The 41753-nt window shown below is 74.9% G+C and carries 39 protein-coding genes; 13 read left to right on the forward strand and 26 right to left on the reverse strand.

What is annotated here, in order from left to right; translation table 11 throughout:
* Nucleotides 1–375: 375 nt before the first annotated feature.
* Nucleotides 376–1578, forward strand: coding sequence for a methyltransferase domain-containing protein (locus AB0O29_RS18475; RefSeq protein WP_365152881.1), 1203 nt, complete (start codon nucleotides 376–378; stop codon nucleotides 1576–1578).
* Between the two features lie 176 nt (nucleotides 1579–1754).
* Nucleotides 1755–1937: a hypothetical protein gene (locus tag AB0O29_RS18480; protein ID WP_365152883.1), complete on the forward strand. Its 183-nt coding sequence runs from the start codon at nucleotides 1755–1757 to the stop codon at nucleotides 1935–1937.
* Nucleotides 1938–2102: 165 nt separating this feature from the next.
* Here the strand turns inward: AB0O29_RS18480 and AB0O29_RS18485 are convergent, their stop codons facing one another.
* Complete coding sequence (locus AB0O29_RS18485) at nucleotides 2103–2597, reverse strand: flavin reductase family protein (RefSeq protein ID WP_365152885.1); 495 nt, start codon at nucleotides 2595–2597, stop codon at nucleotides 2103–2105.
* Nucleotides 2598–2688: 91 nt separating this feature from the next.
* Entirely contained in the window at nucleotides 2689–4233 is a 1545-nt protein-coding gene (locus AB0O29_RS18490; RefSeq protein ID WP_365152887.1) for an NAD(P)/FAD-dependent oxidoreductase, read from the reverse strand.
* A gap of 235 nt (nucleotides 4234–4468) precedes the next feature.
* On the opposite strand from AB0O29_RS18490, the gene AB0O29_RS18495 reads away from it, so the two are divergent.
* A complete protein-coding gene (locus AB0O29_RS18495; RefSeq protein WP_365152889.1) occupies nucleotides 4469–5251 on the forward strand; it encodes a 1-acyl-sn-glycerol-3-phosphate acyltransferase in 783 nt (260 codons plus the stop codon).
* Between the two features lie 72 nt (nucleotides 5252–5323).
* Here AB0O29_RS18495 and AB0O29_RS18500 read toward each other — a convergent pair whose 3' ends face one another.
* The 13 genes from AB0O29_RS18500 to AB0O29_RS18560 all read right to left on the reverse strand — a co-directional run bounded on the left by AB0O29_RS18500 (nucleotide 5324) and on the right by AB0O29_RS18560 (nucleotide 22383).
* Nucleotides 5324–6787, reverse strand: a complete 1464-nt coding sequence (locus AB0O29_RS18500; RefSeq protein WP_365152891.1) for a hypothetical protein — start codon at nucleotides 6785–6787, stop codon at nucleotides 5324–5326.
* Between the two features lie 193 nt (nucleotides 6788–6980).
* Entirely contained in the window at nucleotides 6981–8429 is a 1449-nt protein-coding gene (locus AB0O29_RS18505; protein ID WP_365152893.1) for a hypothetical protein, read from the reverse strand.
* A gap of 247 nt (nucleotides 8430–8676) precedes the next feature.
* On the reverse strand, nucleotides 8677–9618 hold the full coding sequence (locus tag AB0O29_RS18510) for an endo alpha-1,4 polygalactosaminidase (RefSeq protein WP_365152895.1): 942 nt from the start codon (nucleotides 9616–9618) through the stop codon (nucleotides 8677–8679).
* The gene (locus AB0O29_RS18515) at nucleotides 9615–10277 is read right to left on the reverse strand and encodes a spherulation-specific family 4 protein (protein ID WP_365152897.1); all 663 of its coding nucleotides are present in this window, start codon (nucleotides 10275–10277) and stop codon (nucleotides 9615–9617) included. The genes AB0O29_RS18510 and AB0O29_RS18515 overlap by 4 nt, the downstream gene beginning before the upstream one ends.
* The gene (locus AB0O29_RS18520; protein WP_365152899.1) at nucleotides 10274–11182 is read right to left on the reverse strand and encodes an NAD-dependent epimerase/dehydratase family protein; all 909 of its coding nucleotides are present in this window, start codon (nucleotides 11180–11182) and stop codon (nucleotides 10274–10276) included. Before AB0O29_RS18520 ends, AB0O29_RS18515 begins: the two co-directional genes overlap by 4 nt.
* A 7-nt stretch (nucleotides 11183–11189) precedes the next feature.
* Nucleotides 11190–11903 (reverse strand): sugar phosphate nucleotidyltransferase, encoded by a 714-nt coding sequence (locus tag AB0O29_RS18525; RefSeq protein ID WP_344157391.1) that lies wholly within the window; start codon nucleotides 11901–11903, stop codon nucleotides 11190–11192.
* A gap of 74 nt (nucleotides 11904–11977) precedes the next feature.
* Complete coding sequence (locus tag AB0O29_RS18530) at nucleotides 11978–12979, reverse strand: GDP-mannose 4,6-dehydratase (RefSeq protein WP_365152901.1); 1002 nt, start codon at nucleotides 12977–12979, stop codon at nucleotides 11978–11980.
* Between the two features lie 113 nt (nucleotides 12980–13092).
* Nucleotides 13093–14499, reverse strand: a complete 1407-nt coding sequence (locus AB0O29_RS18535; RefSeq protein ID WP_365152903.1) for a hypothetical protein — start codon at nucleotides 14497–14499, stop codon at nucleotides 13093–13095.
* Nucleotides 14496–16190 (reverse strand): GT4 family glycosyltransferase PelF, encoded by a 1695-nt coding sequence (gene pelF / locus AB0O29_RS18540; protein ID WP_365152905.1) that lies wholly within the window; start codon nucleotides 16188–16190, stop codon nucleotides 14496–14498. The genes AB0O29_RS18535 and pelF overlap by 4 nt, the downstream gene beginning before the upstream one ends.
* A gap of 82 nt (nucleotides 16191–16272) precedes the next feature.
* A complete protein-coding gene (locus AB0O29_RS18545; protein WP_365152907.1) occupies nucleotides 16273–18417 on the reverse strand; it encodes a hypothetical protein in 2145 nt (714 codons plus the stop codon).
* A 410-nt stretch (nucleotides 18418–18827) separates the two neighbouring features.
* Nucleotides 18828–19352 carry a hypothetical protein gene (locus AB0O29_RS18550; RefSeq protein WP_365152909.1) on the reverse strand — a complete coding sequence of 175 codons (525 nt, stop codon included), beginning with the start codon at nucleotides 19350–19352 and terminating at the stop codon, nucleotides 18828–18830.
* A 296-nt stretch (nucleotides 19353–19648) separates the two neighbouring features.
* Nucleotides 19649–21139, reverse strand: a complete 1491-nt coding sequence (locus AB0O29_RS18555; protein ID WP_365152911.1) for a hypothetical protein — start codon at nucleotides 21137–21139, stop codon at nucleotides 19649–19651.
* Nucleotides 21139–22383, reverse strand: a complete 1245-nt coding sequence (locus AB0O29_RS18560) for an ATP-grasp domain-containing protein (protein WP_365152913.1) — start codon at nucleotides 22381–22383, stop codon at nucleotides 21139–21141. Before AB0O29_RS18560 ends, AB0O29_RS18555 begins: the two co-directional genes overlap by 1 nt.
* A 369-nt stretch (nucleotides 22384–22752) precedes the next feature.
* On the opposite strand from AB0O29_RS18560, the gene AB0O29_RS18565 reads away from it, so the two are divergent.
* Together AB0O29_RS18565 and AB0O29_RS18570 are read left to right on the forward strand one after the other, a co-directional pair.
* Nucleotides 22753–24042 (forward strand): MFS transporter, encoded by a 1290-nt coding sequence (locus AB0O29_RS18565; RefSeq protein ID WP_365152915.1) that lies wholly within the window; start codon nucleotides 22753–22755, stop codon nucleotides 24040–24042.
* 46 nt (nucleotides 24043–24088) lie between these two features.
* Entirely contained in the window at nucleotides 24089–25168 is a 1080-nt protein-coding gene (locus AB0O29_RS18570) for a GNAT family N-acetyltransferase (RefSeq protein WP_365152917.1), read from the forward strand.
* Here AB0O29_RS18570 and AB0O29_RS18575 read toward each other — a convergent pair.
* The gene (locus tag AB0O29_RS18575) at nucleotides 25129–26292 is read right to left on the reverse strand and encodes an alkene reductase (RefSeq protein ID WP_365152919.1); all 1164 of its coding nucleotides are present in this window, start codon (nucleotides 26290–26292) and stop codon (nucleotides 25129–25131) included. The two genes, AB0O29_RS18570 and AB0O29_RS18575, sit on opposite strands and share 40 nt — an antisense overlap.
* Nucleotides 26293–26373: 81 nt before the next feature.
* Here AB0O29_RS18575 and AB0O29_RS18580 point away from each other — a divergent pair, with 81 nt between their 5' ends.
* Nucleotides 26374–27336: a LysR family transcriptional regulator gene (locus AB0O29_RS18580; protein WP_365152921.1), complete on the forward strand. Its 963-nt coding sequence runs from the start codon at nucleotides 26374–26376 to the stop codon at nucleotides 27334–27336.
* Here the strand turns inward: AB0O29_RS18580 and rpsR are convergent.
* The 5 genes from rpsR to AB0O29_RS18605 all read right to left on the reverse strand — a co-directional run bounded on the left by rpsR (nucleotide 27321) and on the right by AB0O29_RS18605 (nucleotide 30354).
* Nucleotides 27321–27557, reverse strand: a complete 237-nt coding sequence (gene rpsR, locus AB0O29_RS18585; protein ID WP_365152923.1) for a 30S ribosomal protein S18 — start codon at nucleotides 27555–27557, stop codon at nucleotides 27321–27323. The genes AB0O29_RS18580 and rpsR overlap by 16 nt on opposite strands.
* A gap of 67 nt (nucleotides 27558–27624) precedes the next feature.
* Nucleotides 27625–28776, reverse strand: a complete 1152-nt coding sequence (locus AB0O29_RS18590; RefSeq protein ID WP_365152925.1) for a GTP-binding protein — start codon at nucleotides 28774–28776, stop codon at nucleotides 27625–27627.
* Nucleotides 28776–29021 carry a type B 50S ribosomal protein L31 gene (locus AB0O29_RS18595; protein WP_365152927.1) on the reverse strand — a complete coding sequence of 82 codons (246 nt, stop codon included), beginning with the start codon at nucleotides 29019–29021 and terminating at the stop codon, nucleotides 28776–28778. Before AB0O29_RS18595 ends, AB0O29_RS18590 begins: the two co-directional genes overlap by 1 nt.
* A 39-nt stretch (nucleotides 29022–29060) precedes the next feature.
* Nucleotides 29061–29225 carry a 50S ribosomal protein L33 gene (gene rpmG / locus AB0O29_RS18600; RefSeq protein ID WP_365152929.1) on the reverse strand — a complete coding sequence of 55 codons (165 nt, stop codon included), beginning with the start codon at nucleotides 29223–29225 and terminating at the stop codon, nucleotides 29061–29063.
* Nucleotides 29226–29388: 163 nt separating this feature from the next.
* The gene (locus AB0O29_RS18605) at nucleotides 29389–30354 is read right to left on the reverse strand and encodes a pirin family protein (protein WP_365152931.1); all 966 of its coding nucleotides are present in this window, start codon (nucleotides 30352–30354) and stop codon (nucleotides 29389–29391) included.
* A gap of 103 nt (nucleotides 30355–30457) precedes the next feature.
* On the opposite strand from AB0O29_RS18605, the gene AB0O29_RS18610 reads away from it, so the two are divergent.
* From AB0O29_RS18610 to AB0O29_RS18635, 6 genes are all read left to right on the forward strand, one after another.
* The gene (locus AB0O29_RS18610) at nucleotides 30458–31660 is read left to right on the forward strand and encodes a methyltransferase (protein ID WP_365152933.1); all 1203 of its coding nucleotides are present in this window, start codon (nucleotides 30458–30460) and stop codon (nucleotides 31658–31660) included.
* Between the two features lie 75 nt (nucleotides 31661–31735).
* On the forward strand, nucleotides 31736–32494 hold the full coding sequence (locus AB0O29_RS18615; RefSeq protein WP_365152935.1) for a MerR family transcriptional regulator: 759 nt from the start codon (nucleotides 31736–31738) through the stop codon (nucleotides 32492–32494).
* A gap of 107 nt (nucleotides 32495–32601) precedes the next feature.
* Nucleotides 32602–33264: a DUF6230 family protein gene (locus AB0O29_RS18620; protein WP_365152937.1), complete on the forward strand. Its 663-nt coding sequence runs from the start codon at nucleotides 32602–32604 to the stop codon at nucleotides 33262–33264.
* Nucleotides 33255–33692: a DUF6114 domain-containing protein gene (locus AB0O29_RS18625; protein WP_365152939.1), complete on the forward strand. Its 438-nt coding sequence runs from the start codon at nucleotides 33255–33257 to the stop codon at nucleotides 33690–33692. Before AB0O29_RS18620 ends, AB0O29_RS18625 begins: the two co-directional genes overlap by 10 nt.
* Nucleotides 33689–34339: a hypothetical protein gene (locus AB0O29_RS18630; RefSeq protein WP_365152941.1), complete on the forward strand. Its 651-nt coding sequence runs from the start codon at nucleotides 33689–33691 to the stop codon at nucleotides 34337–34339. The genes AB0O29_RS18625 and AB0O29_RS18630 overlap by 4 nt, the downstream gene beginning before the upstream one ends.
* 98 nt (nucleotides 34340–34437) lie before the next feature.
* Nucleotides 34438–34788 (forward strand): DUF2087 domain-containing protein, encoded by a 351-nt coding sequence (locus AB0O29_RS18635; RefSeq protein WP_365152942.1) that lies wholly within the window; start codon nucleotides 34438–34440, stop codon nucleotides 34786–34788.
* Here AB0O29_RS18635 and AB0O29_RS18640 read toward each other — a convergent pair.
* A complete protein-coding gene (locus AB0O29_RS18640; protein WP_365152944.1) occupies nucleotides 34761–35522 on the reverse strand; it encodes a metallophosphoesterase in 762 nt (253 codons plus the stop codon). The two genes, AB0O29_RS18635 and AB0O29_RS18640, sit on opposite strands and share 28 nt — an antisense overlap.
* A 303-nt stretch (nucleotides 35523–35825) precedes the next feature.
* Between AB0O29_RS18640 and AB0O29_RS18645 the strand changes: the two genes are divergently transcribed.
* Entirely contained in the window at nucleotides 35826–36638 is an 813-nt protein-coding gene (locus AB0O29_RS18645) for an SDR family oxidoreductase (RefSeq protein WP_365152946.1), read from the forward strand.
* 13 nt (nucleotides 36639–36651) lie between these two features.
* On the opposite strand, the gene AB0O29_RS18650 is transcribed toward AB0O29_RS18645, so the two are convergent.
* The 4 genes from AB0O29_RS18650 to AB0O29_RS18665 all read right to left on the reverse strand — a co-directional run bounded on the left by AB0O29_RS18650 (nucleotide 36652) and on the right by AB0O29_RS18665 (nucleotide 41461).
* Complete coding sequence (locus tag AB0O29_RS18650) at nucleotides 36652–38091, reverse strand: NAD(P)/FAD-dependent oxidoreductase (RefSeq protein ID WP_365152948.1); 1440 nt, start codon at nucleotides 38089–38091, stop codon at nucleotides 36652–36654.
* A 43-nt stretch (nucleotides 38092–38134) separates the two neighbouring features.
* A complete protein-coding gene (locus tag AB0O29_RS18655) occupies nucleotides 38135–38542 on the reverse strand; it encodes a thioredoxin family protein (protein WP_365152950.1) in 408 nt (135 codons plus the stop codon).
* A gap of 134 nt (nucleotides 38543–38676) precedes the next feature.
* A complete protein-coding gene (locus AB0O29_RS18660) occupies nucleotides 38677–40116 on the reverse strand; it encodes an aldehyde dehydrogenase family protein (RefSeq protein WP_365152952.1) in 1440 nt (479 codons plus the stop codon).
* 145 nt (nucleotides 40117–40261) lie between these two features.
* Nucleotides 40262–41461: a thiolase family protein gene (locus AB0O29_RS18665; RefSeq protein ID WP_365152954.1), complete on the reverse strand. Its 1200-nt coding sequence runs from the start codon at nucleotides 41459–41461 to the stop codon at nucleotides 40262–40264.
* Nucleotides 41462–41753: the final 292 nt, after the last annotated feature.

Raw genomic sequence — 41753 nt, forward strand, 5'->3', positions numbered from 1 at the left:
GTGCCGCCGGCCCGCGCCGGCGGCACCCGGGGGCGGCGGGGCCGCGGGATATGCGGCGAGCCGTACACGTGCCGCCCCATCCGCATGAGCGGTTCGAATCGGCCGGACAAGCTCGCATCTGCCGCCGTTTATGGCGCGTTCCCCTCTTGGATGATTAACTGTGCCCATCCAGGCCCCACCGGCCTGATTCCGTGTCCGGATCCAGTCGCCCCGCCGGGGCGGCCGTTGGTTGACTGACACGCACCGGCCCCGGACGGACGAGCGGCTCTCTCCGCCCCGGGATCACCGGCCGGAGGCCCCAGCGCGCCGATCGCGGTGTTCGGCGCACAGGGGCCCCAAGCCGTTGCCGTGACGAGCTCGGACTGAGGAGTGGGCATGGCCGTCGTCGTCGTACAGCGCGGTTCCGGGGAGGCGCCGACGGCCGTGTGCGCGGTGCTCGCCTCGGCGGGACTGACCGCGCGCACCCTGCTCCTGACCGACGACGGCACGACCGCCCCGGCGGGCCCCGCCGACACCATCGTCGACGGCATCGACGGCATCGACGGCCTGATCGTCCTCGGCGGCCCCCGGCCCGACCCCGGCCGCTCCCCGGGCCGCTCCCTCGTCCGGGAGGCACTGGCCGCCGAGGTCCCCGTCCTGGCCCTGGGCGCCGGAGCACGGCTCCTGACGGAGGAGGGGAAGCCCGCCGGGGCACCTCCCGGCGCCCCCGGCGGGAACGGGGCGGTACGGCTCACCCCGGCGGCCGGCACCGACCCGGTCTTCGCCGGAGCGGGCCTGCCCGCCCCCGGGCTGCGGCCCGCCGCCGAGCCGCTGGAGCTGCCGGCCGGCGCCGTCGTCCTGGCCACCTGCGAGGGCTACCCGGAGCAGGCGTTCCGGGTCGGCGCCAGCGGGTGGGGGGTGCGCTTCCTCCCCCAGGGGCCCGAGGCGGCCGACGCCTGGTCGGACCGGCTGCTGCGCCGGTTCGCGGACCTCGTCGCCGCCCGCGCCGAACACACGGCCACCCGCGCCTTCTTCACCCGCCGCGCCGACGCCTGGGAAGAGCGGTTCGCCTACCAGACCCCGGCCTACGAGGCGGCCGTCGCCCGCATGCGGCTCGCCCCCGGCGGGCTCGCGCTGGACCTCGGCTGCGGCACCGGCCGGGCCATGCCGGCCCTGCGCGCCCAGGTCGGGCCCGCGGGCCGGGTGCTGGGCATCGACCTCACCCCGGCCATGCTCACGGCCGCCGCCCGGCACGGCCGCACCCGCCACGGACAGCTGCTGGCCGCCGACTGCACCCGGCTCCCGCTGCCCCGCGCGTCCGTGCGCGGCGTCTTCTCCGCGGGGCTCCTCAACCACCTCCCCGACCCGCGGGCCGCGCTGCGCGAATGGGCCCGCGTCACCGCGTCCGACGGGGTGCTCCTGCTGTTCCACCCCTCCGGCCACGCCGAACGCGCCGCCCGCCACGGCCGCCCCCTCGACCCGGCCGACCCCCTGGCCGCGCACAACCTCGGCCCCGCGCTGGCGGCGACGGGCTGGCACCTCGACACGTACGAGGACGCCCCCCACCACTTCCTGGCCCGCGCCGTCCCTCGGGACTGAGCGGCCCCCGGACCCGCGTCCGGCCCGACCCCGGTCGGCGACGGGCCCTCCGGCCGTGTCCGGCGCCCACCCGTTCCGCACGCGGTCATGGGCGGCGGGATTCACCCTTCCGCGCCCGCATGGGCCGGCGGATCCGGGGCAGACGCCGTCGTCCGAGACTCCGAGAGGAGGGCGCCATGTCCGCGAAGACGAGCAGCCACCCGGACGGGACCGCCCGCCGGGCCGGCCGGGAGCCGGCGGTGCCGTGGCAGGACTTCGACGAGGTCATGGAGCGGATGCTCGACCTGTTCGGACCCGACCGCCCGGCAGGGCGCGGGCACGGCGGGGAGACCGCGCCGGAGGGGAGCGGGCGTCGGTGAGCTTCGACGGCCGGCGGGGCGGACGACGCCCGCCTGCGGGCGTCCGGGCCACCGGCCGGGGCGGGGCGACGGCCTCCGCCGCCCGCCCGGCCGCTGACCCGCCGGGCCGGGCGGGCGGTGACGCACCCGGCCCGGCGGCCGGCCGAGGGGCCTCCCCGGCAGGGGTCAGGCCGGGTGCCCGGGTTCGAGGTCCCGGACCTCCCCGTACCGCAGCGGCGCACCCGCCGGTTCCGGGCCCGGCGGGCCCGCCTCGATCGGGGCGAGCAGGAAGCCCTCGTGGTCGCCCCCGGCGACCACGGCCTCGATCCGCCCGGTGAACCAGGCAGCGACCCCCGCCAGCACGGGGCTGCCCTCCCGCCCCGGCCGCCATGCGATACCGGCGAACTTGTCCGTACGGTCCCCGGTCCGGCCGCCGAAGAGCCGCGCCAGCGCCTCCTGCTCCCGGCGCAGTACGTGCACCGTGAGGTGGCGGGCGCGGCGCGCCACGCCGTACGTGTGGTTCTCCACCGACAGCCACACGACGAAGCGCGGCGGATCGATCGAGCACTGCGAGGCGAACCCGACGAGGCAGCCGGCCCGCTCCCCGTCCGCGGCCGCCGTGACCACGTACAGCGGGCCGTCCTGCGCGACGGCGAAGTCACCGAGGTCCGGCTCCGGCACGGCGGCCTCCTCCCTGACGCCTTCCGCCCCCGTCCGCGTCAGCGTCTGCCCGCCCCGCGCCCGGTCATGCGCCCCGCGTCCCCGCCCCCCGTCAGAACCCGTCGACGGCGCCCACGTCGCGGAAGCGGCCGGAGTGGCGGCGACGGTATTCGGTCAGGGAGTGGGCGACCGCTGCGCCCTCGCCGACGGCGGCGCCGACCCGCTTGACCGAGCCCGAGCGGACGTCGCCGACGGCGAAGACGCCCGGCAGGCTGGTCTCCATGGGGAGGGCGTCGCGGCCGACCCCGCCGGTGCCGGTGAGGACGTAGCCGCGGTCGTCGAGCCGCAGGGAGCCGTCGAGCCAGTCCGTCGAGGGGCGGCCGCCGATCAGGACGTACAGGCACTGGGCGGGGACGGTGCGTTCGTCGCCGGTGCGGGTCCGCAGCCGCAGGCCCGTGAGCGTGGTCGCGCCCAGGCACTCGGCCACCTCGGTGCCGAGCAGGACGTTCAGGCCCGGTGTCCGTTCGATGCGCTGGACCAGGTAGTTCGACATGGAGGCGCCCAGGTCGGTGCCCCGGACGAGGAGGGTGACGGAGCGGGCGTAGCGGGCGAAGTAGAGGGCGGCCTGTCCGGCCGAGTTGCCCGCGCCCACCATGTAGACGTCCTCGCCGGCGGTGGAGGGCGCGTCGGACAGGGAAGCCCCGTAGTACACGCCCGAGTTGAGGAGCCGGTCGGTGCCGGGGCTCGCGAGGCGGTTCCACTCCACGCCCGTGGCCACCACGACGGAGGCCGCCGAGACGGTGGCGGTCTCGGCGGTGCCCGCCTTGACGAACTCGACCGTGTGGTCTCCCGATTGAGTGGGGATCAGCCGTGTCGCCACCCGGGTCGGCTGCCATTCGACGCGCACCCGGCGGGCCTGCTGGAGGGCGCGCTGGGCGAGGTCGCCGCCGGTGAGGCCGACGGGGAAGCCCAGGTAGTTCTCGATCCGGGAGGTCGATCCCGCTTGGCCGCCGGGGGCGTCGTCCTCGATGACGACCACGCTCATGCCCTCGGCGGCGGCGTACACGGCCGTGGAGAGCCCGCCGGGGCCGCCGCCGATGACCGCGACGTCGTAGCGCTCGTGCTCGGCCGGCCTGATGAGGCCGAGCCGGTCGGCCAGTTCGCTGATCGGCGGGTCGACGAGTTCGGTTCCGTCGCCGAGCCGGACGGTGACGGGCGCGTCGAGCCCGTCCTCCCACGGCACCCACCGGAAGAGGACGTCGCTGCGGCCGAGGAAGTCCCGGATCGCGTAGGCGGCCGGGGAGAAGCGGTACCCGCGCACCTCGGCGGTGGGCAGGCCGCCGCGGCGGTCGGCGTTCCAGGTGCACAGGGAATCGTCGAGGGAGGTCCGCAGCCGCTCGGCGTCGGCGAGCGGCACCCAGCGGGTGGCCGGGTGCCGTTCGGGGTGCGGCCCCGGGTCCTCGCCGGTGACGACCGCGCAGACGGGGACGTCCCGCCCGGCCAGCGCGTGCAGCACCCGCTCCGCCTCGGGCAGCCCGCCGGCCTGGAGGACGCGGAAGGAGGTCCGGTACCAGCCGCGTACGAGCTCGGCGGTCTCGTGGCGGCGGAGCGGATCGGGGTCCGCGACGAGGATCACCGGAAGCGCGGTGTCGGCCATGAAGGGTCTCCTGGGGGGGGTGTCGTCGATCGGTGAACGGTCCACCCGTCTCAACGAGCCGAAGATCATTGCGTGGCGCGCGGACCGGGCCCCCGAGGGGAACGGGCGAACGAAGAGTCGAAGGGGCGAATTCGGGAACTCCTCGTGATCAATCGCCCCTTGGCACCGTTCACCGTGAAAGCCCCTGATCGGAGGGGTACTTGGTGTGCCACCGGAGAAGGGGGAGGTCCGTTTCGTGTCCGAGAGCCTGGCCGATGTCATCGAGGTCGCCGGGAGCGAGCTGCGCTTCCTGCGCAGGCTGCTCGGGGCAGCCGGCGAGAACGCCTGGGAGCGGCTGCTCGAATGGTTCATCGACGAATGGTTCCGCCTGGACGTGCTGGGGCTGGAGAACATCCCCGCCGACGGGCCGGCGGTGCTGGTCTCCAACCACTCGGGGGCCTGGGGGCTGGACGCCTTCGTGCTGCAGAAGGTGCTGCGCCGGTCGCTGCGGCGCGAACTGCACGTACTGGCCGCGCCGTTCGTCTTCCGGCTCCCGGTGCTGGGGCCCTACGCCGCGCGGATGGGCGCCGTGCCCATCGATCCGAGGGCGGCGCTCAAGCGGCTCGGCGACGGGGAGCTGGTGGCGGTGTTCCCCGAGGGGGTCTCCGGACTGGAGAAGCCGTTCCGCGACCGCTACCGGCTCCAGGAGTTCAATCCCGGCTTCGCGGTGGCGGCCCTGCACACCGGGGCTCCGGTGGTGCCGGTCGGCGTCGTCGGGGCCGAGGAGTCCTCGCCGAAGTTCGGGGAGCTGCCCGCGCTGGCGAAGTTCCTGGACCTGCCCTATTTCCCGCTGACCTCGCCGTTCCCGCTGCCCGCGAAATGGCTGATCACCATCGGTGAGCCGATCGCGCCGCCCGAGCGGCCCCGGAACTTCGGCGACCGCTCGGCGGCCGCCCGGCGGCTGTGCGGGGAGGTCCGTGACACCGTGCAGGACATGGTCGACCGGGAACGCGAACGGCGGGACGGGCTCCTGCGGTAGCGGCCCGCACGTCCGGACGGCCGCGGGGAGCCCCGAGGCCGTCCGGACGGCTCAGTCGGCCGGCCAGGCGGTTCAGTCGGCCAGCCGGCGGGCGGCCGCGCGGACGTCGGAGGCGGCGCGGGTGCACCGGTCGGCGTGCTCCAGCAGCCGGGTCCGGAACCGCTCGCCGGTCTCGTCGCCGTTCCAGCCGGGCTCGGCGGCGCAGGCGGCGAGGGTGCGGGCGTGCCCGTCGAGGCGGTCCGCGTCGGCGCGGGCCAGTACCGCGTACGCGGCGGGGCCGGCGGCCCGCCCGGCCGGCGGGACGGCGCCCTCGGCCGCCAGGGCGACGCGCAGGGTGTGCGGGGCGAGGGTCAGCGGCATGCGGTCCGGGGTGAGGGCCGGGGACAGCAGGGCCGGACGGGAGGCCGTGGTGAGGAACCGGACGGTCTCCTCGGCGACCCGCACCGCGAAGGCGGCGGCGGGGCAGCCGGTCGCGGATCCGCAGAGCGGCGAGGGCCGTTCGCGGCGGGGGGCGCCGTCCGGGTGGCCGTCGGCGCCCTGGCCGTCGGCGTCCCGGCCCCCCGCGTCCTGCGGCAGCCAGCCGGGGGCGGCGAGGATCTCGGTGCCCGCGTCGACGGTGAGCCCCTCCCACGCGAAGCGGGTCCGGACCGGGTGGACGGCCGCCTCCACCGGCGGGAAGCGGTCCAGGGCGAGGGCCACGGCCCCGGCGGGGCCGGCCGCCGCGCCCGGCATGCCGGCGCCCATGAGGGCGAGGGCCTGGAGGGCGGTGGTGACGGCCGCCTCCGAGACCACGGCCAGGGTGTGGGCCAGTGCCTCCTCGCGGTGCCCCTCCCCCGGCGGGACGGCGCCCTCCCTACGGGCGGCGGGTACGGCCGCCGTGCTCCGGGCCAGGCCCGCCGCGACGGAGCCGGGGTCCGGGTCGGCCAGGTAGGGGGCGAGCCTGCGGTGCAGGGCGGCCGCGCGGGCGTCGTGGGCGCGGCTGCCCGCGGCCGCCGCCGTCCGCGCGAGTACCTCGCTGAGCAGGGAGTCGTCCGCCGCGGCCGCGCCCGCCACCACCCGGCGGGCGGCGCGCAGCAGCCCGGGCCGCCAGGCCTCCCAGGTCAGGACGTGGTCGTCGCGGCGGGCGCCGGCCAGCGGCTCCAGTTCCCCGGCCAGCGTCGCGGCGAGGACGTCGGCGGCCGGGGCGGCGTCCGGCGGCAGCGGGACGTGGGGGTGCAGGCCGTGGCGGCGGCCGGCCGCGTCGAGCCGTACGGCGGGGGCCAGCGCGTCCGAGGCGGCGCCCTCGGCGAGGAGCCCGGCGGTGTCGGCCGGGCCGAGCGGGACGAGGAACGAGCCGAACGGGGTGCGCAGCCGGACGGGCCGCCCGGCGCCGCCGCGGCACAGGTGCGCGAGGACCGCGCGGGCGGCGCCCTCGCGGGTGAGGACGTCCAGGCCCAGGGCGCGGGCGGGGGCGTCCGCCCAGGGCAGGCGGTGGGCGAGCATGGCCGCGCCGAACACCGCGTTCTCCAGCGGCCGGGCGGTGGCGGGGGTGGTCATCGGGGGCGGTTCTCCCTCGGGTCACGCGGGGGCGGGGACGGGGGCACGGTCGGAACGGGCGGCGCGGGCCGGAGCGGAGGCCGGGCCGTCGACGTGGGCACGGGCACAGGCGGCCCGGCCTCCCGGGGCGGGGACGGAGGCGCGGGCCGGGACGGAGTCCGGGCCGGGGGCGTCGGCGTCGGCGTGCGGCGGGTCACCTGTCGCGGAGCATGTACGGCTGGTTGACGGTGATCTCGCCGTCGTAGCGGCCGATCAGCCCGTTGACCCGTTCGCGGTAGTGGGACAGTTCCCCGCGCAGGCTGTCGGAGTAGGCCTGCGGGGCGTGCGAGAGCGGGTAGTCGTACGACTCGTCGAGCCAGGCCAGCTCCACCCACTCCGCCGGGAGGTCGTGCGGGGAGGCGGGGCCGCGGCCGTCCAGCATGGGGATCACGTCGTGCTTGTTGACCAGGCTGACGACCCGTGTGGTGTGGTCGGCGGGCCGCTTGGCGTCGATCGGGGAGCCGAGGGTGATCACGTGCGTGACCCGGTACTCGGAGGCGACGTCCACGTCGGAGGCCAGGTTCATCGCGGTGAGCCCGCCGAGGCTGTGGCCGACCAGCATCAGCTCCGCTCCCGCGGGCACCCCGGCCCGGCTCAGCAGCTTCCTGGCCGCCCGGGTGTAGGTGGTGTCGGTGCGCAGGCAGCCGTCGAAGGCGCCGATCAGGTCCTGCGGGGTGCTGTTGCTGAGCAGGGCGAAGCTGGTGCCGGGGAGCAGCAGTACGTACCGTTCGGCGCCGTCCGCGCAGGCGACGCGGCGCAGCAGGACCAGGCCGTGGTTGCCGAGGGCGCCGATGTCGTTGATGTAGCTGACGATGTCGTTGCGGGAGGTGCCGAGGACCTTGGCGAGGATCGGGTCCGGTTCGGCGCGTTCGGCGCGGCCGGGGCCGGGGTTGAGGTACTTGAGGAGGGAGCTGGGCAGGCCGAGGAACGGGTCGGTGGTGGGGATCCCGCCGGCGAGGGTGACCCAGGAGAACTCGTCGTTGACGGGGTTCTCGTCCAGCAGCCCGGTCAGCGCCAGGAGTTCCATGATCACGGGGCTGACGGTGGTGAGGGCGCGGGTGACGCCGAGCCGTTCCACGAGGGCGTGCAGGGCGCGGGCGGCCTCCAGCCGGTCGCCCGCGACGAGGGCGCCGGTGAGGCGGCGGGCGTGTTCGGAGTCCAGGTTGGGGTGGGTGACGGTGGCCGCCTCGATGCGCAGGGCGAAGGCGTCCACCGCCATGGCGACCGCGGCGGGCCGGCGGCGGGTGATGTTGCCCGCGATGCGGGCGAGTTCGCCGACGAGGCCGCCGTTGGCCCCGAAGCCGAGGCCGGCCGGGCCGTTGAGGGCGCGTACGCAGGACGCCGCCGCGGCGAGGGCCCAGGTGGGGCGGCGCAGGGCCTGGAGCGCGAAGCGGCCGCCGGTCAGCGCTCCGGTGAGGTCGGCTCCGGCCTTCTTGGCGGCGAGGGCGGCGTCGGCGAGCAGTACCGAGGCGCCGATGAGGAGTTCGGTGTCGGTGCGGCCGGGAGCTCCGGGGGTGCCGGGGTCCCGGGGGGTGCCGGGGGTGGGCTGCCGCTGCCCGTCGGTGAGGGGCCGGGTGGGGTTCCCGGTCGCCTGAGGCGTCACGTTCCAACCTCTCGTCGCTTGACCCGCTGTTCGCGACGCATGGTGGCACCGGACGGGGGCGCCGTCGGCGCACGGGGGCGCCCGCTCCGGCGCACGCTCCGGTACCCGCCGGCCCGTACGCCCCGCCGCCACTGGAATCCGGGCTCCCCGCGGCCCCGTTCGCGCTCCTGCCCGTTCGGGGGACGCCGCCGGGGGCCGGGGATTGACGCGGCCGCCCCGGTGCGCGGGCACGGGGGCGGCCGCGGGCTCAGCAGGGCTTGCGCCAGGTGTCCAGTTCCGGGTTCTTCATCATCGAGGACAGCTTCAGCTTGCGGGCCTCGGGGCAGAAGCCCGAGGGCGTCCCCTTGTACTCGACGTGGAAGACCGCCTTGTTGGCCTTGATGAAGGGGCTCAGTGCCTCGCACTCGCCGAACTGGGCGCACTCCTCGTTCACCGCGAAGTCGAAGACTCCTTCGAGCTGGGGGATCTGCGGCAGGTCGTTCTTGAGGCCGACGGACAGCCCGCGCGCGTGCGCGATCTCGGCGATCATGCGGTTGTACGCGAGCTGGTGTTCCCCGGTCAGCGGGAAGCCGGTGTCGTTGCCGTAGGCCTCCACCAGGTCGGGTTCCACCGCGTCGAAGCCCTTGTCCCGGCACATGTCGAAGCGGCGTTCCATGAGCGGGCGCAGCTGGTCGATCCGGCGGATGTCCAGCCAGCGCTCGCCCTTCCAGCCGTTGGGCTTGCCGAACAGGCTGGTGGGGAAGGCGGCCTTGTCCGGCCGGAAGTCCTCCCAGGCGCCGACGTTGATGTAGCAGATGACCTTGCGGCCGTCGTGGTGCAGCCGGGCCACGTCGTCGGCGGAGTTCTCGAACCCGTCGATGTCGTACACGGGGACGTCCACCGAGGGGTCGGAGCGGCCGTCGAGCTGCCACTGCCAGGCCAGCCCGGGCTGCGGTTTCCAGCGGCCCTTGGCCGGGTCGCCGGGGGCCGGGGCCGAGGAGGAGGGGGCCGGGGTCGAGCCGGGGGCGGTGGGGGTGGCCGGGGAGGTGGCCCCGGGTGAGGCGGGCCCGGGCCCCTGGCTCGCGGTGGGGCCGGAGGGGGCGGGTGCGGCGTCGTCGTCATCGTCGTCGTCGTTGCCGGCGCAGCCCGTCAGGACCAGTGCGGTGACGACGGTCAGCAGGCCGAGGCGGGCCGGCAGGGTGCGGCTCATCGTTCCATCCCGGTGAGTGCGGGGGTGGGCTGTTTCCAGGGGTTGGGGAGTTCGCCCGTGACGGGCCCGGACACCGCCGCTCCGCGTTCGCGCGCGGTGCGCACGGCGAGCGGGACCAGGGCCTCGGGCACCCCGTAGACGAGGTGGCAGAAGCGATCGGGGTCGTGGCGGGCCGTCCAGGACGGCCGTGTGAAGGAGTTGACGTACGTGGACCAGTGCCCCTCGAAGGTGACGGTCAGGTCGGCGAGGCGCACGTAGCCGGCGACGGGGTGGACGCCCGGGTTCAGGACCACGGGCGCGGCGCCCAGCCGGCGCAGCGAGCGGACCAGCCGGCGGGTGCCGGGCAGTTCCTCCCGGGTGGGGGCCATGCGGTCGAGGAAGCAGCCGTCGACGGCGTACCACTCCTGGTAGCGGCACATCTCGTGGACCACCTCGACCTGGCCGCGCGCCCCGTAGAAGGTGTCCACGTAGCCGAGGAGGCGGGCGCCGGCCGTCCGCAGGGCGGCGGCGGCAGCGGCGAACGCCGGGTCGGGGCGTTCGCCCGGCCCGTCGGCCGGGTTGAGCACCACCCCGTAGGTGTCGGCGGCGCCGGTGATGAGCCGGTGCCAGGCGCCCGGGTCCTCGGCGGGGTGGACGTACAGCGGAACGAGCAGGGTCATGGCGTCCGGGTTCCCCCCGGGACGGTCGCCGCCCACAGCGCGGCGAGGGAGTCGCCGAGCCCGTGGGCCGGGTGCCAGCCGAGGGCCTCGCCGGCGGCGGTGATGTCGGAGCACTGCCAGGACACCTGGGCGGAGCGGGCCGAGCCGGCGGCCTCCTCCTCGATCCGGCCGAGGAAGCCGGCCCGTCCGGCCAGGCCCCGGACCAGTTCGCGGACGGGTACGGCCCGCCCGGCGCCGATGTTGAGGACGGGCGGCAGCGGGCCGGGGGCGGTGACCGCGAGTTCCACCGCCCGCGCCACGTCCCGTACGTCCACGAAGTCGCGGTGCGCGGAGAGGTCGCCGAGGCGCAGGACCGCCCGCGGGTCGGGTCCGGCCTCGCGCAGCAGGGCGGCGATCCGGCCGGGCAGCCCGCTGGACGGGGCTCCGGGCCCCACCGGGTTGCCGACCCGCAGGACGACGCCGTCCAGCCCGGAGGCGGCGACGGCGACGGTGCCGGCCAGCTTGGTCGCCCCGTACGGGGTGACGGGGCAGGCGGTGTCCGATTCGGCGACCCGGGTGTCGGGGGTGCCGGGACCGTACTCGGCGGCGGAGCCCAGGTGCACCAGGCGGGCGGCGGGGGCCGCCTCCCGCAGGGCGGCGCACAGGGCGGCGGGGCCGCGGGCGTTGACCTCGGCGAGGGTCACGGCGTCCCCGCCGGTCGCGCCCGCGCAGTTGACGACCGCGTCGGGCGCGGCGGCGGCCAGGACGTCCGCCAGCCGTTCGGGCCGGTCGGCCGCCAGGTCGATGCCGAAGTCGGCGCCGGGCGAGCGTCCGCCGTCGAACACCCGCGCGCCCGGGAGGGCGCGCAGGCGGTCGTCGACGTGGGCGCCCAGGTAGCCGGTCCGGCCCAGGACGAGAATGCGCATGAGGTGCTCAGGCTCCCTTGAGCAGCAAGGACTTGCGGCTGGTGAACTCGGCGTTGGCCCGGTCGTAGTCGTCGGGGCGGCCGATGTCGAGCCAGTAGCCGTCGAACGCGTAGGACTGCGGCAGGTTCTGACTGCCCAGCAGGTCGAGGACCAGCTCGTCGAAGCCGAGCGGGAGGCCCGGCGTGTAGTCGTCGAGGGTGGACCGGCTCAGACCGTACACCCCCATGGAGACGTGGTAGTCCATGCTGGGCTTCTCGGTGAAGCCGACCACGCGGCTGGCGTCGGTGGTGAGCACGCCGAAGTCGATGTGCACCTTGCGCGGGTAGGTCGCGATGGTCAGCGGGGCGCCCGAGGCCTCGTGGCGGCGCAGTACGTCGGCGTAGTCGAGGTCGGTGAGCACGTCGCCGTTCATCACGAGGAAGTGCTCGGGGAGCCGGTCGCGCAGGTTGAGCAGGGGGCCCATGGTGCCGAGCGGGCTCTCCTCGGTGGCGTAGTCGATGCTCATGCCCCACTGGGAGCCGTCGCCGACGTAGGCGCGGATGATCTCGCCCAGGTGTCCGATGGCTATGGTGCAGTGGGTGAACCCGGCCCCCGACAGCTGGCGCAGCACGATCTCCAGGATCGCGTGCTGGTCTCCGATGGGCACGAGGGGCTTGGGCAGGGCCGTGGTGTAGGGCCGCAGCCGGACGCCCTTGCCGCCCGCCAGGATCACTGCGTACATGGGTCTCCTCCTAGGGTTTGGGTGGGGGGAGGGTGTGGTGGGGTCGTGGGGAACGCCGGGGGTGCTCCCGGCGGTCAGATGTTGTAGATGCCGGTCTTGTAGCGGGCGAGGTTGCCGGGGTCGCGGAAGAACTCGACGGTGTGCGCGAGTCCTTCCTCCAGCGTGTGGCGCGGCCGCCAGCCGGTGGCGGCGGTGAGCCGGGTCGCGTCGGCGACCAGCCGCATCACCTCGGAGGCGGGCGGCCGCAGCCGTTCGCTCTCCTCGCGCACCTCGATGGGGACGTCCATGACCTTGCCGATCAGGGTGACCAGGTCGGCGACGGAGATCTCGCCGCCGGTACCGGAGTTGAAGGTGCGGCCCACGACGCGGTCGGCGGGTGCGGTGCCGGCGGCGAGGAAGGCCTGCGCGGTGTCCTTGACGAAGCTGAAGTCGCGGGTGGGACGGAGGTCGCCGAGGGTGATGACGCGTTCCCCGGCCGCGACCTGGCCGATGACGGTGGGGATGACCGCGCGCATCGACTGGCGGGGTCCGTAGGTGTTGAACGGGCGCAGCGTGACCACGGGGGTCTCGAAGCTGGCGTGGTAGCTGTCGGCCAGCCGGTCGCCGCCGGCCTTCGAAGCGGCGTACGGGGACTGGGTGTTGATGGGGTGGTCCTCGGTGATCGGCACGGTCTGCGCGGTGCCGTACGTCTCGCTGGTGGAGGTGTGCACGAGGCGGGGGGTCCCGAGGGCGCGGACGGCCTCCAGCACGTTGAGGGTGCCGGTCACGTTGGTGTCGACGTAGCTGTGCGGGGCCCGGTAGGAGTACGGGATCGCGATGAGCGCGGCCAGGTGGTAGGCGGCTTCGGCGCCTTCGAGGAGGCCCCGGACGGATCCGGGGTCGCGGACGTCGCCGAGGACGATCTCCACCTGGTCGAGGACGTCGGGCGCGAGGGTCTCCAGCCACCCGTACGAGGAGAAGGAGTTGTACTGGGCCATGGCGCGGACCCGGTAGCCGCGGGCGACGAGGGCCTCGGTGAGGTGGGAGCCGATGAAGCCCTCGGCTCCGGTGACGGCGGCGAGCGGTGCGGTGGTCAACGTGTGCGCCTTTCGGGTGGGTCGGGTACGTGTACGGGTGTGGGCGGCGTGCGGGGCGGTGCGGTGTGCGCGGCGGTGCGGTGTGCGCGGCGGTGCGGGTGCGGGCCGGGCGGTCAGGCGTGCCGGGCCGGGCGTCCGAGGATCCACAGGGTGCAGCCGGCCAGGGCCGCGGCGGCGGCGCCGCAGGACAGGGTCAGGGCGGACGGGCCCGTCGCCGGCCCGAGGACGGCGACGGCTCCGGCGGCGGCCGCGGCCGCCGCGCAGAGGGCCGCCGGCGGCCAGGCGACCCCGAAGGCCTGGAGCAGCAGGGCCGTCCACAGGGTGGCGGCGAGCAGCAGCAGGGTGGCCGGGTCGGCTCCGGTCAGCAGGGCCACGGGCAGCAGGAGCAGCAGGTAGCCCAGCAGGCAGAGGCCCAGGACACCGGTGGACCGCAGCAGGAACCCGGCGGGGGTGGAGGCCGCGCCGAGGGCGGTGACGGACAGGCCGCGGAAGCGGTAGAGCAGCCATTCGGCCGGGCCCATGCTCACGGTCAGGGCGATCACCGCGTAGGGCTCGGCCCGCCCTTCCAGCAACACCAGTACGGCGGCGGCGAGTCCGAAGATGCCGTACGGCAGGGACCTGCGCAAGGGGGGCCGGGCTCCGCCGTCGGCGGCGGCCGGGGCGGCGTGGGCGCCGTGCAGCACCCGGGCGACGGCCGCGAGCGTGGCGAGGAGGGCCAGGGCCGGGAGCGCGGCGCGGACCACGGGTCCGGGCTCCCACCACGGCAGGACGGCGGCCCCGGCGACCAGCGGGCTGAGCGCGGCCAGCAGCAGCCGCTCGCGGCCCAGCACCAGCAGGATCCCGGCGGCGGCCAGGTAGAGCGACTGGGCGGCGACGGCCCAGGTCACGGCGGACCCCCCGGCGGCCGCGGCCCCCGCGGCGGTGGCGGCGGCCGCCCCGAGCGGCGCTCCGACGAGCAGGGTCCGTCCGGCCTCGCGCCGGCCGGCCACCATCCGCAGGTAGGCGCGGTGTCCGAGGGCCTGGCCCCAGGCCCAGGAGACGATGCCGGCGACGATCGGCCCGGCGGCGTGCCGGCCGGGGTTCCACAGCGGGGCCGTGAGCAGGTAGGCCAGGCCCGGGAGGGCGAAGAGCAGCCCGCGCAGCAGGCACCGTACGGTGTCGGGCCGCCAGGGGTCCGGCGCCCGGGCGGGCTCGGGGAAGACCCGGGGCACCCGCTCGTAGAGCGCGGCGGCGAGCGAGAAGATGTTGGGGTGTCCGTACCGTTCGCGGATCACCTCGGCGGACAGGCCCTCCGCCTCCAGGAGGGCCGCCACCTCGTACGGGTGGACGGCGGGCCCGACGCGGTCGGCGAGTTCGGCGGCGAGCCGGCTGACCTCCGCCTCGTCGGGGCCGGGCAGTCTGAGGGTGAGCGTGGTCTCCGCCCAGGCCCGGCGGGGCGGTCTCGCGGCGGTGTCCGCCAGCCGCAGGGCGAGGGTGTCCTGGTGCGCCCCGCCGGGTTCGAGTGACATCGGCCCGCTCATCCGGCGAGGCTCCCCGCGTCGGTGACCGCGTCGGCCCCGGTGTCGCGGGCCGGCCGCCCGTCGGCCGTGAGGATCCGGCCGGCTGCGGGCGGGCGGGCCCGCTCCTGTCTGCGCGCCCGCCCGGCGGCGACGGCCACCGGGGTGAGGAGGGCGGGCGCCGCGGCCGGGCTTCCCGCGGTGGCGGGAACCAGGACGGGTGCGGCCTTCGCGGCGGTCCGGGCGCGGCCGGCCGCGGCGGGTGCCGCGTGGTCGAGGCGGGGCAGTTCGAGGTAGATGGAGCGGAAGGTGTCGATGGTCTGGCGCAGGGTGAACTGCTCGATGACCCGCAGCCGGGCCGCCTCCCCCATCGCGGCGCGCCGGGCGGGGTCCCCGAGGAGTTCGACCGCGGCTTCGGCCATGGCCTCGGGGTCGCGCGGCGGCACGACGAGGCCGGCTTCGCCGACGGCCTCCCGTACTCCGCCGACGTCGGTGGACACGGTGGCCCGGCCGCAGGACATGGCCTCGATGAGGGTGAACGGGAAGCCCTCGCTGATGCTGGAGAGCATCACGACGTTCCCGGCCGCGTAGGCGTCCTTGATGTCGTCCACCCGCCCTTCGAAGGTGACGGCGTCCTCGTGGCCGAGGTCGCGGGCGAGCGCCTCGCAGCGCTCCCGGTAGGCCTCACCGCCGCGCGGGGTGCCGCCGAACAGGCGCAGGCGCGCCTCGGGTATCCGTGCGCGGACCAGGGCGAAGGCGCGGATCAGGGTCTCCAGGTCCTTGATCGGGTCGACCCGGCCGGCCCAGCTGAGGGTCGGTACGTCGGGTTCGGGCCCGGCGGGCGGGAAGGCGGCGGGGTCGACGCCGTTGTAGACCGTGCGGATGGCCTGCGGGTCGGCGCCGCCCTCCTCCTCCCACAGCCGGTTGTAGCGGTTGCCGGGGGTGACCAGGGAGGCCCGCCGGTAGCTCTCCTCGGCCAGCAGCCGGAAGAAGCCGAGGACGACGGCCTTGACCGGCCAGCGGTAGGGGGCCGTGCGGTAGCCGAGGTAGCGCTCGCGCAGGTAGACGCCGTGCTCGGTGAGCAGCAGCGGGACCCCGTGCCGTTCCAGACCGGCGAGCCCGGGCAGGACGGCGACGCCGCCGCTGACCGCGTGGGCCACGCCGTGTTCCGGGGGCGGGGCGGCGAGCGGGCGCAGGGCGTGTTCCAGCAGGGAGGTGGCCGTGAGGGCGTCGTGGAGGGTGGGCCGGGACTCGCGGACGGTGAGTCCGGGCCGGTTCCAGACCGCGGCCAGCACGGCGATGGCGTGGTCGCCGCGCAGGAAGGGGCTCAGGGCTCCGTCGGACGCGGCGCGCGCCATCGTGGAGAGGGCGGGCGCGAACCCGTCCTCGGCGCACGGGTCGAGGAGCGCGGTGAGGAACCGCTCGTAGGCCCCGGAGAGCCTGCGGTGGCCGCGGCCGCGGGGTGCGCGGCCCTCGGGGGGTGCTCCCCACATGGGCACCGACCGGACGCCGAGGACGTGACCGGGCAGGTCCCAGGCCAGGGACTCCCGGCCGGTGCCGGTGACGGCTATGACGTCGAAGTCGATGTCGGGCATGCCCTGGACGAGTTGGTCGCACCAGACGCTGACCCCGCCGTGACTGTGCGGATAGGTGCCTTCGGTGAGCAGGGTGACGTGCGGCGCGTCGGGGCGCCGCGCGCCGGCTTGAGCGTGCATGGGTGTGCTCCACGGCCGGTGTGTGGGGGTGGTCGGGCCGGTCCGGGCCGCGCGGGGCGGCCCGGACCGGCGGGACGCCGGTTCAGCGCCGGTCGGTGTCCGCTCCGCCTTCGCGTACGGCGGGCGGGACGTTGGTTCCGGGTGCCGGTGCGGTGGCGGGCGCCGGTCGGGGCGCTGCCACGGCGGACGGCGCGGCGGGCGCCGAGGACGGCAGGGCGAGTTCCAGCGCGCTGCCGGCCGAGGGGGTCCAGCCGGAGACGCGTCCGGCGTAGGGGCTGCCGAAGGCGGCGGCGCCCAGCCGGGTGCCGGCGGGCAGGGTCGCGGTGACGTCGAGCCCGGCCGGTGCCGTGACGGTGACGGTGTCGCCGACCCGGTAGGCGGTGACCTGTCCGGCCTGGAGGGCGCTCTTCCAGGCGGCGCGGCGCTTCAGTTCGGCGCCGATGTCCTTCATCCGCTCGTTCACCAGGGGGGTGTTGGCGGCGAACAGGGCGTCGTAGCCGTCGATGACCCCGTTGAGTACGGGGTAGGCCAGGCGTTCTTCGGCCAGGTTCGACTGGTGGATGAAGTGCGGCTTGGGGTCGTTGGACAGTACGTGTCCGAGGGCGGTGCGGGTCTCGGCCGGGACGATCTTCTGCGCGTACCCGGTAGCGGTGTCCAGGGGTGCGGGCAGGCAGGTCGTGGTGTCCGAGTGGTCCTCGCAGATGCCGCTGCCGCCGTGGGCGCGGGAGGTGTAGATCCAGTTGTACTCGTCCACCGCCTCGGTGGCCTTGCCGACGTTGTAGTACACGTTCATCGGGTAGCGGGCGACGGTGGAGGCGGAGCCGACCTGGCGCAGTTCGGGGTCGCGGGAGTTGTCCGAGGCGACCCACTTGACGCCGTTGCCGGTGAGGGAGGCGGCCAGGTTCGGGTTGTCCTGCGGCTGCTGGGGCAGGACGGCCATGCCGGAGTGCTCGCCGGTGACCAGTTCGTCGTTCTGCAGCGGCAGGCCGAAGCTCTGGCCCCAGAGCCGGTTGAGGACGATCTCGTTGTCGATGGTGCTGCGGCTGACCCACTTGGTGCTGCCGTCGGGGTTGGCGGCGCACCGCCAGGGCACGACGCTGACGTCCTGTTCGCAGCCGAGGAAGGCGTGCGTGTAGGTGTGGTTGACCCAGCGGAACTTGTCGCGGTCGGCCTGGAGCTTGTCGGCGAGCAGGTCGACGCCGTTGTTGTCCTCGCGCTGGTCGAGGCTGCCGGCGCCGTTGTAGACCATGTCGAGGGTGAAGTTGCGGCCGGCCTGCCAGTTCTTGGCGTACTCGGCGTCGTCGGCGGTCATGCGGATCGGGTTGGGCGTTCCGCCGCCGCCGGCGCAGTCGACGTCGCCGGGGGTGCAGTTGAGCTGCGTGTCCCAGCGGTCGTCGGCGGCGAAGACGTCGTCGACGTGGACGGAGAAGTAGTTGCGGGAGGCCCCCAGGTGGACGCCGCCGGTCATCCACTCGACGATGCCGCGGGCGAGCAGCCGGTACTGCTGCTGGTAGCGGTTGTAGACGAAGGTGACGACGAGTTCGCGCCGCCCGTCGTGCTTGTACTCGCCGACGAGGGAGCCGCGCCGGGCGGTGCCGGGGATGGGCGCGTCCACGTAGGTGGTGAAGTCCGCTCCGGGGGCGGGCTGCGCGAGGTAGGCGTAACTCTCGCCGACGGTGGGCGAGTTGTCCTCGAACGGGACGGAGCCTTCGAGGTAGCCGAAGGGGCCGGAGCGGCCGGCCGCGGTGATCCCGGCCTGGACTCCGTCGACGCTGCCGGCGTACCCGCCGGCGACGAAGTACTGGAGGCCGACCTGGGGCCGGGCGTAGGTGTAGGCGTCGACCTGGGGTATCTGGTAGGTCTGCTCGTACGCGGTGAGGGCGGCCATCTCGGCGGAGCCCGCGGCGAACGGATTGTCGTTGGGCAGGACGACCGCCTGGAACTTCGCGCGGGGCCGGCCGCCGACGGTGTCGGCGAGGAAGGCCGCGTCGATCGTGGGCCGGCCCGGCTTCGTGAGGTCGACCTGTGTGTACGGCGTCCCCGCGGAGTCCAGCTCCGCCGTGATGGCCTGGACGGCCGGACCTCCGTCGGCCACGACCAGCACCCGCAGGTCCACGCGGGGCGTGGTGGTGTCGGCGTGGGCCGTGCCGGCCGGCAGTCCGGCGGCGGCGATGAGCGCGCCCACCGATAACACGGCGGTACGTATGCTCCGCTTGCTTCGCTTCATGCGGTGAATGTCCCCTCCCCGGGCAGGGGTGAGCGCGGCGCGCACGAAGCGGCGGACGCCCCCCTTGCGCGACGCCGGCCTCCCCCTCAGAAACCAGTCGTCGACGCATCCGTCGCGTCACATGGTGGTGCCTGTGTGTAGCTTTCGTGGGGGCGTTGCGAAAACCGACGAAAAAATGTGGGCGACCAACTGGCCCGACACCGAGCCGAGTTGTCCTTTCCTGCCCGTTCCCGACCCTTCCGGCACCCGATGGGCGGACCCTTCCGCCGGGCATGAGCGCCGGTCCGGAGCCGAGCGGGGTGCCACCGGACCGAGTCGGTCCGGTGGCACCCCGGCTTAGTGGTCCAGACCACTGGAGCGAGCGGCCGGGGGCGATTTCAAGCCACCCTCCCGGCCGGGATGACGGTACGTCAGGCGCAGAGGACGCGCGTCTCGGGCGTGTAGACCGGGCCGCCGTTGGTGCTCGTGCTGTCGCTGAACTCGGCGTAGTAGTACGAGTAGAAGCCGATGTTGCCGTTGCAGCCGGAATCGGCGGCGACCTTGAGGGTCAGCGTCACCGTGCGGCTCTGGCCGGGGGGTATGGTCGCGCCGTAGTTGCCGCCGAGGTCGGACGGGCCGACGCCGGAACAGGCGGCGGCGCCGGTCGGGGTGGCCACGCTGCAGCCGGTGAAGCTGTACTTGAGGTCGGCGCGCTGGTTGGTGAGCCAGGTCGGCGTGATGGTCTGGTAGACGAACCAGATGTCGTAGGTCTTGTTGTTGGTGAGCGTCATCGAGAGGTTCACCGTCCCGCCGGGGGTGGTGGTCGCGGCGTTCGTGCTGAACGTCAGCGCGGCCGGGGCGGGGTCGGCCTGGGCCGCGGGGGCGAGGCCGAACAGGGCCACGACGAGGGCGAGTAACGCGGTGAGGCCGAAGCGGCTCTTCAGAGGTGATCGCATGGCTCGGGAGGCTAGGGCGGCGCCTCGGGCGCCGTCTGCCCCCCGGGGGAGCGCGGGGGCGCGCATCGGCCGGAAGTGTGCGCCCCGTGAAGGCGCCCCGGAGAACCAGTGAACGATGATCACTCACCGTGTAGCAGCAGTCCACACAGGGTTCCCGACCGGTCGCCCCGCTCCCGGGCGGCCGGACGGGGCGCCCGGGGCGCGAATGGCTCGTACATGACGCTGGCACATCCCGGAACTTTGGCCACCGCTTCGCCCTGCGCGCCGGGACGGCGGCCGGGAGCGGCCCGCGGGGCCTACGCGGAGCCCTCCCGGGAGTCCTCGCAGAGGAACAGGGTGCCCAGGCGGCCGCCCCTGCCGGAGCTGATGACCCCGGCTCCGACCTCGGTCGTCCCGCGCAGGTACGCCCCGCCGTAGCCGCGGCCCGCCAGGAACACGCCCCAGGTGAGCACGGCGGGTTCGGGCGCCCCGCCGCCCGGGGCGGGGAAGTCCTCCGCGACGGGCCGGACCCGGCGCTGGAGGATGAACGGGCCGTCGACCGCCGCGCGGACGCGCTCCGCCCACGCCCCGGCGGGCGTCTCCCAGCCCGCCAGCACGTCCAGGCCGCTGTGCGAGCTGCTCGCCTTGAGCACCAGGTCCTCCCGGTGCTCCAACGCGTACCTCAGGAGGTCCACCCGTTCCCCGGCGACCTCGACCTTCTCGTCCCGGACCAGCCGGGTCCAGGGCAGCAGGCCGTCGATCAGCTCCAGCTCGGCCCGGTCGAACAGGGAGCGGTGGCGCTCGTCGCTGAGCAGGGCGAGCGCGGCCTTCGTCCCGTAGACCTCGTTCTCCAGCGGGGTGAACAGGTGGACCAGCCCCCGGTCGGCGGCTTCGGTGAGGGGGGCGAGCAGGGCCGCGTCCGCGGCGGTGGTGATGTCGTTGATGACGAACCAGCGGTGGACTACGTCGACCCGGCGCCCGGTGACGTAGACCCCGTCAGCGCGGTACTCGACCTGGCCGAGGTGGCAGGGCACGGCCTCGACCCCGTGCTCGGCGAACAGGGCGGCCATCCGGCGCAGGTGCCGCTCCATCGCCGGATAGCTGTCGGGCCATTCGAGCAGGGCGACGAAGGGGTTCACCGAGGGGTCCGGGCCGCCGCCGGGACCGGGGGCGGGGAAGGACTCCCGCCACAGGCCGCGCAGCACCTCGATCCCGTCCGTGTACCCGAGCCGGTGGCGCTCGGCGAAGGAGGCCGTGTAGGGCTCCCGGAGCAGGGCCCGGTTGAGCAGCGCGATGTCCCAGCCGCCGAGCGGGCTGCCGCCGTTGAGTTCGAGCAGCCGGAACCCGCCCTCCTCCCGGTACAGGTCGGCGCGGGCCGACCGCGGGAGCTCCCGGGCCCTGCCGTCGGCGCGCAGGGTGGCGCCGGTCTGCACCGGTGACCAGCCGAGGGCGGTGGTGAAGGCGCGCAGGTCCCCGCCGTGGAGCCGGTCGGGGAGGCTGAGCAGCAGGTCGTAGAGCCCGCTGAGCCGGGCGCCCAGGTCGCGGCTCTCCTCGCGGCCGAAGAAGACGGGCCGGGTCAGGAAGGCGCTCCCGTAGATGTCCCCGGCCAGCGGGGAGTCCGCGCAGGAGCGTTCCGGGGCGCATCCGGCCGGCAGCCCGGCGAGGTACGCGCGGGTGAGCCGGGCGGCGGCGGTGGGGCCGGCGTACGCGGCGCGGTCGGCGGGCGCGGTCGGCGCGGCGGGCGCGATCGGCGCGGCGGCCCCGTTCCGCCGGGGGGCCGCGTCCGGACCGGTCGGGTTCTCGGGCATCACTCGACCTCGATGGTGACGTCGGCGATGGCCTCGGCCGCGGCCCGGTTCACCTCGGGTGCGGTGTCGGCGTGCAGGATCACGTAGCCGACCCGCGCGTCGTTGTCCCCCGGTGCGCGCACCCGGCCGCCGGGCGGGACCGTGATGCTGCTCCGCGCCACCGCGGCCGAGTCGCCGATCCCGCTGACCGAGCGGAGCACCCCGCCGCGCGGCGGGACCAGGAAGCGGATGCCCGCCGCCCGGTCGGCGGTGGGGGTCAGGTCCGGTGCGAGGCCGAGCGCCACCTGGACGTAGATCCTGGCCTCGTCGATGCCCTTGGCCCGCCGCATCAGGGCGACCACGTGGTCCCCGGGGAGCCGGGCGCCCAGCTCGATGACGCGGGTGGTGCCGTCCGGGAGGAGTTTGAGTTCGGTGTGGGCGACGCCGTTCCTGACGCCGAGGGCCCGGGCGGCCTCCACCGCGGCCTCCTGGAGGACGCGCACCGACGCCTCGTCCAGTTCGGCGGGGACGGTGTGGCCGAACTCGGCACGCTTGGCGCCGTCGGTGGTGAACTTGTCGTACGGGAACAGGGGGGTGAGCCGCCCCGCGGCGGCCACCGTCTCGATGCTGTACTCCACCCCGCCGACGTACTCCTGGATGACCACGTGGGCGTCCAGCGGAATGCCGTGCGGCATCTGGAAGAGGTGCGAGCGGACCACGGCGAAGGCCGCCTCCAGCTCCTCGTCGTCGCGGACCACCGACACACCCCAGGAGCCGGACTGCTCGGCGGGCTTGACGACGAGGGGGTAGCCCAGGCCGGCCTTCTCCACCAGGGCGTACGCCTCCTCGAGGGTGCGCGCGGCGACGGTGCGGGGTGCCGGGACGCCCTGCTCGGCGAAGGCACGGGCCATGATCCGCTTGTTGCGGCAGCCGAGCGCCCGCGAGGGGTCGTTGCCGGGCAGCCCGAGGTCGGCGCTGAGCCGCGCGACCAGCGGGGTCAGGAACTCCCAGCAGGCGACCACGCCGCCCACCCCCTCGGCCCGGGACACCTCCGCGAGCTGCCTCAACGCGCCCTCGGCGTCGGAGAAATCGGTGAAGACGAGCTTCGCGTGATCCCTGATCTTCGCTTGGAGCGAAGGGGAATACCACTCCTCGAATACGTCCTCGTGGGTGGCGACGATGACCTCGGCGCCCAGGTCCAGGGCGGCGTCGATGACGTATTCCCCGGTATTTCCCATGGCTTCGAGCAGGAGCAGTGCGGGCATGGCGGTGCGCCCTTCCGGAAGAGAGGGTGGCTCATGTCGAATTCGGCTCAACACGCCTCATTCTTTTGGCCAATGCATGGGGCAATGACTGAGGCTTTCGCCAGTAGACAGGCGTCGGCGAGACGTCCGTCAGGGACAGATCAGACGATGGTCACCATGCCCGGCGGGGCGTGTTTCGTCGGTTCCTCCGATTCTGTCCGCACTCTGAGACCGATGGCCCCGGCCCCTGTTCACGGGGCTCGGCCCGGCTAATGTCGCCGGGCCGAACAGGGCGGGAAATAGCCCGAGTTGCGGCATGAATCGAATCGAACCGATCCACACCGGAGACAAGTTGATTCCGAACGTGTCGCCCTCTCGTAGCGAGTCGCGATGAACAGCCGCGAGTTGCTGGCGAAGTGGGGACTTCCCGAGCTGTCGGGCAACGGCCGCTTCGTCACCGCCAATGTCATGGACAGCCTGGGCAACGGGCTCGTCCTGGCCTTCACCGTCCTCTACTTCACCACCACCACCTCCCTGCCGCTCGGCTCCATCGGCGCGGCGCTCTCGCTCGGCCAGCTCGTCGCCCTGCCCGCGCCGGTCCTGGCCGGACCGCTGATCGACCGGTTCGGCCCCCGCGCGGTGGTCGTCGCCGCCAACCTGGTCTCGGCCGTCGGCTTCTGCGCCTTCCTGCTCGCGGACTCCGTGTGGAAGATCGTCGTGGTCCAGTGCGTCGTGCAGGCGGCCTCCTCCGTCTACTGGACCTCCAGCCGGGGCCTGGTGCTCCTCGCTGCGCGCCGCCGGGACCAGGCCCGCTGGTTCGGCTTCATCGGCGCCCTGCGGAACATCGGCGGGGGCTTCGGGGCCGCCGCGGCGTCCGTCGCGGTCGCCCTCGGCGGCGACGGCATCCGCGCCCTGGTCCTGGTCAACGCGCTGACCTTCGCGGCCGCGGCGTTCCTGATCGCGACCTGGCGCCCCGGGGCCGCCGAGGAGGCGCCCGCCCCTACCACCCGGCCGGCCGGCTCCGGGGGTTACGCGGCGGTCCTGCGCGACGGGCGCTACCTGCGGCTGGTCCTGGCGAACCTGGCCTTCGTCCTGGCCGCGGCCGTGGTGCCGGTCCTGCTCGCCGTGTACATCACCGAGGTGCTGCACGCCTCCGCCTGGCTGGCCGGCGCGTGCCTGGTCGGCAACATGGTCCTGGTCGCCCTCGTCCAGACCCTGGTCGCGGGGATGACCGAACGCCGCCGCCCCCGCCGGGTCCTGGCGCTGGCCGCCGTGACCAACGCCGCCGCCTTCGCCGTCTTCGGGCTGCTGCTCGCGGTCCCCGGCTGGCTGGTGGCCGTCGGACTGGTGCCGGCGATGGCGCTGTTCACCCTCGCCGAGATGCTCAGCATGCCGCCCAGCGGCGAACTCAGCACCTCCCTGGCGCCGGAGCACGTCCGCGGCCGCTACCTCGGGGTCTTCCAGCTCTCCTGGACCGTCGGGAACACCATCGCCCCGGCCCTGCTCACCATGCTCCTGAGCCGGGGTCCGCTCTGGCCCTGGGTGGTCGTGGGAGCGCTGAACCTGCTGGCGGTGCCGCTGGTGCTCAGCCTCGGCGACCCCGCACCGGAGGACGGCGCCCCGCAGGACGGGGCCCCGCAGGAGCCCGCCCCGCCCGCCGAGGAGCGGCTGGCCTCGTGACCGACCACCGCCGCCCGTACCCGGGCCACCGCAAGGAGCCTCCCCCGTGATCCTCACCCTCGTACCCGACATCGCCGGCGTCCCCGCCGGCCAGTGGGACGCCCTGTCCGCGCGGGCGGGCCTCTACCTGTCCCACCGCTGGCTCGCCGCCCAGCAGCACGACCCGACCGCCCGGGTCCACTACGCCCTGGTCCACGACGAGGGCCGGCTGGTCGCGGCGGCACCGCTGTACGTGGTCGGCACCGAGCCCAACGACCTCTACCGGGTGCACGAGGTGGTCCCGGGCCGGGAGCCGGCCCGGACGGTCCTCGCCGGCGCCCGCCGCGGCTACGTGAACGCCCCGCTGCTGCACCCCCGTCTCGCCCCGCCGCTGCGGCGCGAGGCCCTGGGCCGGCTCGTGGGTGCCGCGCGTTCGCTGGCCGAGGCCGAGGGGGCCCGGCCGTGGTGGCTCTACGTCACCGACGCGGCGGCCGCCGAGCTCGCCGACGCCTGCGGGACCGCGCCCGTCCGGCTGAACGAGGAGGCGCGCATCCCGCTGCCCGGCGCCGCCTTCGAGGACTACCTCGCCGGGCTCCCCCGGGCGCGCCGCACCTGCGTCCGCCGCGAGCGCCGGGCCTTCGCCGAAGCCGGCTACGAGCTGCGCACCCTGCGGCTGTCCGAGTGCGCCGACGAGGCAGGAGCCCTGGCCGCCCGGCTCCAGGAGCGGCACGGGCACCCGATCGACCCCGCCTTCATGGCGGCACTGCTGCGGGACCAGGCCGAGGGCATGGCGGACACCGGGATCGTCCTCGCCGCGTACGCCGAGGGACGGATGGCCGCCTTCAGCCTCTTCTACCTGCACGCGGACACCGTCTGGCTCCGCTCCACGGGCTACGACTACGACCGGCTGCGCGACGCCCACGAGTACTTCAACCTGGGCTACTACCTGCCCATCGAGTACGCCTACGCCCACGGCGCGACCGCGATCCACCTCGGCATGGAGTCCCTGCGGGCCAAAACCCTGCGGGGCGGCGTCACTTCGGCGCTGTGGGCGGTGGAGGCGGGCGCCCCCGCGGACGCCCCCGCGGGCCCCGCTCCGGCCCCGGCTCAGGCGGCGACCGGGCCGGACCCGTCCAGCGCGGGGTAGTCGGTGTACCCGTCCGCCCCGCCGGTGTAGAAGAGGGCCTCGTCGCGCACCTGGCTGACGGGCGCGCCGGTGCGCAGCCGCTCGACCAGGTCCGGGTTGGCGAGGAAGGGCCGGCCCAGGGAGATCAGGTCGGCGCCCGCCGCGAGGAGCCGCTCGGCCGCCTCCCGGCCGCCGTCGGCGGGCAGCGGCCGACCCCAGCCGAGCACCGGGTTGGCGATGAGCGTGCCGTGCCACATCGTGCGGATCCGGTGGAAGAGGGGCTGGTCCGGATCGGCGAAGACCACGTGGACGTAGGCGGGGCCCTTGTCCGCGAGGGCCTCCAGCAACGCCGGGTAGATCTCCTCGGTGTCGCCCTCCTCGATGCCGTTGACGGTGAGTCCGGGGGCGATCCGCACGCCGACCCGCTCGGGTCCGATCGCCTCGGCGACGGCCCGGACCACCTCGACGGTGAACCGGATGCGGTGGGCCACCGGGCCGCCGTAGGAGTCCGTGCGCCGGTTGGTGCCCCGGGCCAGGAACTGGTGGAGCAGGTAGCCGTTGGCGGCGTGCACCTCGACGCCGGCGAAGCCCGCGTCGACGGCGTTGCGGGCGGCAGCCGCGAAGTCGGCGACGGTGGATCGGATCTCGTCGGCGGTCATCTCGCGCGGGACGACCGCCTCCCGGGGCCCGGAGGGGGTCGAGATCGGCTCCGGGAGCGGGACGGGCGAGGGCGCCACCGGGGTCAGCCCGCTGTTGTCGGGGTGGCCGACCCGGCCGCCGTGCTGGAGCTGGAGGAACATCCGGCCGCCCGCCTCGCGCACCGCGTCGGTGACCCGTCTCCAGCCGTCCACGTGGGAGGGGAGGTGGATGGCGGTGATGTTCGGGTAGGTCTGCCCCACGGCGTTCGGCGTGGACGCCTCGGCGATGATCAGGCCGGCCGTGGCGCGCTGCGCGTAGTAGGTGGCCATGACCGGCTGCGGGACTCCGTCGGCCGAGGCGCGGCTGCGGGTCATCGGCGCCATCACCAGCCGGTTGGGCAGGGCGAGGGGGCCCAGCCGGGCGGGCTGGAACAGGGGGGATTCAAGTGGCTTGACGGACACGGCGGTTGCTCCGATCAGCGGGAGGAGGGCCGGGGCGGCCGTCATCCACTCTCGGACCTCCCGCACACCCGAACAAGATCGGGAAGAGCTACGATCGATGAGCGGAACTCACCAATCGGGGGAACGGTGTTGGAGCGGCACGAGATCGAGGCGTTCCTGACGCTCGCCGAGGAACTGCACTTCCGGCGCACCTCGGAGCGGCTCGGGCTGGCGCAGGGCCGGGTCAGCCAGACCATCAAGAGGCTGGAGCGCCGCATCGGCGCCCCGCTCTTCGAGCGCACCAGCCGCCACGTCGCCCTGACCGCGATCGGCGCGCAGCTCCGCGACGACCTGCTCCCCGGCTACCGGCAGATCCGGCACGCCGTCGCCCGGGCCACCGAGGCCGGACGGGGCATCGGCGGGACGCTGCGCGTGGGCTACTCGGGGCCGATGGTCGCCGAGATCCTCCTGGAGGCGGCCGAGCGGTTCCGCGCCCGCCACCCCGGCGGCGACGTACGGATCCAGGAGGTGCAGCTCTGCGACCCGTTCGGTCCGCTCCGCGGCGGCCAGGTGGACCTTCAGGTCACCGAACGGCCGCTCGCCGAGCCGGATCTGACGGCAGGTCCGCTCCTGTTCTCGGCGCCCCGCACCCTGATGGTGCCCGACGGACACCCCCTCGCCCGGCGCGCGTCGGTCTCGCTGGAGGACCTCGCGGATGCCCCCCTGCTGACCATCAGCGGCGAGGTGCCGCGGTACTGGCTGGACCACCACTACCCGCGGCACACCCCGTCCGGCCGGCCGGTCCTCCGGGGGGCGACGGCGATGTACTGGCCCGAACTGCTGACCCTCGTGGCGGCGGGGGCGGGCGTGTCCCCGGCGTGCGCGGCGGTGGAGCGCTACAACGGCCGCCCGGGGATCACCTGGGTGCCGTTCGAGGACGCCCCGCCCGTCGAGTTCGGCTTCCTCTGGCCGACGACGGCGGGCTCGGCCCGGATCCGCGCCTTCGTCGACCTGTGCCCCGCCCTGGACCGGGCGCCCGGACCGGACGGCGTCGGCGCGCCCTCCCCCGGGACTTCAGGCGCCCCGGGCCGCCGTCAGCGGCCCGGGTAGGGCAGCAGGGCCATCTCGCGTGCGGTCTTGACGGCGGTGGCGAGGTCCCGCTGCTGCCGGACCGTCACCCGGGTGACGCGCCGGCCGCGGATCTTCCCCCGGTCGGAGATGAACCTCCGGAGCAGATCGGTGTCCTTGTAGTCGACGGAGGTGATCCCGGCGGCGTCGAGCGGGTTGGGCCGGGACTTCACGGGCTTGCGGGGGTGGGGGGTACGGGCCATTGCGGCGTCTCCTCGGGTGGGCGTATCGGTTGCGGCCCCGTCGGGGCGTGGACGGCGGGTGCGGGGATCAGGCGGCGTCGAGGAGGGGGCCGAAGGCGGCCGGCAGCTCCTTCCAGGCCTCGCGGCCCCCTGTGTACTCGGCGTCCGTCAGCAGGCAGGAGTCCAGGAGCCGCTCCAGGCCTTCCCGGTCGAGACCCGGGGAGGTGAAGACGAGGTGCTGGCAGCGGTCGCCGTGGTCGGGGTGCCAGTCCAGGGCGGCGGCCGCCCGCCGCATGGGCGGGACCATCTCCCAGGCCGCGTCCGGCAGTGAGGCCAGCCAGGGGCCGGCGCTCTCGACGCACAGGGCCCCGCCGGCCGCGTCCCAGGCGAGCAGGGTGTCGGGGCGGTCGGCGAGCCAGAACCGGCCGCGGCTGCGGGCCGCCGCGCAGCACAGGTTCTCCAGCGCCTCGTACAGGCGCTCGGGGTGGAAGGGCCGTCTGCGGCGCCAGACGAGCGTGGCGACGCCCGCCTCGTCGGCGTCCTGGGGCAGCAGGGCGCAGGCGGGGTGCTGGGCGGCCGCCGCGGTCTCGACGTCGAAGCCGGCGAACGCCGCCCTGGCGAGTTCGAGGGAACCGGCCGGCACCCGCCGGGCGGTGGGGTGCAGCTGCGCGAGGAGCGCGCGGTCCTCGTCGTCGGCCCCGTCGCCGTCGACGACGGCCAGGACGGGCGCGTACTCCAGCTGCCGGGCCCAGGTGTCCCCGACGGTCCGCCGGTCGGTGGAGGCCGCGGCGAGGCCGGCTTCGGCCAGGTCGTCGCCGTTGCCGAGACAGGGCAGGACCAGCGCGGGATCCACGGCGGTGATCACGTTCGTCAGGGCGAGACGGTCCCCGCCGTGCCCGGCGATGACCTCGGCCATGCCCTTCGGTTCGACGGAGTCCCACAGTTCGACGACGGCGAGCCGGGTCAGGCCGCCGTCCGCCATCCGTTCGAGTTCCGGGAGGAGGTCCTCGCGCAGCGCGCAGCAGGCGCAGTCGTTGACCAGCGGTGTCTCAGCGCGGGAGAGGACGCCGGAGGCGTCGCGGACCAGGCGGTGCACGGTGCCGCCGGCCGCCTCGGCGAGGTCGTGGTGCAGTGCCACGCTCCCCGGTACGGACCGCAGGAGGCTCTCGACGACCTCCTTGCGGGCTTCGGAGTGCATCCCGGCCACGATCACGACGGGCAGCTGGTGGCCGCGCCCCATCAACGGGCTCCGTATCGGCGCTGGAACTTCTCGACGCGGCCGGCGGTGTCGAGGACGCGGGCGGTGCCCGTGTAGAAGGGGTGGCTCGCGGCGGAGATCTCCACGTCGACGACCGGATAGCTGTTGCCGTCCTCCCAGTCCACGGTCTTGTCACTGGTCATCGTGGAGCGGGTGAGGAAGGCGGTGCCCGAGGCGGTGTCGCGGAAGACGACGGGGCCGTAGGCGGGGTGGATGCCGGGCTTCACGGCGGGAACCTTTCGACGGTGTGTCAGGGGTGCGGGGGGTCAGCGCTCTTCGCGGAAGTCGACGTGGCGCCGGACGGCGGGGTCGTACTTGCGCAGCACCAGCCGGTCGGGGTCGTTGCGCCGGTTCTTGCGGGTGACGTAGGTGAACCCGGTGCCCGCGGTGGAGCGGAGCCTCACGACCGGACGGATCTCGTTGCGTGCCATGGCGCCACTATATGGGAATGGTTTCCATTTTCAATACGGTGGCCGGGAGTGACCAAGTCGTCCTGGTAGAAACCGAAGCGACCGCGGGCCCGAACCCACGGGCCCGCGGTCGCGGCGGCGACGGGTTTCGGCGACGGGACCCGCGCCCGGCGGAAGGGGCGGGTCAGCGCACCCTGCCCCTGGGCTTCAGGTGCGTCGGGGGCAGCTCGGGGGCCGGGATCGGAGGGCCGTCGTAGCCCTTGACCTCGCCGAAGCGGGTGCCGGTCGCCCAGTCCTCGCGGGCCTGGACGATCTCCTCGTGGGAGCGGCCGATCCAGTTCCAGAACATCACGATCTCCTCCTCGAACGGCTCACCCCCCAGCAGCATCAGGCCCGCGTCCGAGGAGGCGCGCAGGGGGAGTTCGGTGCGGCCGCAGCCCAGGTAGAGCATCGAGCCCGGGAGGAGGGGGACGCCGTCCGCGTGGGCCTCGCCGGACATGGAGAGGACCGCGTACTCGAAGTCCGGGTCGAGGGGCAGGCGGGTCTCGGTGCCGGCGGCCAGGGCGAGGTCGGCGCCGACGATGGGGGTGTACGCGGTGCCCGGGGAGGTCGCCGTGTCCAGGGTGCCGAGGATGACCGTGGCGTTCAGGCCGGGGGCGGTGACCTGCGGGAGGTCCGCGTGGTGCTGGAAGTGCGGGGCGACGTCGCGGTGGGCGTCGGGCAGGGCCACCCACAGCTGGGCGCCGTGCAGGAGACGGGCGTGCGGGCGCGGGCTCTCCTCGGAGTGGCTGATGCCCGAACCGGAGGTCATCAGGCCCAGCTCGCGCGGGCGGATCGTGGCCAGGCTGCCCACGCTGTCGCGGTGCAGCACCTCGCCCTCGTGCAGCCAGCTCACGGTCTGGAGGCCGGCGTGCGGGTGCGGGGCGACCTGCATGCCGGGCTCGTCGGCGATGTCATCGGGGCCGTAGTGGTCGACGAAGCACCAGGCGCCCACCATGCGGCGGCCCAGGTTCGGCAGGAGTCGGCGGACCTCGGTGGACTCCCCCAGCCTGACCGTGCGCGGGCTGAGGAGCTCGCGCACGGGTTCGGCCACGACGAATCCGCGGCCGCCGCAGGAGGAGAGAGCGGGCTGGCGATCGAGATTGCTCATACGGGACAAGGTAGCCCCGCCGGGGCCGCTTGCCCCCGTTCCTTCCGCGGGAAGGACGCGGCGTGCGGGGCCCGGCGGCCGCCTCGGCTAGCCTGGGTCCGATATGAACCGTCTGACCACGCCTTTCGGCTCCCACGAACTCACCCGCTTCCCCGCCGACCCGCGCGACCGGCTCCGCGCCTGGGACGCCGCCGACGAGTACCTGCTGCGCCACCTCGACGCCGGTACCGGCGAGCGCGGCCCGGTGGACCTGGCCGGCGCCGGGCAGATCACGGTCGTCGGCGACCGCTGGGGCGCGCTGACGACGGCCCTGGCCGCGTACCACCCGGCCCAGATCACCGACTCGGCGCTGGCCCGGGCGGCCACCGAGGCCAACCTGGACCGGGCCGGCATCGGCACCGCCAAGTCCACGGTGACCCTGCTGACCACGCGGGACGCCCCGCCCGCGCGGATCGACGTCCTGCTGGTCCGGGTGCCCAAGAGCCTGGCCCTGCTGGAGGACCAGCTCCGGCGGCTGGCCCCGCACCTGCACGAGGGCACGGTCGTCGTCGGCACCGGCATGGTCAAGGAGATCCACACCTCCACGCTGGACCTCTTCGAGAAGGTCATCGGGCCGACGCGCACCTCCCTCGCGGAGAAGAAGGCCCGGCTGATCTTCACCACCCCGGACCCCGCGCTCCTGGCCGCCGCCGGCCCCTCGCCCTGGCCGCTGACGTACACGGTGGACCAGGAGGGGGGCTCGGGCGCCGGGCTGACCGTGGTCAACCACGCCGGGATCTTCTGCGCCGACCGGCTGGACGTCGGCACGCGCTTCTTCCTCCAGTCCATCCCGACCAACACCGACGGGGCCCGGGTCGTGGACCTGGGCTGCGGCAACGGGGTCGTCGGCACGGCGGTGCAGATGGCCGACCCGGACGCCGAGGTCGTCTTCACCGACGAGTCGTACCAGGCCGTCGCCTCGGCGCGGGCCACCTACGAGGCCAACGTGCGCCCCGGCCGGCGCACTGCGGAGTTCCTCGTCGGCGACGGGGTGGCCATGCTGCCGCCGTCCTCGGTGGACCTGATCCTCAACAACCCGCCCTTCCACTCGCACCAGGCGACCACGGACGCGACGGCGCTGCGCATGTTCGCGCAGTCCCGCAAGGCGCTGCGCCCGGGCGGCGAGCTGTGGGTGGTCGCCAACCGCCACATGGGCTACCACACCCATCTGCAGCGGCTCTTCGGGAACCAGGAAGTCGTCGCGAGCGAACCGCGGTTCGTGGTGCTGCGGGCCGTCAAGCGCGAGGCGGAGCGGCGCGGCCGGTGACGTACCGGCGCCCCGCCCCGCGCCACGCCATGTGACCTGCCGGTACACCCGCCGGTAGGTCCTACACTCGGCCGCGTGAGCACTGGGGCGGGGACGGACGGCGGGGACGGGCGGCGGCGCTGGCGCCGCGAGGAGGTGGCCCTGGAGGCCGGGGTCAAGGTGCGCAACCTGCGCTACTACCAGGAGCGCGGGCTGCTGCCGCCGCCGCGCCGGGAGGGCCGGATCGCCTGGTACTCCGAAGACCACCTGACCCGGCTGCGGCTGATCAGCGACCTGCTGGGGCGCGGTTACACGGTGAACGGCATCGGGGAGCTGCTGGCCGCCTGGGAGCAGGGCGGCGGGATCTCCCAACTCCTTGGCCTGGAGCGGGAGATGACCCGGGACTGGGTGCGCGAGGAGCCGGTGACGATGACCCGGGCCGAGCTGCGCGAGCTGTTCGGCCCGGGGGCTACGGCCGCGCACACCCGGCGGGCGGCCGAGCTGGGTTACGTACGGGTCGACGGGGACCTGGTGACGTATCCGAGCCGGCGGCTGCTGGAGGCGACGGTGGCGCTCGTGCGGCAGGGGATGCCGCTCGCGGAGATCCTGGACGCCGGGGAGTTCGTGCAGGAGCAGGCGGCGGCGCTGGCGGACCGGTTCGTCGGACTGTTCCGCAGGCATGTGATCGGCCCGGAGGGGCTGGGGCGACTTTCGGCCACCCAGCTGGATCATGTCCGGGAGGCGGTGGCGGCGCTGCGGCCGGTGGCGGGCGAGGTGGTGGCCACGGAGTTCGCCCGGGCGATGGGTCGGCGGGTGGAGGCGGAGGTCGCCGAACTGCTGCGTACGGAGCAGTAGGAGTCGGCCTAAAGGGTGCGCTCGCACAACCTTGCCAACCACCATTGGCACTCTTACATTCAACTCGTCGGTAACAAAGGTGCACAGCCGAGATAAGGGACGATCTCATGGCAGATTCACCGTACTTACCCGAATTCGATTCCGAGGGCGGCCCTGACGCCGACTCCGCGAGCAGAGTGGAGGGCAGGGTCCGCTGGCGCCGGTTCGCGCTGCTGACCGTGCCCGCCGTGGCGGTGACCGCCGGGCTCGGGATCGCACTCGCGCAGGGCGCGCTCGCCGCCTCCTTCGCGGTGTCGGGCCAGCAGTTCAAGGTGTCGGCGACCAGCCTGGAGGGCGAGGGCTTCGCCCAGTACGGCAGCGTCGACGTCAACGCCCGCCAGGAGCTGATCCCGGTGGCCGTCACCGCCATCAAGGAGGCCAAGCTGCACAGCCTCTGCCAGTCGGTGGTCACCACCCTCCCGGTCATCGGGGACATCTCCCTGAACCTGACGGCCGGCCAGAAGACCCCCGTGGAGGCGTCCAACCTGTTCGTGGACGCCACCCAGCTCGCCGGTGACGCGGAGTTCACGAACATCGAGATCGGGCGCGACGCCTCCACCCTGGACAAGGGCCCGGCCGAGGCGCAGGGCATGCAGGACCTGTTCGCCCAGCAGGCGGACAAGGTCACCATCAGCAGCCTCCAGCAGACGGCGTGGGCGACGAACGCCGGCACCTTCAAGCTGTCCGGGCTGAGCATGAACATCAGCAAGGGCAAGAAGGAATGCTTCTGAGCCGCTGGCGGCGGTGGCGGCGCGGCAGGCCCTTCTGGGGCGGACTCTTCGCCGTCCTGGCCGGGGCGTGGATCTGCGTTCTTCCGCTGGCACCACTGAAGATCATGCTCCAGCAGGGCATCGCGGGGATCCCGTCCGTCCTGATGGGCATCATCATGATCGTCCTCGGTCTCACCGCCTGGTTCTCGCCCCGCCAGCGCGTCCTCGCCGGGGTCCTCACCACCCTGATCGCCACCGCCGCGCTGGTCCTGTCGAACCTCGGCGGGTTCCTGATCGGCACCCTGCTCGGCATCCTCGGCGGCGGGCTGATGTTCGCCTGGCAGCCGTACGCCGCCCCGCGCACCGGGGGCACCGCCGCCCCCGCCCGGCCCTCCCCCGCCGGGACCTCCCCCACTCCGCACCCCGATCCCCAAGGAGCACAGCCATGAGCCGTACGCGTACCGCGCTCGCCCTCGGCATGGCGGCCGCGGCCGCACTGACGGTGGCCTCCACCACCGCCCACGCCGCTCCGTTACCGCTGGCCGGGTCGACCACGGTCACCCCCGCCGGGCACGCCTTCAAGGCCTCGCTCAGCGGGAAGGCCACGCTCAAGGCCGGTTCGGTGACGGTGACCTGCTCGGTCTCCGTCTCCACCGGCTCGGTGCCGGCCGCCCCGGGCAACCACAACACGGCCGGGGCGGTGTCCTCGCCGATCTCCCCGCCCACGTACAGCTCCTGCACCTCCAGCATGCCGGGCGTCACCCCGACGGTGACCACGAGCGGCGCCTGGTCGGTGTCCATGCAGAACGGCTCGCCGATCACGGCGACGATGACGGTGCCCACCGGCGGGCTGGTCGTGCACACCACGGGCCTGGCCACCTGTACGGTCACCGCGGCCCCCGGCGGACCGGCGAGCGTCCCGGGCACCTGGGCCAACGGGGCCCCGTCCAGCCTGACGTTCTCCGGCGCGACCGTCCCGGTGACGGTGACCGGCGGCTTCGGCTGCCCGACCAGCGCGACCTCGTCCACCTTCAACGCGGTCTACCTGGTCTCCGACACCACCGACCCCTCCCAGCAGATCACCGTCACCCCCTGACGGCCCCGCGGTCCGCCGCCGCCCCTCCCCGCCACGGGTACGGGGGCGGCGGCGGATATTGCGTTGCCCGGGCTCCCGGGGCGGGCGAAGCTCGGGGGATGTCACAGATCACCGATCAGCAGAACACCCGGCGGCGGAACACCGAGGACCAGGGCGCCGGCCGGCAGGACCCGCAGGCCCGCACGAGCCCGCGCGGGGTGGCCGACCTGTTCTCCGGGGGCCAGCTCCTCGCCATCCCGCGCAAGGCCGCGCGGCGCGAGCAGCTGCTCGCGCACCTCACCGAGACCCTGTTCGCCCCGGACCGCGCGTACTCGGAGCCCGAGGTGAACGACGCCCTGCGGACCGTGCACGAGGACTGCTCCGCGCTGCGGCGCTACCTGATCACCTCGGGCCACCTCACCCGGACCCGGGACGGCGCCAGCTACCGGCGCGCGACGACCACCCTGTAGTGGGTCGTGAGCCGCCCGTCCTCGCCGATGACGTGGAAGGCGACGGCCGGCGGCTCGTCGAGGTGCACGTGCGGGTCGCCGGTCGGCTCCTCCCAGGGCAGCCGCAGGGTGGACACCACCCCGGGCGCGACGAGCAGCGGCCGGCCCGCGAAGACGGTCGCCGCCGCCGTGTGCGCGTGCCCGCACAGGAAGGCCAGCAGGTGGGGGTGGCGTTCGGCGAGGGCCGCGAGCCGCTCCTCGCCGAACTGCCGGATCTCGTCCACGTACGGGGTGTGCAGCGGGACCGGCGGGTGGTGGAAGGCGACCAGGACCGGCACCTCGCGCGGGGTCCCCGCGAGGATCCCGTCGAGCCACGCGAGGGTGGACTCCTCCAGCCGGCCGTGGTGCTCGCCGGGGACGGAGGAGTCGCACACCGCGAGGACGAAGCCCTCGCCGCGCAGCACCTGGTCGACCGGCCCCGCCGCCGGGTCCTCCTCGCCCAGCAGGCCGCGCCGGAAGGCGGTGCGCTCGTCGTGGTTGCCCGGGCAGACGACCATCGGGTGCCGCGACACGAGCACCTTGCGCGCCTGCTCGTACTCGGCGGGGGTGCCGTTGTCGGCGATGTCCCCGCTGACCAGGACCGCGTCCAGGTCGTACGGGAGGCCGTCCAGGTACTCCATGACGGCGCGGGTGCGCTCGGCGGCGCGGGTGCCGCCGTCGAAGTGGACGTCGCTGAGCTGCGCTATCACGATCACGGACGGTGGCTCCTTCGTCGCCGACGGGGGGTCACGCCCCCGCCCGGCCTGACGCCAGATCAGCCGGCGCCCGGGGGTCGCGGGTCCGACCTGATCGTTCAACCTACCCGACCGCCGCGGCCCGGCCCTCCGGGTCCCCGGTCCCCGGGTCGCGGGCGTGACCGGGCCGTACCGGAGGTCCGGCGGAGGCGGGGGCGACGGCGGGCGGAGCCCGGGTGGGATGCGGGCGGGATCCGGGTGGGATCCGGGGCCGGGTCATGATCAGATGGGTCGGGTCAGCCGGTCCTCGCCGAAGGAGTCCCGATGCCCCTCAACGCCATTCCCACCACTCCGCCGGGCGGCGACGGGCCGGGAGCCGGCGGCCCGGGCCGGGGCGTGCTGGTCACCGGTGCCTCGCGGGGGATCGGCCGGGCCGTCGCCCTCGCGTTCGCCCGGCAGGGCGACCGGGTCGCCGTCCACTCCTCCGCCCGGCACTCCGACGCCGAGGAGACCCTGGCGGCCCTGGACGGCTCGGGCCACACCCTCGTCACCGGGGACCTGGGCGACCCGGAGCGCGTCGAGGAGATGGTCGCCGAGGCCGCCGGGGCGCTCGGCGGGGTGGACGTCCTGGTGAACAACGCCGCCGCGATGCTCCCGCACCCGCTGCCCACGACCTCGTACGCGGACTGGCGGGACGCCTGGCGGCGGACGGCGGCGGTGAACCTCTTCGGCGCGGCCGACGTCAGCTACTGCGTGGCCCGCCGCCTGATCGACGAGGGCCGGCCGGGGCACATCGTCAACGTCGGCTCGCGCGGCGCGTTCCGGGGCGAGCCGGACCATCCCGCGTACGGGGCCACCAAGGCGGCCCTGCACGCCCTCGGCCAGTCCCTGGCCGTGTCCCTGGCGCCGCACGGGATCACGGTGGCCTCGGTGGCCCCGGGGTTCGTCGCCACCGAGCGGGTCTCCGGACGGCTGCGGGGCGCGGAGGGCGAGGGGATCCGGGCGCAGAGCCCCTTCGGCCGGGTCGCCGAGCCGGAGGAGATCGCCTCGGCCGTGCTCTACCTGGCCTCGCCCGCCGCCCGGTGGAGCTCGGGCGCGGTCCTCGACGTCAACGGGGCCTCGTACCTGCGGACGTGACGGTCCGGCGCGCTCAGCCGCGGTAGGCCTCCAGCAGCCGCAGCCAGATCTCGCTGATGGTCGGGAAGGCCGGCACCGCGTGCCACAGCCGGTCGACCGGGACCTCCCCGACGACGGCGATCGTCGCCGCGTGCAGCAGCTCGGCGGCGCCGGGGCCCACGAACGTGGCGCCGAGGAGCACCTCCCGGTCGAGGTCGACGACGATCCGGGCCCGGCCCCGGTAGCCGTCGGCGTACAGGCCCGCGCCGGAGATCTTGCCCAGGTCGTGGTCGACGGCCCGCACCCGGCGCCCGGAGCGCTCGGCCTCGGCGAGGGTCAGGCCCACCGACGCGGCCTCCGGATCGGTGAAGACGGCCTGCGGGACGGCCGCCGTGTCGGCGGTGGCGGCGTACGCGCCCCAGCGGCCGGTGTCCGGCGGCGGGGCGCCGGTGCCCCGGGCCGCGCGGGCGGCGATGGCGGCTCCGGCGATCCGGGCCTGGTACTTGCCCTGGTGGGTGAGGAGCGCCCGGTGGTTGACGTCCCCGACGGCGTACAGCCAGTCGTGGCCCTCCACCCGGCAGCTCTCGTCGACGGGGATCCAGCCGCCGGGCGTCAGCCCGACCGTGTCGAGGCCGATGTCCCCGGTGCGCGGCGCCCGGCCGGTGGCCATCAGCAGCTCGTCGCCCTCCAGCAGTTCCCCGCCCTCCAGGACCACCGTGACGGGCCCGGTCGGGCCGTCCCGGACGACCGCCTCCACGGCCACTCCGGTGCGCACGGCGGCGCCCGCGGCCGTCAGGGCCTCGGCGACCAGTTCGCCGGCGAAGGGCTCCATCCTCGGCAGCAGCCCGGAGCCCCGGGCGAGGACGGTGACCTGAGACCCGAGGGCCTGCCAGGCGGTGGCCATCTCGCACGCCACGACGGAGCCGCCGACGATCAGCAGCCGGCCGGGCACCTGCCGGGCCGAGGTGGCCTCGCGGCTGGTCCACGCGCCCGCGCCGTGCAGCCCGGGGAGGTCCGGGAGGACGGGTTCCGTGCCGGTGGCGACGACCACGGCGTGCCGGGCGGACAGGACGTGGTGCACGCCCTCGGGGCTGGTCACGGCGACCTTGCGGATGCCGTAGAGCCGGCCGTGGCCCCGGTAGAGGTGCGCGCCGACGGAGTCGAGCCAGTCGACCTGGCCGCCGTCCTTCCAGTCGCCGGTCCAGTAGTCGCGGTGCGCGAACACCGCCTCGGCGTCGAGCGGCCCGGAGACGGCCTCGGCCAGGCCGGGCACCCGGCGGGCGTCGGCGCGGGCCAGGGCCGGGCGCAGCAGGGCCTTGCTGGGGATGCAGGCCCAGTACGAGCACTCCCCGCCGACGAGTTCGCTCTCCACCAGGGCCGTGGTCAGCCCGGCGGCGCGGGTCCGGTCGACGATGTTCTCGCCTGCCGGGCCCCCGCCGAGCACCACGACGTCGTACTCCACCGGTTCGGTCATGCCGCCCAGTGTCCCCGTGGGACCGGGGTCGCGTCCGGCAAGCTCAGCCCTCCGGCGTGCCGGGGGCGCCGCCCGGCTGCTCCCCCTGGGCCGCCTGCTGGGCGGAGATCTTCGCGCGGACCTCGTCCATGTCGAGGGCGCGGGCCTGGCCGATCAGGTCGGTGAGCGCGGCCTCCGGCAGGGCGCCGGGCTGGGCGAAGATGGCCACCTGGTCCCGGACGATCATCAGTGTGGGGATCGAGGTGATCTGGAAGGCCGCCGCCAGCTCCTGCTGGGCCTCGGTGTCCACCTTGGCGAACACCAGGTCGGGGTTGGCCTCCGCGGCCTTCTCGTAGACCGGTGCGAACGCGAGGCAGGGGCGGCACCAGCCCGCCCAGAAGTCGATCAGCACGAACGGGTTCTCGCTGACCGTCCGGTCGAAGTTCTCCTTGGTGAGCTCGACTGTAGCCACGGTTTCCTGCCTCCTGATCGCTGCATCGCTGCATCGCTCTGCGTGTCCTGCGTGTCCTGCGTGTCCTGCGTGTCCTGCGTGTCCTGCTTGAACGAACGGCCGGCCCGCGGCATTCCGCTCCCGGGCGGCGGTCCCTAGAAGGGGTGAGCGGGCGGGGTGCGGCGGACCGTGGTCCAGCGGAGTTCGGTGAAGGCGTCGAGGTTGGCCTCCCCGCCGAACCGGGCGCCCGTCCCGGAGACGCCGACCCCGCCGAAGGGGGCCACCGCCTCGTCGTTGACGGTCTGGTCGTTGACGTGCGCGATCCCGGTCGGTATCCGCTCGGCCAGCTCCAGCCCGTGGGCGGCGTCGCGGGTGACGATGCCCAGGGAGAGCCCGTACGGGCCGGCCGCGGCCAGCTCCACGGCCTCCTCCTCGGTGGTGAAGGAGCGTACGGGCGCCACCGGGCCGAAGACCTCCTCGGTGTAGGCGGGGGTGTCGTCGGAGACCGCGGCGAGGACGGTCGGCCGGTGGAAGAGGCCCTCGTGGGTGCCCCCGGCGACGAGTTTGGCGCCCCGCTCCACGCTCTCCTCGACCAGGCCCCGGACCCGCTCCAGCTGGGCCCCGTCGAGCAGCGGCCCGAGGTGGACGCGCTCGCGGTACGGATCCCCGACGGTGAGCGCGTCGGCGCGGGCGGCGAGCCGTTCCACGTACTCGTCGTAGAGCGAGGCGTGGACGAGGTGGCGCCCCGCGGTCATGCAGATCTGGCCCTGGTGGAAGAAGGACCCCCAGGAGGCCTGCGCGACGGCGGCCTCGACGTCGGCGTCGGCCAGTACGACGAGGGCCGAGTTGCCGCCCAACTCCAGGTGTGCGCGCTTGAGGTGACGGCCAGCCAGCTCACCGACGGACCGGCCCGCGGCGGTGGACCCGGTGAAGGAGACGACGCGTACGCGCGGGTCGGCCACGACGGCGGCGCCCGTACCGGCGCCGCCGGGCAGCACGTGCAGCAGCCCCGACGGGAGTCCGGCGGCGGCGAACACGGCGGCCAGGGCGAAGCCCCCGCAGACGGCGGTGCGCCGGTCCGGCTTGAGCAGAACCGCGTTGCCGAGGGCCAGGGCGGGCGCGACGGAGCGGATGGAGAGGATCAGCGGGGCGTTGAACGGCGCCACCACCCCGACCACCCCGGCCGGGACGCGGCGGGTGTAGGAGAGCCGAGGCGCCTCGCTGGGCAGCACCTGACCGGCGGGGCGCGAGGCCAGCGCGGCGGCCTCGTAGCACTCCTGGGCGGCGACGTGCAGTTCGAAGTCGGCCTTGCCGGGTATGGAACCCGACTCGCGGACCAGCCACTCCCGCAGCTCGTCGGCGTGCGCCGCGAACAGGTCCCCGGCCCGGCGCAGCACGGCCGCCCGCTCCGCGTGGGTGGCCCGCGCCCAGTCGCGCTGCGCGGCCTGGGCCCGTACGGCGGCCTCGGCGACGTCGGCGGGGGCGGCGAGGTCGAGCGTGGCGAGGGTGCGGCCGGTCGCGGGTTCGACGACCGGGGCCGTGCCGCCGGTGAGGGTGGGGCCGTCCTGCCAGAGGGTCGGGTCGAGCAGCGGCATGGCGCGGGGCCTCCGGAGGGGATGGGGTGGCACGGGGGCAGTGGCAGGCGCCATCGTGCCAGACCCCGCTCTCCGGATTCTGTTCAGTTATTGGGCAGTTGGGACGGCTCCCTGTCCGGAAACGATCGCTGGGCGGGTGGCCGGGTCAGCGTTCCAGGATCAGGGCGATGCCCTGGCCGACGCCGATGCACAGGGCGGCCATGCCGGTGCCGGAGCCCGCCGCCGCCAGCTGGTGGGCGACCGAGCCCGCCAGCCGGGCACCCGAGGCGCCGAGGGGGTGTCCGATCGCGATGGCGCCGCCGCGCGGGTTGACCACGGCGGGGTCCAGCTCGGGCCAGGCGGCCAGGCAGCCCAGGGCCTGGGCGGCGAAGGCCTCGTTCAGCTCGAGGGTGGTTAGGCCGGAGAGGTCGCGGCCGGCCTTGGCGAGCGCCCGCTGGACGGCGTCCACCGGGCCGAGGCCGAAGAGCTGCGGTTCGATGCCGGTGACGGCGGAGGCGCTGATCCGCGCGAGCGGCTCGCGGCCGGTGGCGGCGAGGCCCGCCTCGTCGGTGAGCAGGAGGGCGGCGGCGCCGTCGTTGAGGGGGGAGGCGTTGCCGGCCGTGACGGTGCCCGAACCGTCCGTCCGGAAGGCCGGCTTGAGGCGGGCGAGCGCCTCCGGGGTGGAGCCCTCGCGGATGCACTCGTCGCGCAGCAGGTCCACGCCGGGGTACGGGACCACCTCGTCGTCGTAGAGGCCCGCCGCCCAGGCCGCGGCGGCCTTGCGGTGGCTCTCCAGGGCGAAGGCGTCCTGGGCCTCGCGGGTGATGCCGTGCTTGTCGGCGATCAGCTCGGCGCCCTCGCCGAGGGAGCCGGCCCACTCCGCGGGCATGCGGGGGTTGGTCATCCGCCAGCCGAGGGTGGTCGACCACATCTGCTGGTGGCCGGCGGGGTGCGAGCGCTCGGGCTTCTGCACCACCCAGGGGGCGCGGGTCATCGACTCGACGCCGCCGGCGATGGCGACGGAGGCGTCGCCGAGGGCGATGGCGCGGGCCGCCTGGATCACGGCTTCGAGGCCGGAGCCGCAGAGGCGGTTGACGGTGACGCCGGGGACGGAGACGGGCAGCCCGGCCAGGAGCACGGCCATGCGGGCCACGTCGCGGTTGTCCTCGCCCGCGCCGTTGGCGTCGCCGAAGACGACGTCGTCGATGCGGGCGGGGTCGAGGTCGGGGGTCCGGTCGACGAGGGCGCGGACGACGTGCGCGGCGAGGTCGTCGGGGCGGACCCGGGCGAGGGCGCCGTCGAACTTGCCGATGGGGGTGCGGACGGCGTCGACGACGTAGACGTCGCGGACGGTGCGGATGCTCATGGGGGCTCTCCTGGGCGACTCCGTACGATCGGCGGCACGCCCCGGGCGCCGAGGTGGGCACCGGAACACACCACCGGGCACGCCCGGTGGGGCGCGCCCGCAGTCTCCGCCGCGGTGTCACTGCGTGTCAACGGTGAGCGGGTGGCGCGGGCGGGGGGTGGGGGCGCGGTGAGGCTCGGCCGAATCCAGCCCCGCCTGGGGGCACCTCCCAGCGGTAGCTGGGGGAGTTTGAGGCGCGGGGGTCTGGGGGCGGAGCCCCCGGGAGACGGCGCCCGGGCGTCCGGGGCGGCCG

The sequence above is a fragment of the Streptomyces sp. NPDC089915 genome, assembly GCF_040684675.1.
Lineage (GTDB): Bacteria > Actinomycetota > Actinomycetes > Streptomycetales > Streptomycetaceae > Streptomyces.

Bases quoted from the DNA above. Each gene is read 5' to 3' on its own strand.
- AB0O29_RS18475 (WP_365152881.1), top strand. From the start codon at position 376: ATGGCCGTCGTCGTCGTACAGCGCGGTTCCGGGGAGGCGCCGACGGCC.
- AB0O29_RS18480 (WP_365152883.1), top strand. From the start codon at position 1,755: ATGTCCGCGAAGACGAGCAGCCACCCGGACGGGACCGCCCGCCGGGCC.
- AB0O29_RS18490 (WP_365152887.1), bottom strand. From the start codon at position 4,233: ATGGCCGACACCGCGCTTCCGGTGATCCTCGTCGCGGACCCCGATCCG.
- AB0O29_RS18500 (WP_365152891.1), bottom strand. From the start codon at position 6,787: ATGACCACCCCCGCCACCGCCCGGCCGCTGGAGAACGCGGTGTTCGGC.
- AB0O29_RS18510 (WP_365152895.1), bottom strand. From the start codon at position 9,618: ATGAGCCGCACCCTGCCGGCCCGCCTCGGCCTGCTGACCGTCGTCACC.
- AB0O29_RS18515 (WP_365152897.1), bottom strand. From the start codon at position 10,277: ATGACCCTGCTCGTTCCGCTGTACGTCCACCCCGCCGAGGACCCGGGC.
- AB0O29_RS18520 (WP_365152899.1), bottom strand. From the start codon at position 11,182: ATGCGCATTCTCGTCCTGGGCCGGACCGGCTACCTGGGCGCCCACGTC.
- AB0O29_RS18525 (WP_344157391.1), bottom strand. From the start codon at position 11,903: ATGTACGCAGTGATCCTGGCGGGCGGCAAGGGCGTCCGGCTGCGGCCC.
- AB0O29_RS18535 (WP_365152903.1), bottom strand. From the start codon at position 14,499: ATGAGCGGGCCGATGTCACTCGAACCCGGCGGGGCGCACCAGGACACC.
- pelF (WP_365152905.1), bottom strand. From the start codon at position 16,190: ATGCACGCTCAAGCCGGCGCGCGGCGCCCCGACGCGCCGCACGTCACC.
- AB0O29_RS18545 (WP_365152907.1), bottom strand. From the start codon at position 18,417: ATGAAGCGAAGCAAGCGGAGCATACGTACCGCCGTGTTATCGGTGGGC.
- AB0O29_RS18550 (WP_365152909.1), bottom strand. From the start codon at position 19,352: ATGCGATCACCTCTGAAGAGCCGCTTCGGCCTCACCGCGTTACTCGCC.
- AB0O29_RS18555 (WP_365152911.1), bottom strand. From the start codon at position 21,139: ATGCCCGAGAACCCGACCGGTCCGGACGCGGCCCCCCGGCGGAACGGG.
- AB0O29_RS18560 (WP_365152913.1), bottom strand. From the start codon at position 22,383: ATGCCCGCACTGCTCCTGCTCGAAGCCATGGGAAATACCGGGGAATAC.
- AB0O29_RS18565 (WP_365152915.1), top strand. From the start codon at position 22,753: ATGAACAGCCGCGAGTTGCTGGCGAAGTGGGGACTTCCCGAGCTGTCG.
- AB0O29_RS18575 (WP_365152919.1), bottom strand. From the start codon at position 26,292: ATGACGGCCGCCCCGGCCCTCCTCCCGCTGATCGGAGCAACCGCCGTG.
- rpsR (WP_365152923.1), bottom strand. From the start codon at position 27,557: ATGGCCCGTACCCCCCACCCCCGCAAGCCCGTGAAGTCCCGGCCCAAC.
- AB0O29_RS18590 (WP_365152925.1), bottom strand. From the start codon at position 28,776: ATGGGGCGCGGCCACCAGCTGCCCGTCGTGATCGTGGCCGGGATGCAC.
- rpmG (WP_365152929.1), bottom strand. From the start codon at position 29,225: ATGGCACGCAACGAGATCCGTCCGGTCGTGAGGCTCCGCTCCACCGCG.
- AB0O29_RS18605 (WP_365152931.1), bottom strand. From the start codon at position 30,354: ATGAGCAATCTCGATCGCCAGCCCGCTCTCTCCTCCTGCGGCGGCCGC.
- AB0O29_RS18610 (WP_365152933.1), top strand. From the start codon at position 30,458: ATGAACCGTCTGACCACGCCTTTCGGCTCCCACGAACTCACCCGCTTC.
- AB0O29_RS18620 (WP_365152937.1), top strand. From the start codon at position 32,602: ATGGCAGATTCACCGTACTTACCCGAATTCGATTCCGAGGGCGGCCCT.
- AB0O29_RS18625 (WP_365152939.1), top strand. From the start codon at position 33,255: ATGCTTCTGAGCCGCTGGCGGCGGTGGCGGCGCGGCAGGCCCTTCTGG.
- AB0O29_RS18630 (WP_365152941.1), top strand. From the start codon at position 33,689: ATGAGCCGTACGCGTACCGCGCTCGCCCTCGGCATGGCGGCCGCGGCC.
- AB0O29_RS18635 (WP_365152942.1), top strand. From the start codon at position 34,438: ATGTCACAGATCACCGATCAGCAGAACACCCGGCGGCGGAACACCGAG.
- AB0O29_RS18645 (WP_365152946.1), top strand. From the start codon at position 35,826: ATGCCCCTCAACGCCATTCCCACCACTCCGCCGGGCGGCGACGGGCCG.
- AB0O29_RS18650 (WP_365152948.1), bottom strand. From the start codon at position 38,091: ATGACCGAACCGGTGGAGTACGACGTCGTGGTGCTCGGCGGGGGCCCG.
- AB0O29_RS18660 (WP_365152952.1), bottom strand. From the start codon at position 40,116: ATGCCGCTGCTCGACCCGACCCTCTGGCAGGACGGCCCCACCCTCACC.
- AB0O29_RS18665 (WP_365152954.1), bottom strand. From the start codon at position 41,461: ATGAGCATCCGCACCGTCCGCGACGTCTACGTCGTCGACGCCGTCCGC.